General features: G+C 68.0%; 37 protein-coding genes, 1 tRNA gene and 2 pseudogenes. 14 read left to right on the top strand and 26 right to left on the bottom strand.

Translation table 11 applies throughout. The annotated features are described in order from the left end of the window. The 10 genes from O1Q03_RS34325 to hutH form a co-directional block, all read right to left on the bottom strand. A partial coding sequence (locus tag O1Q03_RS34325) for an aminotransferase (RefSeq protein WP_269509314.1) occupies positions 1-887 on the bottom strand: 887 nt, incomplete at its 3' end. A gap of 28 nt (positions 888-915) precedes the next feature. Continuing rightward, positions 916-2,253 (bottom strand): glutamine synthetase family protein, encoded by a 1,338-nt coding sequence (locus O1Q03_RS34320; RefSeq protein WP_269509313.1) that lies wholly within the window; start codon positions 2,251-2,253, stop codon positions 916-918. A gap of 12 nt (positions 2,254-2,265) precedes the next feature. Next, positions 2,266-3,072: a gamma-glutamyl-gamma-aminobutyrate hydrolase family protein gene (locus tag O1Q03_RS34315; RefSeq protein WP_269509311.1), complete on the bottom strand. Its 807-nt coding sequence runs from the start codon at positions 3,070-3,072 to the stop codon at positions 2,266-2,268. Positions 3,073-3,801: 729 nt separating this feature from the next. Then, the gene (gene hutG, locus O1Q03_RS34310) at positions 3,802-4,599 is read right to left on the bottom strand and encodes an N-formylglutamate deformylase (protein WP_269509308.1); all 798 of its coding nucleotides are present in this window, start codon (positions 4,597-4,599) and stop codon (positions 3,802-3,804) included. A gap of 60 nt (positions 4,600-4,659) precedes the next feature. Next, positions 4,660-6,036 (bottom strand): formimidoylglutamate deiminase, encoded by a 1,377-nt coding sequence (locus O1Q03_RS34305; RefSeq protein WP_269509306.1) that lies wholly within the window; start codon positions 6,034-6,036, stop codon positions 4,660-4,662. Positions 6,037-6,233: 197 nt separating this feature from the next. Beyond that, positions 6,234-7,457 (bottom strand): imidazolonepropionase, encoded by a 1,224-nt coding sequence (hutI, locus tag O1Q03_RS34300; RefSeq protein WP_269509304.1) that lies wholly within the window; start codon positions 7,455-7,457, stop codon positions 6,234-6,236. 4 nt (positions 7,458-7,461) lie between these two features. Then, on the bottom strand, positions 7,462-8,073 hold the full coding sequence (locus tag O1Q03_RS34295; protein ID WP_269509303.1) for a HutD/Ves family protein: 612 nt from the start codon (positions 8,071-8,073) through the stop codon (positions 7,462-7,464). 2 nt (positions 8,074-8,075) lie between these two features. Next, positions 8,076-9,764 (bottom strand): urocanate hydratase, encoded by a 1,689-nt coding sequence (hutU, locus tag O1Q03_RS34290; protein WP_269509302.1) that lies wholly within the window; start codon positions 9,762-9,764, stop codon positions 8,076-8,078. A gap of 39 nt (positions 9,765-9,803) precedes the next feature. Continuing rightward, a complete protein-coding gene (hutC, locus tag O1Q03_RS34285) occupies positions 9,804-10,499 on the bottom strand; it encodes a histidine utilization repressor (RefSeq protein WP_269509300.1) in 696 nt (231 codons plus the stop codon). A 4-nt stretch (positions 10,500-10,503) separates the two neighbouring features. Next, complete coding sequence (gene hutH, locus O1Q03_RS34280) at positions 10,504-12,027, bottom strand: histidine ammonia-lyase (protein ID WP_269509298.1); 1,524 nt, start codon at positions 12,025-12,027, stop codon at positions 10,504-10,506. 226 nt (positions 12,028-12,253) lie between these two features. On the opposite strand from hutH, the gene O1Q03_RS34275 reads away from it, so the two are divergent. Then, entirely contained in the window at positions 12,254-13,174 is a 921-nt protein-coding gene (locus tag O1Q03_RS34275; protein ID WP_269509296.1) for a glutamate/aspartate ABC transporter substrate-binding protein, read from the top strand. On the opposite strand, the gene O1Q03_RS34270 is transcribed toward O1Q03_RS34275, so the two are convergent. Together O1Q03_RS34270 and O1Q03_RS34265 are read right to left on the bottom strand one after the other, a co-directional pair. Beyond that, positions 13,141-13,947, bottom strand: a complete 807-nt coding sequence (locus O1Q03_RS34270; RefSeq protein ID WP_269509316.1) for a 4'-phosphopantetheinyl transferase family protein — start codon at positions 13,945-13,947, stop codon at positions 13,141-13,143. The two genes, O1Q03_RS34275 and O1Q03_RS34270, sit on opposite strands and share 34 nt — an antisense overlap. Positions 13,948-14,120: 173 nt before the next feature. After that, positions 14,121-15,176: an alpha/beta hydrolase family protein gene (locus O1Q03_RS34265; protein ID WP_269509294.1), complete on the bottom strand. Its 1,056-nt coding sequence runs from the start codon at positions 15,174-15,176 to the stop codon at positions 14,121-14,123. 127 nt (positions 15,177-15,303) lie between these two features. Here O1Q03_RS34265 and O1Q03_RS34260 point away from each other — a divergent pair, with 127 nt between their 5' ends. From O1Q03_RS34260 to O1Q03_RS34250, 3 genes are all read left to right on the top strand, one after another. Then, a complete protein-coding gene (locus O1Q03_RS34260; protein ID WP_269509292.1) occupies positions 15,304-16,245 on the top strand; it encodes a LysR substrate-binding domain-containing protein in 942 nt (313 codons plus the stop codon). Positions 16,246-16,549: 304 nt separating this feature from the next. Further along, a complete protein-coding gene (locus O1Q03_RS34255) occupies positions 16,550-17,782 on the top strand; it encodes an MFS transporter (protein ID WP_269509290.1) in 1,233 nt (410 codons plus the stop codon). Next, on the top strand, positions 17,773-17,895 hold the full coding sequence (locus O1Q03_RS34250) for a hypothetical protein (protein ID WP_269509288.1): 123 nt from the start codon (positions 17,773-17,775) through the stop codon (positions 17,893-17,895). Before O1Q03_RS34255 ends, O1Q03_RS34250 begins: the two co-directional genes overlap by 10 nt. A gap of 89 nt (positions 17,896-17,984) precedes the next feature. Here the strand turns inward: O1Q03_RS34250 and O1Q03_RS34245 are convergent, their stop codons facing one another. Next, complete coding sequence (locus tag O1Q03_RS34245; RefSeq protein WP_269509286.1) at positions 17,985-19,463, bottom strand: cryptochrome/photolyase family protein; 1,479 nt, start codon at positions 19,461-19,463, stop codon at positions 17,985-17,987. Between the two features lie 82 nt (positions 19,464-19,545). Between O1Q03_RS34245 and O1Q03_RS34240 the strand changes: the two genes are divergently transcribed. The 3 genes from O1Q03_RS34240 to O1Q03_RS34230 all read left to right on the top strand — a co-directional run bounded on the left by O1Q03_RS34240 (position 19,546) and on the right by O1Q03_RS34230 (position 21,092). Beyond that, the gene (locus tag O1Q03_RS34240; RefSeq protein ID WP_269509284.1) at positions 19,546-19,941 is read left to right on the top strand and encodes a hypothetical protein; all 396 of its coding nucleotides are present in this window, start codon (positions 19,546-19,548) and stop codon (positions 19,939-19,941) included. Between the two features lie 205 nt (positions 19,942-20,146). Continuing rightward, positions 20,147-20,626, top strand: a complete 480-nt coding sequence (locus O1Q03_RS34235; protein WP_269509282.1) for an SRPBCC domain-containing protein — start codon at positions 20,147-20,149, stop codon at positions 20,624-20,626. 13 nt (positions 20,627-20,639) lie between these two features. Continuing rightward, entirely contained in the window at positions 20,640-21,092 is a 453-nt protein-coding gene (locus O1Q03_RS34230) for a nuclear transport factor 2 family protein (protein WP_269509280.1), read from the top strand. A 70-nt stretch (positions 21,093-21,162) separates the two neighbouring features. Here O1Q03_RS34230 and O1Q03_RS34225 read toward each other — a convergent pair whose 3' ends face one another. Genes O1Q03_RS34225 through O1Q03_RS34210 form a run of 4 tightly spaced genes read right to left on the bottom strand, consistent with a single transcriptional unit; the run spans position 21,163 to position 25,290 of the window. After that, entirely contained in the window at positions 21,163-22,143 is a 981-nt protein-coding gene (locus O1Q03_RS34225; protein WP_269509278.1) for an acetyltransferase, read from the bottom strand. 16 nt (positions 22,144-22,159) lie between these two features. After that, positions 22,160-22,951, bottom strand: coding sequence for an SDR family oxidoreductase (locus O1Q03_RS34220; RefSeq protein ID WP_269509276.1), 792 nt, complete (start codon positions 22,949-22,951; stop codon positions 22,160-22,162). A 39-nt stretch (positions 22,952-22,990) separates the two neighbouring features. Continuing rightward, positions 22,991-24,184, bottom strand: coding sequence for a sulfotransferase family protein (locus O1Q03_RS34215; protein WP_269509274.1), 1,194 nt, complete (start codon positions 24,182-24,184; stop codon positions 22,991-22,993). Then, a complete protein-coding gene (locus tag O1Q03_RS34210; protein WP_269509272.1) occupies positions 24,181-25,290 on the bottom strand; it encodes a DUF1214 domain-containing protein in 1,110 nt (369 codons plus the stop codon). The genes O1Q03_RS34215 and O1Q03_RS34210 overlap by 4 nt, the downstream gene beginning before the upstream one ends. 194 nt (positions 25,291-25,484) lie before the next feature. Here O1Q03_RS34210 and cysD point away from each other — a divergent pair. The 6 genes and pseudogenes from cysD to O1Q03_RS34180 form a co-directional block, all read left to right on the top strand. Beyond that, positions 25,485-26,399 (top strand): annotated as a pseudogene (gene cysD / locus O1Q03_RS34205) (sulfate adenylyltransferase subunit CysD); the annotation flags it as partial. Beyond that, on the top strand, positions 26,399-28,327 hold the full coding sequence (gene cysN, locus O1Q03_RS34200; protein ID WP_269509270.1) for a sulfate adenylyltransferase subunit CysN: 1,929 nt from the start codon (positions 26,399-26,401) through the stop codon (positions 28,325-28,327). The pseudogene cysD and the gene cysN, both read left to right, overlap by 1 nt. A gap of 128 nt (positions 28,328-28,455) precedes the next feature. Beyond that, entirely contained in the window at positions 28,456-29,643 is a 1,188-nt protein-coding gene (locus O1Q03_RS34195; protein ID WP_269509269.1) for a helix-turn-helix transcriptional regulator, read from the top strand. 257 nt (positions 29,644-29,900) lie between these two features. Next, positions 29,901-31,262: an MFS transporter gene (locus tag O1Q03_RS34190; RefSeq protein WP_269509268.1), complete on the top strand. Its 1,362-nt coding sequence runs from the start codon at positions 29,901-29,903 to the stop codon at positions 31,260-31,262. Further along, positions 31,249-32,298: a lactonase family protein gene (locus O1Q03_RS34185; protein WP_269509266.1), complete on the top strand. Its 1,050-nt coding sequence runs from the start codon at positions 31,249-31,251 to the stop codon at positions 32,296-32,298. Before O1Q03_RS34190 ends, O1Q03_RS34185 begins: the two co-directional genes overlap by 14 nt. A gap of 304 nt (positions 32,299-32,602) precedes the next feature. Continuing rightward, positions 32,603-33,661, top strand: a pseudogene (locus tag O1Q03_RS34180) (fatty acid desaturase); the annotation flags it as partial. 215 nt (positions 33,662-33,876) lie between these two features. Here the strand turns inward: O1Q03_RS34180 and O1Q03_RS34175 are convergent. From O1Q03_RS34175 to O1Q03_RS34150, 6 genes are all read right to left on the bottom strand, one after another. Beyond that, positions 33,877-34,497, bottom strand: a complete 621-nt coding sequence (locus O1Q03_RS34175; RefSeq protein WP_269509264.1) for an HAD family hydrolase — start codon at positions 34,495-34,497, stop codon at positions 33,877-33,879. Between the two features lie 205 nt (positions 34,498-34,702). Continuing rightward, positions 34,703-35,575 (bottom strand): hypothetical protein, encoded by an 873-nt coding sequence (locus tag O1Q03_RS34170; RefSeq protein WP_269509262.1) that lies wholly within the window; start codon positions 35,573-35,575, stop codon positions 34,703-34,705. A 51-nt stretch (positions 35,576-35,626) separates the two neighbouring features. Continuing rightward, positions 35,627-36,283 (bottom strand): TerD family protein, encoded by a 657-nt coding sequence (locus O1Q03_RS34165; protein WP_269509260.1) that lies wholly within the window; start codon positions 36,281-36,283, stop codon positions 35,627-35,629. A gap of 112 nt (positions 36,284-36,395) precedes the next feature. After that, complete coding sequence (locus tag O1Q03_RS34160; protein WP_269509258.1) at positions 36,396-37,412, bottom strand: DUF475 domain-containing protein; 1,017 nt, start codon at positions 37,410-37,412, stop codon at positions 36,396-36,398. A 43-nt stretch (positions 37,413-37,455) separates the two neighbouring features. After that, on the bottom strand, positions 37,456-38,196 hold the full coding sequence (locus O1Q03_RS34155) for a VWA domain-containing protein (protein WP_269509256.1): 741 nt from the start codon (positions 38,194-38,196) through the stop codon (positions 37,456-37,458). Positions 38,197-38,223: 27 nt separating this feature from the next. Next, entirely contained in the window at positions 38,224-39,312 is a 1,089-nt protein-coding gene (locus tag O1Q03_RS34150) for a toxic anion resistance protein (RefSeq protein WP_269509254.1), read from the bottom strand. Between the two features lie 804 nt (positions 39,313-40,116). Between O1Q03_RS34150 and O1Q03_RS34145 the strand changes: the two genes are divergently transcribed. After that, positions 40,117-40,207: transfer RNA gene (locus O1Q03_RS34145), tRNA-Ser, on the top strand. A 294-nt stretch (positions 40,208-40,501) separates the two neighbouring features. On the opposite strand, the gene O1Q03_RS34140 is transcribed toward O1Q03_RS34145, so the two are convergent. The 3 genes from O1Q03_RS34140 to acs all read right to left on the bottom strand — a co-directional run. Next, the gene (locus O1Q03_RS34140; protein WP_269509252.1) at positions 40,502-42,517 is read right to left on the bottom strand and encodes a sodium:solute symporter family protein; all 2,016 of its coding nucleotides are present in this window, start codon (positions 42,515-42,517) and stop codon (positions 40,502-40,504) included. A 3-nt stretch (positions 42,518-42,520) separates the two neighbouring features. After that, positions 42,521-42,856, bottom strand: a complete 336-nt coding sequence (locus tag O1Q03_RS34135) for a DUF4212 domain-containing protein (protein ID WP_269509250.1) — start codon at positions 42,854-42,856, stop codon at positions 42,521-42,523. 85 nt (positions 42,857-42,941) lie between these two features. Further along, the coding region (acs, locus tag O1Q03_RS34130; protein WP_269509248.1) for an acetate--CoA ligase at positions 42,942-44,774 on the bottom strand (1,833 nt) is incomplete at its 5' end.

The following is a 44,774-nucleotide window of genomic DNA, read 5'->3' as shown; positions in this document are numbered from 1 at the left end:
CCCTTGGCCATCGTGATCAGGTCCGGCTCGAAGCCGAAATGCTGGTGTGCGAACCATTCGCCGGTGCGGCCGAACCCGCCGATCACTTCGTCGGCGACGAGCAGGATGTCGTACTTGCGGCAGATCCGCTCGATTTCCGGCCAGTACGTCGACGGCGGGAAGATCACGCCGCCCGCGCCCTGGAACGGCTCGCCGATGAACGCCGCGACGTTCTCCGCGCCGAGTTCGAGGATCTTCGCTTCGAGCTGCTGCGCGCGTGCGAGGCCGAATGCGTCGGGCGTCTCGCCCGGCTGCGCTTCGCCGAAGAAATACGGCTGGTCGATGTGCACGATGTGCTCGACCTTCGACGGCATCTGCTCGTGCATGTAGCCCATCCCGCCGAGCGTGCCGCCGGCGATCGTCGAGCCGTGATAGCCGTTCTTGCGCGAGATCACGTATTTCTTCTGCGGCTTGCCCTGCACGCGCCAGTACTGATGCACGAGCCGCAGCACGGTGTCGTTGCCTTCCGAGCCGCTGTTGCAATAGAAGAAGTGGTTGAAACCCGCGGGTGTCACCTCGGCGAGCATCGCCGACAGCTCGATCACCGGCGGGTGCGTGGTCTTGAAGAACGTGTTGTAGAACGGCAGTTCCTGCAACTGGCGATACGCGGCGTCCGCGAGCTCCTTGCGGCCGTAGCCGACGTTCACGCACCAGAGCCCGGCCATCCCGTCGATCACCTTGTTGCCGTCCGAGTCCCACAGGTAGACGCCGTCGGCCTTCACGATCACGCGGCTGCCCGCGCGATTCAGCGCGCCCATGTCGGAAAACGGGTGGATGTGGTGCGCGGCGTCGAGCGCGCGGTATTCGGCGGTCGGCCTGGCCGCGACGGATTCGTTTCGTTCGATCATGTTTTCTCCGCAAGACGATGCCGCACGCTCATACGTGCAGCAGAAGATGCCTGCGCTCCCACGAACTGATCACGCGGAAGAACGCTTCATATTCCGTATCCTTCAACGCCAGATACGCCTTCACGAACTTGTCGCCGAGAATCCCGGCGAGCGGCGTGCATGCGGCCATCAGCGAGATGCCCTCTTCCAGATTGCGCGGCAGCTGGTACGGCAGGTCGTAGCCGTCCGACGCGATCGGCTCGGTCGGCGCGAGATTCTGCGTGAGACCGAGATAGCCGGCGGCGAGCGTCGCCGCGAACGCCAGATAAGGATTGCAGTCGACGCCCGGAATCCGGTTCTCGATGCGCCGCGCGACCGGCGCCGACTGCGGGATCCGAAAACCGACCGTCCGGTTGTCATAGCCCCACTGCACGTTGATCGGCGCGGCCATGAAACGCGACAGCCGGCGATACGAGTTGATGTACGGCGCGAAGATCGGCATCAGCGCGGGCGTGTACTTCTGCAGCCCGGCGAGATAGCTGTGGAACATCGGCGACACGACGCCGCCTTCGTCGGCGAACAGGTTGTCGCCCGTGCGTGCATCGGCGAGGCTCTGGTGGATATGCATCGCGGAACCCGGCTCGTTTTCCATCGGCTTGGCCATGAACGTCGCGTACATATTGTGACGCAGCGCGGCCTCGCGCACCGTGCGCTTGAACAGGAACACCTGATCGGCGAGCGACAGCGCGTCGCCGTGCACGAAATTGATCTCCATCTGCGCGGCGCCGACTTCGTGAATCAGCGTCTCGATATCGAGGCCCTGCATCTCGCAGTATTCGTAGATGTCCTCGAACAGCGGATCGAATTCGTTGACGGCCTCGATCGAATACGACTGGCGGCCGGTTTCCGCACGGCCGGTACGCCCGACCGGCGGACGCAACGGCAGATCGGGATCGGCGTTCATGTCGACCAGGTAGAACTCGAGCTCCGGCGCGACCACCGGCTTCCAGCCCTTCGCCGCGTACAGATCCAGCACGCGGCGCAGCACGTAGCGCGGCGAGATCTCGACGGGCGAGCCGTCGAAATGCACGCAGTCGTGAATCACCTGCGCGGTCGGATCGACGGCCCACGGAATCAGGCAGATCGTCGACGGATCGGGCACGCACACCATGTCGGGATCGGTCACGCCCGTCAGCGAACCGTCCTCCGGATAGTCGCCGGTGACGGTCTGCACCATCACGGCCTGCGGCAGGCGCATCGATTCGCCGGACTCGAATTTGTTGCGCGGAATGATCTTGCCGCGTGCGATGCCGGCCATGTCGGGAATGATCGCCTCGACTTCCGTGATGCGGTGCTGACGCAGGAATTCGCTCAGTTCGGGTTGCATGATCGGCCTCGTTCAGTCGATGTCGGATGCGGCCGGCGACGGCATGGTGCCGCCTGCCGCATGAATGCGATGTGTCATGCGCGCGCGGCACGCCGCGCCGAATGCCGCGAAGATGTCGCGCGACAGCGGTTGCTCCGCGAAACGCCATTCGGGATGCCACTGCACGCCGAGCGCGAACGCGCGCGCGCCGCGCACGCTGACGGCCTCGATCAGGCCGTCGGGCGCGCTCGCCTCGATCGCGAGCCCCGCCCCGAGCCGCGCGATGCCCTGGTCGTGCAGCGAATTGACCATGGCGTCGCGCGCGCCGCGCGCCACGCGTTGCAGCAGCCCGCCCGACGCGAGCTGCACACGGTGCGCGGGGCCGTATTGCCGCTCGAGCGGGTCGTCCGTGCGCTCGCGGTGATCGTCGAAACCGGCGCTCGCATGCAGCCGCTGATGCAGCGTGCCGCCATATGCGACGTTCAGCTCCTGCATGCCGCGGCAGATCGCGAGCACGGGCACGCCCGCGTCGATCGCCGCGCGGATCAGCGGCAACGCGGTCGCATCGCGCGCGGGATCGTGCAGCGTGTCGGGCGTGCTGGCCGGACCGCCGTAGTGATGCGGCTCGACGTTCGAATAGCTGCCGGTCAGCAGCAGCCCGTCGATCGACGCGACGATGCCGTCGACCGGCTGCCGCGCGCCGAGCGCAGGCAGCACGAACGCCAGCGCACCGGCGCCGTCGACGAGCGCGACGAGGTACTTCTCGCCGGCCGTGTGGTTCGGATGGGCGCCGCGCATGATGCGATCGGCGGTGACGGCTACGATCGGGCGCGCGCGCATGGTCGCCTCCGCGGTAGGCGCGCAGCGCATGCGGGCGCGCGAGACGAAACAACCCCGCGCCGGCGCGGCACGCGCCCACGCGCGATGCTGCCGCTCGATCGGTGCGGCAACCCGCGGTGCGACCCGAAACGGAAGCGTGAAAGGACGCTAGGGTAACAACGACGCGCTACCGTCGCACTGCACGGCGCTGAACACGTACGCGGTCACGAGGTTGAAGCGGCGCAGGCCGCGCTGGGACACGGCGAAGAAACGAGACTCGCACAAAGGGGCGGTGCGCGTGCCGCGAGCTGCAGGCCGGATCGGACCGGCTTCAGGCGGCGCGCCCGCCGACGGACTTCGGGTCCGGTGTATCGAAGGGCTGGCGGCTTTCACGATCGTACTCGACTGACTGATGAAGGCAGGACACGTGTCGCGATGAAACGGCGGCGGCGATGCCGCGCGGCGACACGTCGGCAAGGTGTCGCGCAGCGGATTCCGGCACGGTACGGCGATGATCGACGCCGTCTGGCCCGGTGCGCGCGCGACGACTTCCTGACATTCAGCTTATATCAACTAAAAATTGCGTCAAATTTTCAGGTGTCGGAATCCGATATCGATCACACAAAAAACGGCATCGATCGGGCGGATCGATGCCGTTTTGTGCACTGCGTCGGTGCGTGCTGCCTGCGCCGGTGCGGCGTGGCGCAGCGCGATGTGACCCTCGCGCCGCCGCCCTCGGCGGCCGATCGCTCATCGATGCGCGAGCGCGGTTTCGACGAGGTTCTGCAGCAGCGGCACGATTTGCGCGGCGCGCGCTTCGTCGTAGGCATACGGACGCGCCTCTTCCATGTACGTGATCTGCGACAGCTCGAGCTGCACGGCTTCGACGCCGGTCTCGGGCACGCCATAGTGACGCGTGATGTAGCCGCCCTTGAAGCGCCCGTTCGCGACGGCCGTATAGCCGCCGTGTGCGCTCACGCACGCGGCCAGCGCGTCGGCCAGGCCGGGTGCCGCGCTCGCGCCGCTCGACGTGCCGAAGTTGAAGTCCGGCAGGCGCCCGTCGAAGAAGCGCGGCACGTGCGAGCGGATCGAATGCGCTTCCCACACGAGCACGCGGCCGTGCTCGCGCTTCAGGCGCGCGATCTCGCGTTGCAGCGCGTCGTGATACGGCAGCCAGTAGCGGTCGCGGCGACGCATGATCTCGTCGTTGCCCGGCAGCGCGTTCGCCGGATACAGCGGCACCTTGTCGAACGTGTCGACTGGCACGAGCCCCGTCGTGTCCTGCCCCGGATACAGGTTCTCGTTGTCGGGCGGACGGTTCAGGTCGACGACGTAACGCGCGTGCGACGGCACGAGGATCGATGCGCCGAGCTCCGCCGCGAAGCCGTACAGCCGTTCGAGATGCCAGTCGCAATCGTCGACGAAGCGCGCGTCGGGCGTCATCGTCGCGGCGATGTCGTCGGGAATATGCGTGCCTGCGTGCGGAATCGAGATCAGCAGCGGCAGCGTGCCCTGCTTCAGCGTGAATACAGCCGGTTGTTCAGTCATGTCGCTTCACCGTAAAAGTCGGCCGGCGCACGCGTGCGGCGTGCGCCGGATGCTGCACGCTCAGCGCAGCAGTTGCGCCAGCGCGGCGCGGTAGTCGGCATACGCGACGGCTTCGTCGCGATGGCGGCGGCCGCTCACGACGCACTCGCCGCCCGTGTAGACGTCGCGCACCGGCGTGTCGCCGTGCTCGGCGAACACCGCGCCCGACAGCCAGGACGCGCTGTCGTGTTCGGCGATCGCCGGATGGTCGGGATCGAGCACGAGCCAGTCGGCGCGAGCGCCTGCGCGCAGCGCACCGATGCGCCGCCCGCTCGCCTGCGCACCGCCCGCGAGCGACGCGTCGAACAGACGATCGGCGACATGCGCGTGCGATTGGCTCGCCAGCACGTTGCGCGCGCGATGCACGAGCCGCTGCCCGTATTCGAGCAGGCGCAGCTCCGAGCGCCAGTCGACCGACGCATGGCTGTCGGAACCGACGCCGATCACGCCACCCTGCGCGAGATAGTCGACGGCCGGGAACACGCCGTCGCCGAGGTTCGCTTCGGTCGTCAGGCACAGGCCTGCCACAGCACGGCGCTTCGCGAGCGCCGCCGTTTCGGCCGCATCGACGTGCGTCGCATGCACGAGGCACCAGCGCGCATCGACGTCGAAGCGATCGAGCAGCCACTGCACGGGGCGGGCGCCGTACGCGCGCACGCAGTCGTCGACTTCGGCCGTCTGCTCGGCGATATGGATGTGCACCGGCGCGTCGTCGGGCAAGCCTTCGAGCAGCACGCGCAGCCCGTTCTCGGACACCGCGCGCAGCGAGTGCGGCGCGACGCCGTAGCGCAGCCCGCCATGCTCGGGCGCGACGCGACGCATCGCGTCGAGCAGCTCGAGCAGCCCGTCCGGCGTGTTGATGAAGCGGCGCTGGTCGTCACGAGGCGGCTTGTTGCCGAAGCCGGCGAACTGGTACGACACAGGCAGCATCGTGATGCCGATGCCGGCCGCGCGCGCGGCGTCGATCACGCGCGTGCCGAGTTCCGCGATCTGCGGATAGCGCGAGCCGTCCTGCGTGTGGTGCACGTAATGGAATTCGCACACCGACGTGTAGCCGCACTTGAGCATCTCGACGTACAGCCAGCGCGCGATCGCCGCGAGTGCATCGGGCGTGATCTTCAGCGCGAAGCGGTACATCAGGTCGCGCCAGCTCCAGAAGCTGTCGGCGGGATTCGCGCGGTATTCGGTGAGCCCCGCCATCGCGCGCTGGAACGCGTGCGAATGCAGGTTCGGCATGCCGGGCAGCACGGGCCCGGCCGCGCGCGCGACGCCGGCCGGCGCGTCGGTATCGGGCGTCACGTCGGTCAGCGTGCCGGCCGCGTCCCAGCGCAGCAGCACGTTGCGGCGCCAGCCATCGGGCAGGTAGGCATGGTCCGCGAACAACAGGGTGTCGGTCATTGCGTGTCCTCATCGACCGGATCGAGCGCTTGAGCATCTCGTCCGGCCCGGTGCCGCGGCAAGCAGGCGCGAGTGCATCGCACTTGCCCCTGCCTCGCGGCGATCGACCGGAAGACGCGCTTGCGCGCCGATCCGGTCCCATGCGAAACGTCGGCCGGGCCGGGTCCGTCACGTACGCGGCCCGGTCCGTCGCAAAACTATCCGTTCATCCGGCGAAACACGGTCGTGCCGCTGCGTACGACCTGCTCGCACAGCGGCCGGCCGATCCAGTACGCGAGTTCGGCCAGCGAGCCAACCGACCACACGGCGAAATCGGCCTGGCGGCCGACCTCGAGCGCGCCGTGGCGATCCGCGCGGCCGAGCGCCGCGGCCGCATGGCGCGTCACGCCCTGCAGCACCTCGGGCACCGTCATGCGGAACAGCGTGCAGCCCAGGTTCAGCGTCAGCAGCAGCGATTCGAGCGGCGACGTGCCGGGGTTGTGATCGGTCGCGAGCGCGATCGGCACGCCGTGCTTGCGCAGCAGCTCGATCGGCGGCAATTGCGTTTCGCGGATGAAGTAGTACGCGCCGGGCAGCAGCACGGCGACGGTGCCGGCCGCCTTCATCGCTTCGATGCCGGCTTCGTCGAGAAACTCGAGGTGGTCGGCGGACAGCGCGCGGTAACGCGCAGCGAGCGCCGTGCCGCCCGCGTTCGACAGCTGCTCCGCATGCAGCTTCACCGGCAAGCCGCGCCGCGCCGCGGCCTCGAATACGCGCTCGGTCTGCGCGAGCGAGAAGCCGATGCGTTCGCAGAACACGTCGACCGCGTCGACGAGGCCTTCGTCGGCCAGCGCCGGCAGCATGCGGTCGCACACTTCGTCGATGTATTCGTCCGCGCGGCCCGCGTATTCCGGCGGCAGCGCGTGCGCGCCGAGGAAGGTCGTATAGACGGTGACAGGGAAGCGCTCGCCGAGCTGGCGCGCGACGCGCAGCATCTTGCGTTCGCTCGCGAGGTCGAGCCCGTAGCCCGACTTGATCTCGATCGCGGTCACGCCGTCGGCGAGCAGCGGCTGCAGGCGCGCGGCGGCCTGCACGAACAGCGCCGTCTCGTCGGCCGCGCGCGTCGCACGCACCGTCGACACGATCCCGCCGCCCTGCCGCGCGATCTCCTCGTAGCTGACGCCGGCGAGGCGCTGCGCGAATTCGTCGGCGCGCGTGCCGCCGTACACGAGGTGCGTATGGCAGTCGACGAGCCCCGGCGTCACCCACGCGCCGTGCAGGTCCTCGCGCCGCCAGTGCGCATAACCATGCGGCAGCGCGGACAACGCGCCGAGCCACGCGATCGTGCCGGTTTCGTCGACCGCGATCGCCGCATCGTCGATCGTCTCGTCGGGATGGCCGTGCGGACACAGCCTCAGGTGATGCCAGACAGTCGGTTTCATGCGTTCAGTCTCGTTCGCCGACGGCAAGCGACACGGCGAGCAGCGCGCCGCCTCCGCTCACGACGACGTCAAACGCACGCCGCGGCCCGTCGAGCCGCAGCGTGTCCATTTCCTGCAGCGCGTAGTGCGCGCCGTCGATGTCGACGCCCACCGCGCCCGTTGCGCAGAACAGCAGCACGGTATCGGCGCGCTCGACGCGGTGCGTGCCCTCGGGCCACACGTCGACCGACCCGCGCGCGGCCGAACGGCGCGTCATCAGGTTGAAGTCGCGCGTCGCGCCGTCGTGCAGCGTCGCGTCGATCGCCGTCTCGCCCGCGAAATCGGCGCGGGCCAGCGGCGCGTCGAGCACGTGCTTCGCCCCGCCGGCTTCAGCGAGCGTCATGCCCGCGCCGGACAGCAGCACGAGCGTACGGTCGATGCCGTCGAAACGCGAGAACGGCCCGGGCTCTCCGACGTCCGCGACGCTCACGCGCCACGCGAATGCATCGAGCGCTGCGCCGGGCGGGAACGCGCCGATTTCGCGCGTCACGCCGCCGCCGATCTTCCACGGCGACGCAACGAGATCCGCCGAGCGGATCAGCGTTGCGTTCACCGGCGCCTGATCGAGCGCCGTCATGCTCAGCGGCCGAGCATCGGCAGCTTCAGGCCGGCTTCGCGAGCCGTCTGCTGCGCGAGTTCGTAGCCGGCATCCGCATGGCGCATCACGCCCGTGGCCGGATCGTTCAGCAGCACGCGACCGAGACGCTCGTGCGCGTCAGCCGTCCCGTCGGCGACGATCACGACGCCCGAGTGCTGCGAGAAGCCCATGCCGACGCCGCCGCCATGGTGCAGCGACACCCACGATGCGCCGCCCGCGGTGTTCAGCAGCGCGTTCAGCAGCGGCCAGTCGCTGACGGCGTCCGAACCGTCCTTCATCGATTCCGTCTCGCGGTTCGGGCTTGCGACCGAACCCGTGTCGAGGTGGTCGCGGCCGATCACGATCGGCGCCTTCAGTTCGCCGTTCTTCACCATCTCGTTGAACGCCTGGCCGAGGCGGTAGCGATCCTTCACGCCGACCCAGCAGATCCGTGCCGGCAGGCCCTGGAACGCGATGCGCTCACGCGCCATGTCGAGCCAGTTGTGCAGGTGCGGATCGTCGGGGATCAGCTCCTTCACCTTCTGGTCGGTCTTGTAGATGTCTTCCGGATCGCCGGACAGCGCGACCCAGCGGAACGGGCCCTTGCCTTCGCAGAACAGCGGACGGATATACGCCGGCACGAAACCCGGGAAGTCGAATGCGTTCTCGACGCCCATTTCCAGCGCCATCTGGCGGATGTTGTTGCCGTAGTCGAGCGTCGCCGCGCCGCGCTCCTGCAGCGCGAGCATCGCGCGCACCTGGACGGCCATCGACTGCTTCGCGACCTTCACGATGCTCTGCGGATCGACCTTCTGCGCTTCGCGCCATTGCGCGACGGTCCAGCCTTGCGGCAGGTAGCCGTTGATCGGGTCGTGCGCGCTCGTCTGGTCGGTCACGCAATCCGGCGTGATGCCGCGCGTGACGAGTTCCGCGAACACGTCGGCCGCGTTGCCGAGCAGGCCGATCGACACCGGCTTGCCGGTGCGCTTCGCTTCGTCGATCATGCCGAGCGCTTCGTCGAGCGTCGTCGCCTTCTTGTCGACGTAGCGCGTCTTCAGGCGGAAGTCGATGCGCGTCTCGTCGCATTCGACCGCGATCATCGAGAAGCCGGCCATCGTCGCGGCCAGCGGCTGCGCGCCGCCCATCCCGCCCAAGCCGCCCGTCAGGATCCAGCGGCCCGACGGATCGCCGTTGAAGTGCTGGTTCGCGACCGAGAAGAAGGTTTCATAGGTGCCCTGCACGATGCCCTGGCTGCCGATGTAGATCCAGCTGCCGGCCGTCATCTGGCCGTACATCATCAGGCCCTTGCGATCGAGCTCGTGGAAGTGATCCCAGGTCGCCCAGTGCGGCACGAGGTTCGAGTTCGCGAGCAGCACGCGCGGCGCATCCTTGTGCGTGCGGAACACACCGACCGGCTTGCCCGATTGAATCAGCAGCGTTTCGTTCTCTTCGAGATCCTTCAGCGACGCGAGGATCTGGTCGTAGCATTCCCAGTTGCGCGCCGCGCGGCCGATGCCGCCGTACACGACGAGCGCGTGCGGATGCTCGGCGACTTCCGCGTCGAGGTTGTTCTGGATCATCCGGTAGGCCGCTTCGGCCAGCCAGGTCTTGCAGACCTTCTCGCTGCCGCGCGGTGCGCGGATCGTGCGCGTCGGATCGAGACGGGGATCGATGTGTTTCGGATGGTTCATGACGACTGCTCCCGAGGGAAAATGAATATCAATAAGGAATCAGAAATGCCCGGTGAAGCGATAACGGCTGCCGGGATGCCACAAATTCGCCACCGAGGCGACGACGCCCTGCGACCAGGTGCGCCGATGTAAAACCAGACACGGCTCGACGTCGTCCATCCGCAACTGCTCGCGCCGCTCGGGCGCCGGAGCCGCCGCTTCGATCCGGTACTCGACGCGCTGCAGCGGTGCCGCGCGCATCAGGTACAGGTTCGGCGTCGTATTCGTGAAATCCTGCTCGGCGTAATCCGGCGCGACCGCCGGATTCACCCACCGTTCTTCGAGCTGGACGGGTTCGTCGTTCTCGAAGTGCAACACCTGCGAATGAAACAGCTTCGTGCGCACGGCCACCTGCATCTCGTCCGCGAGCGCGTCGTCGGCGCGGATCGTCGCGAGGCCGAGCACGCTGGCGTGATACGCATGCCCGCGCGCGCCGACCTCCTCCGAGATGCTGCGGATCGCAACCAGCGTCGACTCGTACTTCGGCCGCGCGACGTAGGTGCCGGCGCCCTTCATGCGCGTCAGCACCTGCTCGGCCGTCAACTCGCGCAGCGCGCGGTTGACGGTCATGCGCGCGACCTTGAACTCGCGCGCCAGCTCGTTCTCGGAGGGCACCTGGTCGCCCTCCTCCCACTCGCCGGCGTGGATGCGGGCCAGGATGAAATCCTTGATCTCCTGGTAGACCGGCGCGCTCATCGCCTTACTGTTCCGATGCGAACGAGAACGGCGCGACCTTCGCGAACGCGCGCTCGCCGACCAGCTTCGCGATCACCGCGATGTCCGGTGCGAAGTAGTGGTCGAGTTCGTAGTGCGCGACCTTGCTGCGGATCGTTTCCATCACCGGCGCGAGCTTCGGGCTCGTGTGGTACGGCGCGCGCAGGTCGACGCCTTGAGCTGCGGCCAGCAGTTCGATCGCGAGGATGTGCTTCGTGTTGTCCGCGATGTCGGCGAGCTTGCGCGCGGCGAACGTCGCCATCGACACGTGGTCTTCCTGGTTCGCCGAGGTCGGCAGCGAGTCGACCGATGCCGGGTGCGCGAGCGTCTTGTTTTCCGACGCGAGGGCGGCTGCCGTCACGTGGGCGATCATGAAGCCCGAGTTCACGCCGCCGTCCTTCACGAGGAACGGGGGCAGGCCCGACAGCGTCGCGTCGATCAAGAGCGCGATGCGGCGTTCGGCCAGCGCGCCGATTTCCGCCGCGGCGAGCGCGAGGTTGTCGGCCGCGAACGCGACGGGCTCGGCGTGGAAGTTGCCGCCGGACAGCACTTCGCCGGTATCCGGGAAGATCAGCGGGTTGTCCGACACCGCGTTCGCTTCGATCAGCAGCACGTCGGCCGCATGGCGCATCTGGTCCAGGCACGCGCCCATCACCTGCGGCTGGCAGCGCAGGCTGTACGGATCCTGCACCTTGTCGCAGTCGCGGTGCGACTGGTTGATCGGCGAACCTTCGAGCAGCTCGCGGTACGACGCGGCCGCGTCGATCTGGCCTTGATGGCCGCGCAGTTCGTGGATGCGCGCGTCGAACGGCTTCACCGAGCCGGCTGCAGCGTCGACCGACAGCGCACCCGCGACGAGCGCGGTGCGGTACAGGTCTTCGATCGCGAACATGTTGTCGAGCGCGAGCGCGGTCGATGCCTGCGTGCCGTTCAGGAGTGCCAGGCCTTCCTTCGCCTGCAGCGTCAGCGGCGCGAGGCCCGCGACGCGCAGGCCGTCGAGCGCGCTCGCGCGTTCGCCGCGGATGAACACTTCGCCGACGCCGAGCAGCACGGCCGACATGTGCGCGAGCGGCGCGAGGTCGCCCGATGCGCCGACCGAGCCCTTCACCGGGATCAGCGGCAGCACGTCGGCGTTGAACAGCGTGATCAACGCGTCCATCACTTCGCGACGGATGCCCGAGTGGCCGCGGCCGAGGCTCGACAGCTTCAGCGCCATCAGGAGGCGCACCGACGAGCGCGCCATCGGCTCGCCCACGCCGACGGCGTGCGACAGCACCAGGTTCTTCTGCAGCAGTTCGAGCTGGTCGTGCGGGATGTGTGTGCTGGCCAGACGGCCGAAGCCCGTGTTGATGCCGTATGCCGGCTCGCCCTTCGCGGCGATGTCGGCGACGGCCTTCGCGCCGGCGTCGATCTTCGCGAAGCTCGCCGGGTCGAGCGTGAGCTGCACGGATTCGCGAGCGATCTTGCGCAGTTGCGGGAGGGTCAGGTGGCCGGGGGTCAACGTAATCATGTGAGCAATCCTGTCTAGACAAGTTCGGGATGGCTTGCAGTGTAGCCATCGGAACTTGTCTAGACAACCCCGTTTTCAATGATTTCGACTTGGGAGTTTCCCTGATGTCCGGCGCGGCCCGCCGGGCCGGCGTGACGAACCTCGCGTTTAACAGATGTTGCAATTATTTTTTCTTTGGCAACATACGAATCCTCACTTGCCTACGATCCGCCTACGGAGACTCGCCATGAACATCCCGTCCCGCTTGACCGCCGTTGTCGGCCGCAGACTGCTCGTCGCCGCGTGTGCACTCGCGTGCGGCGCGGCGCTCGCAGGCGAGCCGCTGTCGGGCACGCTCGAGAAGATCCGGCAGAGCAACCTGATCTCGATCGGCCATCGCGAGACCTCGGTGCCGTTCTCCTATGTCGACACGAGCGGCAAGGTCATCGGGTTCTCGCAAGACCTGTGCGATCGCGTGATCGCCGCCGTGAAGGCGCGCACCGGCAAGCCCGACCTGCAGGTGCGCTTCATCCCGGTCACGTCGCAGAACCGCATTCCGCTCGTGCAGAACGGCACCGTCGATCTCGAATGCGGGGTGACCACCAACCTCGCCGCGCGGCACGCTCAGGTCGCGTTCTCGACCACCTTCTTCGTCGCGACCACGCGCCTGCTCACGCGCACGAATTCGGGCATCCGCGACTTCCCCGATCTCGCCGGCAAGACGGTCGTGACGAACCAGGGCACGACGTCCGAGCGCCTGCTGCGCAAGATGAACGAGGAAAAGAAGATGAACATGCAGATCATCAGCGCGAAGGACTACGGCGAAGGACGCCTCACGCTCGAATCGGGCCGCGCGGCCGCGTACATGATGGACGACGTGCTGCTCGCCGGCGTGCGCCAGCTCGCGGCGAAGCCGGCCGACTGGCAGCTCGTCGGCACGCCGCAATCGTCGGAAGCCTACGGGTTCATGCTGCGCAAGGACGATCCGCAGTTCAAGGCGCTCGTCGACGGCGTGCTCGCGCAGTTGATGAAAAGCGGCGAGATCAACGCGCTGTACGACAAGTGGTTCATGAAGCCGGTGCCGCCGAAGGGGCTCGCGTTCGACTTCCCGATGAGCGACGTGATCAAGGCGCGCTATGCGGCGCCGAACGACGCACCGCTCGAGTAACGCGCGCGGGCGGATGCCCGTTCAGCGCGCCACGCGACGCACGCCGCGTAGCCGGGCGCGGCGTCGAGCCAGCCCGCGTCGAACGCGGCCACGCCGGCGGCCGGCGCGGCCGGCTCGACGATCGTCGTCGCCGGTGTCGCCGCATCGCGCGGCGGCACCACCGCGAACGCGCGCAGCCCGCCGACGATGCCCGTGCCGAGCGCCTTCAGCAGCGCCTCCTTGGCGGACCATACGCGCATGAATGCGTCGGCCCGTGCGGCGGGCGGCAGGCTGTCGAGATACGCGGCCTCGGCTGGCGCGCACACTTCGCTCGTCAGTGCGCGCCAGTCGGTCGGCCGGTCGCAGCATTCGATGTCGACGCCGACGCGCGCGGCAGCCGCCCATGCGATCAGCGCGTGGTCGCCCGCGTGCGACACGTTGAAATCGAGCGACGTGCGATGCGCCGGGTCCAGCGACGGACGTCCCGATGCGTCGACGACGATCGCGATGCGGTTCGGCGCGACGCCGAGCGCCGTGCCCAGCACGTCGCGCAGCGCGGCACGCGTGCCGGCGCTGCGCACCGCATCCTCGTGCCTGAAGTACCGTCCGGCGCGCGCGCGTTCGGCGTCGCTCAGTGCCGCATATGCGGGCGACGCGAGCGGCACGTGCCAGTCGAAATCGATGCGCGCGACCTGCACGCCGGCACGCGACGCGGCCGGCAGCACGTCGAGCATGCGCAAGCGCCACGCGCGGGGCGTGTCGGCAGGAAAACCGGAATCGGGCGAAATGGACATCGGCACGCAGCAGCCAGAGGAACGAAACGTCCGATGGTAATCGATCGCGTTGCGGTCGAGGTCATGCGCGGCGGCAGCGTGCATGTGCGCTCACCATCTTCACCCTCTTCACCCTCTTCATCTTCTCCACGCACTTCATCGACGGGCCGCGCACGGCTGCGCGCCGCACACGCTCACCCGTTCGCGACGACGCCCGGCACGCCGTTCGCCGCCCGTCGCGCGCGTTGCGCCGGATGGCGCGCGTGGATGCTGCCCGGCGCGTCGGCCGGCAGCGCGCCGTGCTGCAGCCAGTACAACGCGACAGGCCACAGCGTGTCGGTGAAGCGGCTGTGGAAGAACGCGAAGTGGCCGATCGCGTCGACGCCGATATCGCGCGGCGCGATCCGCAGGTGCGTGACGTCGCTGCCCGTGTAGTAGCCGACCAGCCGCTCGATCGCGTCGACCGTGCCGAACCCGTCGTCGTCGAGCCCGATCGCGAGCATCGGCGCCGACAGCCGCGCGAAACGGTCCGGCAACGCCGCGCGGCTCGCGGCGCTCTCGGCGAGCAGGCCGTGCGTGTAGGCGTCCTCGAAGCGCGCTTGCGCGCGCACCCACGACAGCGCGACGCCGCGCGGCGTATCTTCCATCCAGCCGAGCCGCTTCGCGGGCACGTAGCCGAACACGGCCGCGAGCGCGGGCATCGCGACGTGCCACTTCCACCACATGCGCCGCCGCTCCTGCGCGCGATAGTCGCGCCAGTACGCATATTGCGCGCCGACGGTCACGACGTGACGCACGTGCGCGTTCGACGCCGCGAGCCCGAGCACACACCCGCCGATGCTGTGCGCGACGACGTCGAGCGGCTGGCCGGGAAACGCATCGAGCGCATAGCGCAGCGCGGCCTCGCAATCGAGCCGCCCCCAGTCGAGCCAGTTCGCGCGCAGCTTCGCGAGCTGCGCGGGGCGCGATCCGCCGATCCCGCGATAGTCGTAGACGAGCACGTCGCGCCCCTGCGCGAACAGCCACGCCGCGAAGCGGAAGTAATAGTCGCAACGCACCGAGGTCGCGCAATTGACGACCGTCACGGGCCGCGCGGTGCCGCCGCCCCCGCGATGCCGCCACACGTAGCCGCGCAGCGTGTAGCCGTCGGCCGCGGCGAGCGTCACGGGCTCGGGCGGCAACGCTCCGGCCGCGCGCTCCGTCGGGCGTGCGTCCTGCACGGCACCGCCTGCTTCGTTCGAATTCGTCATCCTGTCTCCTGTGCCGCTTGCCGCGCCGCATGGACCGGCGCCCGCGATCGTCGGCCAGCCTCCATTGAACTTGACGCGCCCCGCGTTCTCAACCAATCTTGCTGCTCCGTTCGCATGAGCCAAACGCATGTCAACGCCGCTCGTCCGTCTCCCGTCGCTGGATCTCGTGCGCGGCTTCGTCGCCGTCGGCCGCCGCATGAGCATCACGCTCGCCGCGCAGGATCTGTGCGTCACCCAATCGGCGGTCAGCCGCCAGGTGCATGCGCTCGAAGCGCATCTCGGCGTCGCGCTGCTGCAGCGCGGCTATCGCAAGATCGCGTTCACGCCGGAAGGCGAACGGCTGTTCCGCGCCGCGGATGCGGCACTCGTCAGCCTGCAGGACACCGTCGCGGCGCTCGCCGCCGTGCGCGAGCGTCAGCCCGTCACGATCACCGCGAGCATCGGCGTCACCGCGCTGTGGCTGTTGCCGCGACTCGGGCGCCTGCAGGCGCGCCTGCCCGACATCGACTTGCGCGTCGCCGCGAACGACAAGGTACTCGATTTGCGCGCGGAAGGCATCGACCTGGGGATCCGCTATTGCCCACGCGAACGCGCGCCGGCCGGCGCAGTGCGGCTGTTCGACGAGATCGTGGTGCCGGTCGCGCACCCGGCGCTCGCCGCGCGGCCCGTCACCGATACGGCCGCGATCGCCGATCACGTGCTGCTCGAATTCGACGGGCCGCCGCAGACGCAACTGCAGTGGCGCGCGCATCTGCACGCGGCCGGGCTCGGCGATGCGCGCCCGAAAGGCGTGCTGCGCTTCAACCAGTACGACCAGGTGATCCAGGCCGCGATCGCCGGCCAGGGCGTCGCGCTCGGGCGGCTCGCGCTCGTCGCGCCGATGCTCGCGGACGGACGGCTCGCGGTGCTCGGCCCGCAGTCGCAGGCAAGACCGGATGCGTACGGCTACTGGCTGTTCCAGCATGATCCGGCCCCGCGGCGCGAGGTCGCCGACGTGCGCGACTGGATCGTCGAGGAAGCCGCTGCGTGCGATGCGGCGATACAGGTGTACGGCGTGACGCAGCCGTAAGTCGGGCGCGCTTTTCCGCGCCGGGCCGGAAGCCGACGCCGGCACTGCATTGGGTGTTGGATCGCAGCTCGGCAAGCGATCCGAACCTGGGTCGGTTCCGCCGCGACCGCGACCACCGTCCCGATACGCGCGCGCCTGCGCGCGCCGCAGCGGCCCGCGCGCTGCCCGACTTCGCTGCCACCCCATCGCATTCCCACCGCGCATGCGAACCCGACCGAATGATCGCTTGAGCGACACCGCGGCAGGATCGTCTAATCGGATCGAGTGCGGCCGTCGCGCCGCATGCATTCATCCGGAGACACGCATGACCCCCATCGAACAAGACGCGCGGCGCCGCTGGCTGCCGGTGCTCGCCGGTGGCCTGATCATGGGCGCCGCGCTCGGCATCCGCCACGTGCAGGGCCTGTTTCTCGCACCCGTCACGCTCGACCACGGCTGGTCGCGCGGAGCGTTCGGCCTCGCGCTCGCGCTGCAGAACCTGATCTGGGGAATCGCGCAGCCGTTCACGGGGATGATCGCGGACCGCTTCGGGTCGGTGCGCGTGATCGTCGCCGGCATGCTGCTGTACGCGGCCGGCCTCGTCATGATGGCGCTGGCGGGCTCGGCCGGCCTGTTCACGGTCGGCGCGGGGCTCGTGATCGGCATCGCGTTGTCGGGTTCGGCGTTCGCGTCGATCTACGGCGCGCTGAGCCGCCTGTTTCCGCCCGACCGGCGCGGCTGGGCGCTCGGCGTGGCCGGCGCGATCGGCGGGCTCGGTCAGTTCTGCATGGTGCCGGTCGCGCAGGTGCTGATCGGCGGCATCGGCTGGCAGCATGCGTTCGTCGCGCTGGCGCTGGTCGCGGCACTGCTCGCGCCGCTCGCCGTGCTGGTGCGCGACCGGCCCGCGCGGGCCGCCGGCCATGCGGACGGCCCCGAGCAGTCGATCGGCGCGGCCGTGCGCGAAGCGTTCGCGCATCGCGGCTTCTGGCTGCTGAACGCCGGTTTCTTTGCATGCGGATTCCAGCTCGCGTTCATCGCGACCCACCTGCCCGCGTACCTGCTCGATCACGGGCTGCCGGCGCGCCATGCGAGCGTCGCGCTCGCGCTGATCGCGCTGACCAACGTGGCCGGCACCTATGCGTGCGGCCATCTCGGCGGCCTGCTGCGGCGCAAGTACGTGCTGTCGGTGCTGTATGTCGTGCGCGCGCTGACGATGGCCGCGTTCGTCGCGGCGCCGCTGTCGCCCGCGAGCGTCTACGTGTTCGCGGCCGTGATGGGCTTCACGTGGCTCGGCACGGTGCCGCTGACCAACGGCGTGATCTCGCAGGTGTTCGGCGTGCGCTACATCGCGACGCTGTTCGGCTTCGTGTTCTTCGGCCATCAGCTCGGCAGCTTCTTCGGCGTGTGGCTCGGCGCGCTCGTGTACGACGCGACGCATTCGTACTTGCCGCTGTGGATCGGCTCGATCGCGCTCGGCGTGCTGGCGGCGCTGCTGCACCTGCCGATCGACGACGCGCGCGTCGCGCGCCCGGCGCCGGGCGACGCCGCATGGGCGTGATCCGCACTGCGCTCGCCGCCGGCGTGCTCGCGTTCGTCGCGTGGTGCGGCGCGACCTACTTCGATTCGGGCGTCGCGCTCGCACTGCTCGAGCGCGCGGCGTTCTGCGAGTGAAGCGGCGTGCCGTGCCGTGCCGTGCCGTGCCGTGCCGTGCCGTGCCGTGCCGTGCCGCACGCAATGATGCGCGGCGGCGCAATGCGCGGCTAGCGACGCTTCGGCAACGTGGCCAGTGCATCGAGCGCGCGATGGCGCGCGCCGTCGTGGTCGACGATCGGCGCCGGATAGTCGACGTCGAGCCGCACGCCGGCCGCCGAAAGCTGCTCCGGCGACGCCTGCCAGGGCGCGTGGATCGTCGCCGCGTCGAGGCGCGCGAGTTCCGGCACCCAGCGGCGCACGTACGCGCCCTGCGGGTCGAACTTGCGGCCCTGCGTGACCGGATTGAAGATGCGGAAATACGGCGCGGCGTCGGCGCCGCAGCCGGCCACCCATTGCCAGTTCGCCGGATTGTTCGCGGCGTCCGCGTCGACGAGCGTGTCGTGAAACCAGCGCTCGCCGGCCCGCCAGTCGATCAGCAGATGCTTGACGAGGAACGACGCGACGACCATCCGCACACGGTTGTGCATCCAGCCGGTCGCCCATAGCTCGCGCATTCCCGCATCGACGAGCGGATAGCCGGTCAGCCCGCGCTGCCATGCGTGAAGCGCGGCGGGATCGTCGCGCCACGGCATCGCGTCGAACTGCGCGCGGAAGGTGTCGGTCGCGAGCGCCGTGAAGTGGTACAGCAGCACGTGGCTGAATTCGCGCCAGCCGAGCTCGCTCAGGAACTTCTCGGCGCCGGCCGCGCACGCCGCGCCGCCCGCCTGCGCGGCACCCTGCACCGCGTGCCACACCTGGCGCGGCGACACGTTGCCGAAGCGCAGGTACGGTGACAGCCGGCTCGTCGCCGGCTGGTCGGGCCGATCGCGCGTGTCGGCATAGCCGGCCAGCCACGCGTCCAGGAAAGCATCGAGCCGCGCGTGCGCGCCGCCTTCGTCGGGGGCCGGCCATGCGTCGCGCAGGCCGCCCGCCCAGTCCGGCGCGTGCGGGCGCAACGCGAGCGCTTCGAGCGCCAGCGCGCGTGCGCGTATGCCGGGCGGCCACGGATGAAGCGCGATCCGCTGCGGCTCCGGCAGCGGCGCCGCCACCGTACGATCGCGCCGCACCGCGCGCCAGTACGCGGTGAACACCTGGAACGGCGTACCGGCGCCCGTCAGCACTTCCCACGGTTCGTTCAACAGGCTGCCGTTACTGCTTTCGACGTCGACGCCGCGCGCCTTCAGCGACGCCTTCAACGCCGCATCGGCATCGCGCTGCGGCTGCGCGTAGCGGCGGTTCCAGTAGACGGCCGCCGCGCCCGTGTCGTGCACGACGCGTTCGATCTCGCGCTGCGCATCGCCGCGCAACAGCAGCAGGCGGCCGCCATGACGTGCGAGCGCCGCGTCGAGTGCGGCGAGCGACCCGTGCAGCCACCAGCGCGCCGCACCGCCGAGCGCACGCCCCGCGCGTTCGCCCGTATCGTCGACGAACACGCACACGAGCGGTCGGCCCGACGCGGCCGCGCGCGTCAGCGCGGGCTGATCGGTCACGCGCAGATCGTCGCGGAACCATACGATCGCTGGAGCAACGGACGACTTGGCTGGCACAGAGACCTCGCGGCAGGAAATGGAAAAGTGACGCGTATTGTCGCGGCAGGGTCGCGCGATGTCGATGTCAGGAGCGCATGCGATGGGCGTGCAGGTGTCGCTTACCGACGTCGCGCAATCGGTCAATCGCCGAATCGCTCTATCGGTCTATCGGTCTATCGGTCTATCGGTCTATCGGTCTATCGGTCTATCGGTCTATCGGTCTATCGGTCTATCGGTCTATCGGTCTATCGGTCTATCGGTCTATCAGTCTATCGGTCTATCGCCTGATCGTCGGATCGTCGGATCGTCGGATCGTCGGATCGTCGGATCGTCGGATCGCCGGATCGCCGGATCGCCGGATCGCCGGATCGCCGGATCGCCGGATCGCCGGATCGCCGGATCGCCGGATCGCAGGATCGCCGGATCGCCGGATCGATCGGATCGTCAGATTGCCCAATCGCCCAATCTCCCAATCTCCCAATCGCCGGCCCGGTGAAACGCCTTAGTCCATTCCGACGATTCTCCCCCGCCCGCACGGGCCTACGCTCGATGTCGGGTTCGCCGCGATGCGCGGCACACGCCGGCCGCTGACGGACGCCACGCATCGCACCGCATATCCGCGCTGCCCGCACGTGCCGCGCCGGCGACCACGGCGCGCACTCGCGTCCCCGCCCTCTCGTCAATCTCACCCGATACCCGCCATGACCAAACCAGCCAATCTCGTCACCTCGATCACCGTCGACATCGACGCGCCCGCTTCCGTCGTCTGGGAAGTGCTGACCGATTTCCCGCGCTACGGCGAATGGAACACGTTCTGCGTCGGCCTCGAAACGACCGGCCGGATCGGCGACTTCGTGTACATGCAGGTGCGCATTCCGGGCACCGACACCGTGATTCCGGTCAACGAAATCCTCGTCGCGTGCGAGTCCGAACGCCTGCTGTCATGGGAACAGCGCCCGACCGACGACAACAAGGACGCCGCGCGCCGCGACCAGTACATCGAAGCCGACGGCGCCGAGCGCTGCCGCTACTTCACGACCGACCAGTTCCTCGGGCTCAACGCGGAAACGATCATGCGCGAACACGGTGGCTGGGTGAAACAGGGGTTCGACCAGTGCGCGCGGGACGTGAAGCAGCGCGCGGAAGCGCTGCATGCGGCGCGCCGGCGCAAGCGCGCGTGACGGAGCACGGCCGATGCCCGATTTACAGACCCTCTCCGATCATCACGACATCCGCGAACTGATCGTCGCGTATTCGAGCGCGGTCGACTCGCGCGACTTCGATGCGCTCGATGCGGTGTTCACGCACGATGCCGCGATCGACTATCGCGCGATGGGCGGCATCGCCGGCGCGTATCCGGACGTGAAGGCGTGGCTGCGTACCGCGCTGCCGCAGTTTCCGCAGTACCAGCACATGGTCGGCAACCTATCGATCACGCTCGACGGCGACACCGCGCGCGGCCGCACGGTCTGCTTCAATCCGATGGAAGTCGTGCTGCCCGACGGCGGCACGCAGGTGATGTTTCTCGGGCTCTGGTACGTCGATCGGTTCGTGCGCACCGCGCGGGGCTGGCGCATTGCCGAGCGTGTCGAGGAGCGTTGCTACGGCCACAACGTGCCCGCCGTGCTGGCGGATGCAACCGGTTGAATCCGCACCGCTGCACGAAGCGCGCGCCGAGGCATCGCTGCACACGGCGCGCGCGTCTCGGGCCTTCGGGTCAGTCGAGACGGAATGCCGCTTCGAAGCGCGCGGCGAAAGCGTCGAACTCGGTTTCCGGCAGGTGGTTGATGCCGCCCGCGCGCTTGCGCCCACCGCCGGTCGGAAACCCGCGGCAGAACTCGTCCGCGCCGAGCGGTCGGCCGTCGGGCACGCGCACGCTGACGACCAACCCGCCCTGCGCACACGGCGACAGCACCGCGAGCGCCGCATGCGGCGCGTTGCGCATCCGCTCGTTCGCGAGCATGCCCGTCGCGCGCCGCGCCCAAGGATGATCGGGCATCCTGATCAGCGTCGCGCCCGGCACGTCGCGCAGCGGTGCCAGCGCGCACGCAAGCGCCATGTCGTCGCGGTAACCGTCGCGCAGCGCGGCGAACACCGGCGTGCCGTGCACGAAATCGAGCGGATCGGCGCACGGCAGCATCGCGTCGGCAAGCACGGCCGGATCGAAATGCAGATCGTCGACGCACTCGCCGTATGCGTTGTAGTTCAGATAGAGCCCGAGCTCGGCGAGCGTACCGCGTTCGGCTTCGTCGACGCCGTGCTCGCGCGCGAGCGCGTCGCCGAGCGCCGGCAGTTCGTCGCCGAACGCCGCGACGATCGCCCAGCGCACGTGCCGGCCGTCGAGATAGCGGTTCACGAGCGCGCTCGTGCAGACGTCGGCCGCCGTGTCGATGTACGCGTCGAAATGCGCATCGCCCGGCAATCCACCGGCGAAGTGATGATCGAAATAGCGGACCGCCGTGCCGCCGCGCAGCAGCCGTGCGCACGCGTCGCGATTCTGGTCGTGCGACACGTCGAGCACGGTCACGCGATCGCCCGCTCGCGCATCGATCCGCTCGAGCAGCTTGATGTCGCGCTTCACGCCCGTCACCAGCGTGCCCGACGCCCCTTCCGCGAGCCGCAGTTGCTGCAGCGCGCACAGGCCGTCGGCGTCGCCGTTGAACGCGAAGAAATGCCGACCCTGATGGTTTTCCCGCATGATCCGTTAATTCTCCTCAGGGCATGAAATCGCCGCCGTTCGCATCGAGCGTCGCACCGGTCACGGCGTTCGCGTAATCCGACGCAAGGAACAGTGCCGCGCGCGCGCAGTCGTCGTCGGTCGGCAGCTTCGCGAGCGCGATGTTCGACGCGATCGGCGCGATGATCTCGTCTTCCGTCATCCCGTACTCGGCCGCGGCCTGCCGGAAATACGTCTGCGTCGGCACGCCCCACATCCAGCCCATGTGGATGCTGTTCGCGCGGATGCCGTGCACGCCGAGCTCACGCGCCAGGTATTTTGCCGCAACGGCGAGCGCGCCCTTCGATACAGCGTAGCCTGACTCCCCTGCAAATGGCTTGCGGGTCGCCTGCGTGTTGATCATCACGATCGCGCCGCGCTTCTGCCGCTTCATGTGCGGCACGACTTCCTGCGTGAGCGTCATCGTCCCGAACACGTTGGTGTCGAACACCGCGCGCCAGCCGTCCAGATCGGCCTCCTCGATCGGCTCCGGAAACGTGCCGTGCACGAACGCGCTGTTCACGAGCGCGTCGATCCGGCCGAACCGCTCGATCGTCTGCGTCGCGAGCTGCCGGCATTGGGCGCGCTCGGCGATGTCGGTTCGCACCTTCAGCACGTCGCACGCGACGCCCAGTTCGCGGATCCGCGCTTCGGCAGCGTCGAGCTTTTCCATCGTGCGTGCCGCGACGACCACGCCGCGCGCGCCTTCGCGCGCCGCCTCGACCGCAAGCTTCACACCGAGCCCCGGCCCGATCCCGGAAATCACGACGATCTTGTCTTTCAGCAACATGGGTTGTCTCCTGGTTGTCGTTCGTCTCGCGGCGTGCCATCAGCCGGCCGCCTGCAGGTGCCGCGCGCGATACGCGGCGAAGTCGTGCGCGAGTTGCGCATCGGTAAAGCCGAAGCGCGCGATCGAATAGTCGTGCGCCGCACGCTTGTCGCGGCCGTTGCGCGCCAGCCAGTCCGTCATCGCCGCGCGCTGCGCCGCATCGAGCGGCATCCCCGCGAAGCGGTACACGGCTTCGGCGACACCGAGCGGATTCGATACGGTGTCCTCGAAACGCACGTCGAGAAACCGGTCGGCGGGCAGCGCGTCGCGCGCGGCCATCGCGGCACCGATCGCGCGCGCCATCCCCGCGTTCCACTGCGCGCCGACCGCGAGCGGGTCCGGGTCGTCCGCATACATCTGCCACAGCGTGTGCGCCATGCTCGCCATCGACGGAATCGTCTGCGCCGGATCGCGGTGCGTGAGCACGACCTGCGCACGCGGAAACACGCGGCACAGCACGTCGAGCGCGTGCAGGTGCTGCGGCGTCTTCAACAGCCAGCGCGCGGCCGGCGCGACGCCGCGCCGCGCCTTCTGCCACTGCAGGAACTGCAGCATCCGCTTCAGGTACGTATAGACCGGCGTCAGGTCCTGCGTCGCGAGCCACGCCGTGTAGCGCGGCACGTTCGCGTACGAATCCATCGCGCACACGAACGAGTGCTCCATCAGCATGAATTCCTCGTCAGCGAGCATCGCGTCGAGCGGATGGATCGTCAGGATCTGCGGAATGCAGTCGATCATCATCGCAACCTCGGCCTGCGCGCGCGCGATGCGCACGGTCGGCGCGTCGAGCGTCTCGCCGGCGAGCGGCGCCGGATAGCGCGTTTCCCACCACGCGGCCGAATGAAACCGCGCATCGACGGCGAGCAGCCGCTGCAGCAGCGTCGTGCCGGTGCGCGGCAGCCCGACGATCACGAGCGGATCGTCGATCTCGATGTCGGCGATCTCCGGATGGCGGCGGAAGTAATCCTCGACGACGAGCCGGTTCACGAGCTGGCCGACGAGCTTCTCGCGCATCATCTGCGCGCCGCGCGCGGACAGCTTCGCCTCGTCGATCAGCGATGCGCACATCACGTCGAGCGCCTCGCGATACGGGCCGGCGCCGAACGCGGTGAGCCCGCCCGCGCGCGACACGGCCTCGGCGATCAGCCCGTCGGCGTCGAGCTGCGCGCGGATCGGATCGAGCGATGCGTTCATGCGGCCTCCTTCAGCGCAGCGAGCTTCACGACGCGCGTGCGCGGATGCACCGGCTGCGCGGCGCCGACCCAGCGCCAGCAGATCGTGCCCGTGCGATGCCCGGCCGTATCGAGCCAGTTCGCGTCGCCCGGCCGTGCTGCGGCGACCACCACCGTCACGCCGCCGTCGGCGTTCCGCCGCGCACTGTGCTTGTTCACGCAGATGTCGAAGTGCCGGTAGTCCAGCGACTCCATCCAGTAGTTGTTCAGTTGTACGTTCCAGAAATCGCAGTCCGGCACCGTGTCGACGTCGATCACGAGCGCTTCGTCGTCGGCCAGCGACCAGCACGAGTGGTAGTAGTAGATGTTCGGGTCGCCGCCGACCGACTGGCACAGCGCCTGGTCGGCGGGCGGCAGCGCGTTCACGTGCGACCCGTAGCTCGCGGCCCAGTCCGCGAACAGCTTCGACGTCTGCTCGACGAACTGCGCGGCGCGCGTGAGGCCGCGTTGCAGCGCGAGCGGATCGAGCGGCGCCGGCCGGTCGTGTGCGCCGATGCGCTCGATCTTCAGTTGCGCGGGCGTCTCCGCGCGCCGGTCGAGAAAGGTCTGGCGCACCAACAACGCGTTCGTGCCGGGCTCCATGCGCACCCAGTTGCCCGCGCGCGGCGTCTCGCTCAGCACGATCTCGAAGCTGCCGTCCGGCGCGACCTCGAGCTGCTTCGCATCGAGAAAGCCCGTCTGCAGCATCTTGCCGTCCGTCTCGTAGCCGCCTTTCTGCGTGCCGAAGCTCAGGTACGCGACCGTGCCGCGCCGCCCCGTCACGCGATAGTCGCAACGGCCGTCGACGCGTGCGTACTGGTACAGGTTGTCGGGATTGTCAGCGCCGATCTTCGCGGTCTCGTGCGACGGCGAGAAGAAGCCGGGCCACGCGCCGTCCGCGAACTCGACGTGCATTTCGAGCGCGATGCGCATCAGCCGGCTCAGGTAGCGGAAGCCTTCCGCCCGCGTGAGCGGATCGTCCGGCGCGTCGGCGCGCAGGATCTGCTGCCCGCTGCGCTTCAGGGTGTCGCAGAAATCGGCCCAGGTCTGGCCCGAAAGCAATTGCGTGGCACGTGTGTCGTCCGTCATGTTCGTCTCCGCCGATGGTCGAGCGCTCACCTTAAGCGCCACCGCCGCGCGCCACTTCGTCCGGGTGGACTAAGGAAAGATCCGCTCCACCGCCGCGTGCCGGTTTAGTCCACCCGGACGAAGAGCGGGACGCCCTGCACTCGATACCTTGGCTTCATGCATGAAACGCCGCACATGTCGCGCGGCGCCGGCATGAAACAAGGAGACGAACGATGTTGACCCACTTGGAGCGACTGGAGGCCGAAAGCATCCACATCATGCGCGAGGTGGTCGCCGAAAGCGAAAACCCGGTGATGCTCTATTCGATCGGCAAGGACAGCTCGGTCATGCTGCATCTCGCGATGAAGGCGTTCTACCCGGCGAAGCCGCCCTTTCCGCTGCTGCACGTCGATACGACGTGGAAGTTCCGCGAGATGATCGCGTTTCGCGACGCGACCGCCGAGCGCCTCGGTCTCGACCTGCGCGTGCACGTGAATCCCGACGGCCTGTCGAACGACATCAATCCGTTCACGCACGGCTCGGCCGTGCACACCGACGTGTGGAAGACGCAGGGGCTCAAGCAGGCGCTCGACCACTACGGCTTCGACGCCGCGTTCGGCGGCGCGCGCCGCGACGAGGAGAAATCGCGTGCGAAGGAACGCATCGTGTCGCTGCGCTCGGAGCAGCACCGCTGGGATCCGAAGCGTCAGCGGCCCGAGCTCTGGTCGCTGTACAACGCACGCAAGCGCAACGGCGAAAGCCTGCGCGTATTCCCGATTTCCAACTGGACCGAGCTGGACATCTGGCAGTACATCCGGCTTCACGACATTCCGATCGTGCCGCTCTACTTCGCGAAGGAACGGCCCGTCGTCGAACGCGACGGTGCGCTGATCATGGTCGACGACGAACGCCTGCCGCTGCGTGACGGCGAAGTGCCGCAGATGCGCCGGGTGCGGTTTCGCACGCTCGGCTGCTATCCGCTGACGGGCGCGATCGACAGCGACGCGACATCGCTCGACGACATCCTGCGGGAGATGCGCGACACGCGCACGTCCGAGCGCCAGGGACGGCTGATCGACAGCGATTCGGCCGGTTCGATGGAAAAGAAGAAACAGGAGGGATATTTCTGATGGCACACGTTCTCACTTCACCCGACACGCTCGCGCCGGCGTCCGATCCGCGCGATGCGCGCGACCTGCACGCCGACGACGCGCAGACGCAGGACCTGCTGCGCTTCATCACGTGCGGCAGCGTCGACGACGGCAAGAGCACGCTGATCGGCCGCCTGCTCTACGAATCGAACATGCTGTTCGACGACCAGCTGACCCAGCTCGAAGCCGATTCGAAGAAAGTCGGCACGCAAGGCGGCGAACTCGATTTCGCGCTCCTCGTCGACGGGCTGTCGGCCGAGCGCGAGCAAGGGATCACGATCGACGTCGCGTACCGCTTCTTCGCGACCGCGCGGCGCAAGTTCATCGTCGCCGATACGCCCGGTCACGAGCAGTACACGCGCAACATGATCACCGGCGCATCGACCGCCGATCTCGCAGTGATCCTGATCGACGCGCGCAAGGGCGTGCTCACGCAGACGCGCCGCCACAGCCATCTCGTCGCGCTGATCGGCATCAGGCGCGTCGTGCTCGCGATCAACAAGATGGACCTGGTCGACTACGATCGCGCGGTGTTCGAGCGTATCGACGCCGACTATCGCGCATTCGCCGCCGAGCTCGGTCTCGACGAAATCGTCAGCATTCCTATGTCCGCACTGCGCGGCGACAACGTGATCGCACCGAGCGCACGGATGCCGTGGTACGCGGGCCCGACGCTGATGCAGCATCTCGACACGCTGCCGCTCGTCGAGCGCGTGACGCGCGACGAACCGTTCCGGCTGCCCGTGCAATGGGTCAATCGCCCGCACCTGAACTTCCGCGGTTACGCCGGCAGCATCGCGTCCGGCGAAGTCCGCGTCGGCGAACGCGTGCGCGTGCTGCCGTCCGGCAAGGAGAGCCGGGTCGCGTCGGTGATCACGCCGGCCGGCGAAGCCGACGTCGCGCGCGCCGGCGAAGCGGTGACGCTCACGCTCGCCGACGAGATCGACATCAGCCGCGGCGACATGATCGCGCGCGCCGATGCACCGCCGGAAGTGGCCGACCAGTTCGAGGCGACGCTCGTGTGGATGCACGACGAACCGCTGCTGCCGGGCCGCCCTTACCTCGTGAAACTCGGCACGCAGACCGTCGGCGCAACCTGCGCGACGCCCAAATACAAGATCGACGTGAACACGCGCGAGCATCTCGCCGCGCGCACGCTCGCGCTGAACGAGATCGGCGTGTGCAACCTGAGCTTCGATCGGCCCGTCGCATTCGATCCGTACGACCGCAACCGCCATACCGGCGGCTTCATCGTGATCGACCGCTTCACCAACGACACGGTCGGCGCGGGGATGCTGCACTTCGCGCTGCGCCGCGCGCACAACGTGCACTGGCAGGCCGTCGACGTCGACCGCAGCGCGCGGGCGCTGCAGAAGGCGCAGACGCCGCGCATCGTGTGGCTGACCGGCCTGTCGGGCGCCGGCAAGTCGACGATCGCGAACCTCGTCGAACGGCGGCTGCATGCGCTCGGCAAGCACACGTACCTGCTCGACGGCGACAACGTGCGGCACGGGCTCAATCGCGATCTCGGCTTCACCGAGGCCGATCGCGTCGAGAACATCCGGCGCGTGGCCGAAGTCGCGCGGCTGATGCTCGATGCGGGGCTCATCGCGCTCGTGTCGTTCATCTCGCCGTTCCGCGCGGAGCGCGACATGGCGCGTGCGATGGTCGGCCCGGACGAGTTCGTCGAAGTGTTCGTCGACACGCCGCTCGCGGTCGCCGAGGAGCGCGATCCGAAGGGCCTGTACAAGAAGGCGCGCAACGGCGAGCTGAAGCACTTCACCGGCATCGACTCGCCGTACGAGCCGCCCGCGCAGCCGGAATTGCGCATCGATACGGTGACCGAATCGCCGGAAGCCGCGGCCGAGCGCATCGTCGCGTACCTGCTGCGCGAACGCACCGCCTAACCGGGACGCAGGCAACACGAGCCGTGTCGTACGGGCGCGGCCCGCGTCTACTCCGTTCGGATGACGCGGGCCGCCGGCCGGTCGGTATGCTGGTCGGGCGCATTCACCCGACCGAGGAGAACACGAGCATGCGGATCGCGCTGGCGCCCGGCGACACGGCCGCGCACGACGGTTTCGACGACGCGGCCTGGAGCGCCCGCGAGCTGAGCGCGTGGCTCACGCTCGTCTATCAGGGCCCGTCCGAAGCGACGCCGTGGGCAGGCTTTCTCGAAGCGATGCGCGTGCGGCTCGACGCAAGCTTCACGACGCTCGTGCTGCGCAATCCCGGCGGCACGCGGCGCGGGCTCATCATCAACGCGTCGCGCCACGGCCCGCTGCTGCCCGGCGAGCCGTCGTACAGCGAGCAGTTCTACGCGCTGTGCCCGTTTCTCGATCAGCCGGCCGGCCAGCTCTTCACGGCCGATGCGCTGTTCGGCGAAGCGCGGTGGCGCGAACACGACTTCTACCGGCAATACCTGCAGCCGCTCGACCTGCGCTACATCCTCGGCGCGAACCTGCGCGGCGAGCGCGGCGTCGAATGCGCGTTCTTCGTGAGCCGCGCGCACGGCGGCCGCGAGTTCGGCCCGGCCGAGCGCGCGCAAGTCGCGACGCTGCTGCCGCACCTGCAGCGCGCGGTCGAACTGCACGCCGCGCTCGACGTGCTCGATGCCGAACGCGCGCTGTACGCGGGCACCGTCGACAGGCTCGATGTCGGCACCGCGATCGTCGACGAGGACGGTCGCGTGATCAAGCGCAACCGCATCGCCGAGCGGCTGATCGAGCAGCAGGACGGCCTGTGCCTGTGCCAGGAACGGCTCCATGCGTCGTGCCCGCTCGACGAGCGCCGGCTGCAGAAGGCGCTGCAGGCCGCGCTCGAGCATTTCCGCGCGGGTGCGCTCGCGCGCATCGAGGCCACCACGCTGTCGCGGCCCGGCGGCGCGATGCCGTTGAACGTGCTGCTGCGCCCGCTCGCGCCCTATCGCGGCGCGCAAGACCGCCAGCACCGGCCGGCCGTCGCGGTCTTCATCCGCGATCCGGCGGCATCGCCGCAGACGTCGCGCGACATGCTGCACCGGCTGTTCCGGCTGACGCCGATGGAAACCGAGATCGCGCTGCTGCTCGTCGACGGGCTGACGCTCGACGAGGCGGCCGCCGCGACCGGCATCACGAAGAACACCGCCCGCGCGCACCTGCGCGGGATCTTCGCGAAAACGGGCGCGACGCGGCAGGCCGTGCTCGTGAAGACGCTGCTCAACAGCGTCGTGTCGATGGCGTAACGGGCGACACGCCGCGGGCTTGCGGCGCATCCGGGCGGCGGCCAGCGGGTGTTGGCGCGCCGATGTCATACGTCATCAGATGTGATCCTTCCCCAAACGGCCTCATGGCATTCCCGATATCCATGTGATTTTGGGGTAAACCCGCGACCTCATGGACCAATCTCCGGCGTACCATGTCGTACGACAACATACTACTCATTCATTACCTCAACGTCGACACGGGCTTGCGCCCGTTCGCCGCCCGACCGGAGACTCCTTTGACCTCGCCCGCCCTGCCCGGCCGCGACCCGCTCGCGTCCGCCGTCTCGAAAGTGAAGTGGCACGTGCTGCCGCTCGTGCTGATCATGTTCATCGCGAACTACATCGACCGCGTGAACGTCGGCTTCGTCGACCGCCATCTCGAAGCGTCGATCGGCATCGGCGCGGCCGCGTACGGGCTCGGCGCCGGCCTGTTCTTCGTCGGCTACGCGCTGTTCGAAGTGCCGTCCAACCTGTTGATGCAACGCTACGGCGCGCGCGTCTGGCTCGCGCGGATCATGGCGACGTGGGGCATCGTCGCGGCCGCGATGGCGTTCGTGTGGAACGACACGTCGTTCTATGCGCTGCGCTTCCTGCTCGGCGCGGCCGAGGCCGGCTTCTTTCCCGGCGTCGTGCTGTACCTGTCGCAATGGCTGCCGCCGCAGGAGCGCGGCAAGGCGATGGCGATCTTCCTCGGCGGCTCCGCGTTCGCGTCGGTGCTGTCCGGGCCGGTGACCGGCGCGCTGCTGTCGATCCACGGCTTCGGCCTGCAGGGCTGGCAGTGGATGTTCCTGATCGAAGGGCTGTTCTCGGTCGCGCTGTGCGGCGCGAGCTGGCTGCTGCTGAAATCGCACATCAGCGACGCGATGTGGCTCACCGCCGACGAACGCACGGCACTGCAGAACGCGCTCGACGAAGAGCGTGCGATCCGCGACGGGCGCTCGAAACTGCACGTGTCGGCCGCCACGCTGCTGCGCGACCCGCAGATCGTGCTGTTCTGCTTCCTGTATTTCTCGATTCAGCTGACGATCTACGCGGCCACCTTCTGGCTGCCGACGATCATCCGCAAGATGGGCGGCCTCACCGATTTCCAGGTCGGCCTGTACAACACGATTCCGTGGATGATCGCGATCGGCGCGATGTACGGCTTCGCGGTGCTGTCGTCGAAATGGAAGCATCCGCAGCGCTGGCTGTCGTTCGCGCTCGTGCTCGCCGCATGCGGGCTGTTCGCGTCGACGTCGCACGATCCGGTCTGGTCGTTCGCGTCGATCTGCTTCGCCGCGCTCGGCTTCAAGGCTGCGTCGTCGCTGTTCTGGCCGATTCCGCAGGGCTACCTCGATACCCGCGTGGCCGCGGCCGTGATCGCGCTGATCAACTCGATCGGCAACCTCGGCGGCTTCGTCGCGCCGACGGCGTTCGGCTATCTGAAGCAACATACGGGTTCGATCACGGGCGGGCTGTATGCGCTCGCGATCGCGTCCGTCGTCGCCGCGGTCGCCGCGCTGTTCGCGCGCACGCACCGGCGCGGCGATCCGCCGCGCGGCCTGCCGGCCGACGCGTCCTTCACGAATGCTTCGATGCTCCGCCATGCCGAACACTGACCGCCTGACCGTCGTCGTTTCGAATGCCACCGACGGCGACCTCGCCACGTTCTCGCTCACGCCCGACGGCGCGCTCGCGCCGCTCGCCCGCTACCCGGCCGGCGACGTCGCGATGCCGATCGCCGTGCAACCCGACCGCGCGCGCCTCTACGTCGCGACGCGCGGCGAGCAGCCTACGATCGTCGCGTTCCGCGTCGCGGCCGCGACCGGTGCGCTCGCGCGCATCGGTACGACCGCGATCGATGCAAGCCACGCGTACCTGTCGCTCGACCGCAGCGGCCGGTGGCTGCTCGGCGCGTCGTACGGCGGCAGCTCGCTGAGCCTCTACGATGCCGCGCGCATGCGCGACGGCGACGGCGCGCAGCTGCAGGTCGCGGACGGCATCGCGAATGCGCATGCGGTCGTCGTGTCGCCGGACAATCGCTTCGCCTACGTGAGCTCGCTCGGCTCGGACCGCATCTTCACGTTCGCGCTGGTCGAGGATGCCGGCGGCCTGCGTGCGCTCGAACATGGCGAAACGCGCGTGCCGGGCGGCTTCGGCCCGCGTCACCTGCGCTTCGCACACGACGGCCGCACGCTCGTCGTGGTCAGCGAATTCGTCGCGACGCTCGCCACTTTCCCGCGCGATGCCGACAGCGGCCGCCTCGGCGATGCCCACGTAAGCGTGCGCCACCCTGCCGTCGCGAGCCTCGCGCAAGGTCATGCGCGCCCGCCTGCGCCGGACGAGCCTTCCGTATGGGCCGCCGACGTACACCTCACCCCGGACGAGCGCCTCGCGTACGTCAGCGAACGCACGTCGAGCCAGTTGCTCTGCTATCGCCGCAACGCGGACGGCACGTTCGAACCCGCGCACGCGACGGCCACCGAAACGCAGCCGCGCGGCTTCGCGATCGATCCGTCGGGACGCTGGCTCGTCGCGTGCGGCGAGCAGTCGGAATATGTGTCGGTGTATGCAATCGCGCCGGACGACGGCACGCTGACGCCGCATGCGCGCGTGCCGGGCGGCCGCGGGGCGAACTGGGTGGCGATCGTCTGAGCGTCTGATCGTCCGAATCGATTCATCGTCTGATCGATTGTTCAGCTGGCGCGCGGCATCCGGGATGGACAGGGTCATGCGGCGGACTCCGGAGCGATTTCGGCGGATTGTAGGGTCGCCGGCCCGCAATGACGCCCGCAGCACACTCTGGCCACGCGGCGCGGGTTCGCCCGCCGGTGCGCCGTCCAAGGTGGCCCAAAATAACACCATCATTGGCACCGGCGGCCCTCGCGCGCGCTCCGGTGCGCGCCTATGCTTGTCACATCGGCATTGCACCCTACGCTTTCCGCCCGGATTCCGCTCGATGAGCCAACCTGCACGAACCGTCTTTCGCAACGACGCCGACAAGGTCGCGTACGTGCGCCGCGAGGTCAATGCCGCGAGCGATGCGATTCGCGCGCGTTTTCCGCTGCTCGACCGCCAGAACGCTGTCGGGGCGAGCGTGATGGCCGTGTCGGTGAGCGCGATGCTCGCGATCGCGTGGCTGTATGCGCGCGGTGCGATCGCGTGGTACCTCGCGCTGCCGCTTGCCGCATTCGTCACGTCGCTGATCCACGAGCTCGAGCACGACCTGATCCACCTGATGTACTTCAAGAAGACGCCGTGGGCCTATCACCTGATGATGGCGCTGTGCTGGCTCACGCGGCCGGGCACGATCAACCCGTGGACGCGGCGGCGCATGCACCTGCATCACCACAAGGTGTCGGGTGGCGAATCGGATCTCGAGGAATACGGCATCACCAACGGCGAACGCTGGGGCGTGAAGCGGCTGCTGATGATCGCGGACGGGATGCTCGCCGTCGTGCTGCGGCCCGACGCGATGCGCCGCAAGGTCAGGCAGTACGTCGCCGCGCAGCAGGTGCAGGACGCGGCCGAGCGCGCGCAGTTGCGTGTCGAACAGGTTTCGTCGTACATGCCGATCGGCCACGGGTACTACGCGCTGTGGCACGCGTTCATCGTGTATCACGCCGCCCTGTTCGCGCTGCATGCGTTCGGCTATACGCCGAGCGTGCCGGCGATCGTCGAGCGCGTGATGCGCGTCGTCGATTTTCTTGCGGTCGTGTGGCTCGGGCCGAACTTCGTGCGCAGCTTCTGCATCAACTTCGTCAGCTCGAACATGCATTACTTCGGCGACATCGATTCGCGCAACGTGATCCAGCAGACGCAGGTGCTCGATCCGTGGTGGCTGCTGCCGTTCCAGCTGTTCTGCTGCAACTTCGGCAGCACGCACGCGATTCATCACTTCGTGGTGCGCGATCCGTTCTACATCCGCCAGCTGACCGCGCGAACCGCGCATGCGGCGCTGCGGAAAGTTGGCGTGCGGTTCAACGATGTCGGTACGTTCAAGCGCGCGAATCGCTGGGGCGCGTATGGTCCTGTTGGTCCTGTTGGTCCTGTTGGTCCTGTTGGTCCTGTTGGTCCTGTTGGTCCTGTTGGTCCTGTTGCTCCTGTTGCTCCTGTTGGTCCCGTTCGTCCGGTTCGCGCAGCGCGCGGCGGCCAGCGGATCGACGCGTAACGGCGGCCGCGTGCGGCGCGTGCCGGCGCGCCGCTGCTGTCAAGCGTTCCGACTGTCTCGCATCAGTCGCCGATCGGCAGCATCGGCCCGTGCCCGCGGATCCACGCCCAGTTCGCGAGTTCGGCCATTTCCTTGTCGCCGCGGCTGTCGCCGTACGCGAACAGTTTCGCGGGCGGCTGATTCCGCCACCAGCCGCGCAAGCGCACGACCTTCTGCGGCCCCCAGCAGTTCTCGCCGTTCAGCCGTCCGGTGAACACGCCGCGCTCGAACGCGAGGTGCGTCGCGAGCACCGTGTCGATGCCGGCCGTCTTCGCCCACTTCTCCAGATACAGCGACGGCGACGCGCTGACCAGCACGACTTCATGCCCGCGCGCCTGATGCTCGCGAATCCGCTCGAGCATTTCCGGTCGCACGAGGTTCGGTAGATAGCCGTCGACGAACCGGCTCGCCAACGCATCGAGCGCGTCCTCGCGAATCGGCCCGAACGCGAACCACGCGAACTTCGCCTTCGCGTCGCCGCGCGACAGCAGCCCGGCCTTCATCGCGACGATCCACGGCAGCGCGCGCAGGCCGGCCCACGCGAAACGCGGCGTGCCGACCGCGTAGCGGACGAAGTGACGGAAGCTGTCGGTAGTCGTGATGGTGCCGTCGAAATCGAAGGCGGCGACGATGCGGTCGGTCATGGAGAGACGGGGAAGCAGTGAGATGCCCGGGAAGATAGCAGAATCGCGCCGGTCCGCGCGAAACGGCGCGGTGCCGCACGGCTCGCGCAGCGAATGCGCGTGCCGGAGCGCGCGCGTTCGTGCGGTTCGTGCGGTTCGTGCGGTTCGTGCGGTTCGTGCGGTTCGTGCCGCCGTTCGTGCCGTTCGTGCCGTTCGTGCCGTTCGCTCAGCGCTGCGGCCGCGCTGCCAGCGCCGCCGGCAGCACGACGTTCATCAGGTGATCGGCGCGCGACAGCAGATCGGTCACGCGCTCGTCGAGCCCGCGCAGTTGCGCGGGCTGCATCCGGATCTGCTGGACGGCCTGCCCGACGATATTGCGACGGTCGAACAGCGTGCGCTCGATACCGGTGTCGTCCGGTGCGCGCACGACGTCCGACACCGCACTCAGCGCCGCGAGCACGACCACGAGGCTTTCTTCCGCATGACGGACCTTCGCGGCGAGTGCCTCGGTGCGGCGCGGGAAAAAGCCGAGCGATTGCTTGAGCGCGCCGAGCGCCGCGCGGTAGTCGACATGGCTGGACGCCGTACCGAACCAGCGTTCGAACATGCCGGTCTTGCGCGTTGCCTGCGCGAGCATCCCGGCCATCATGTCGGCCGCGCCGAGTTCGTTGAATTCGCGCGTCGTCGCCGCGACTGCTTCGACGAGATTGCCCGCCGCCTCCAGCGCCCCGTCGCCGATCGTCGCGACGGTCGCGAGCTTGAGCGGCACCAGTTGCCGGATGTGCCGCTCGATGCGCGGCGCGTAGTCGGGATAGAGCGTCGGAAAGCTGGCCTGCGCGGCGCGGAAGCACGCTTCGAGCTGCGAATGGTTCGACTCGCCGAACAGCGCGCGGCCGACCGCATCGGCGGGCGCTGTACGCACGGCTTGATCGGACGCGGGCGCCGGCCCGAAATCGAGCGCCTGCGGCGTGGGCCGCTCGGACGCACGCGCGACCGGCGCACCGGGCGCGGCCGGCGTGTCGAACGCAAGACGCCCGGGCGTGCGCTCGGGCGTCGTATCGAACTCGAGCCGCTTCGGCTCGTCGGACGGATTCGTCATCGCTGCTTCCTGCGCGGCGCGGCGGTGTTCCGCACGCCGGGCTGCCGCCAGTCAGACCACGCCGCCGTACGCGCGCACGAAATCGCCGAGGCCGCGGTTGTAGCCGGCGCCGACCGCCTTGAACATGAAGTGCCCGTCGCGACGATAGAAACTGCCCACCTGCACCGACGTCTCCATCGAGAAATCTTCCTCGAGCGCATACTTCGCGATCACCGCGCCCGACACCTCGTCGGCGATCTGGATGTAGCTGTTGCGAACCTGGCCGAAGTTCTGGCGACGCGCTTCGGCCTGATCGATCGTCACCACCACCGAGATTTCCTCGACGTCGGCCGCGAGCTTCGTCATGTCGATGAAGATGATTTCGTCGTCGCCGTCGCCGCTGCCCGTGCGGTTGTCGCCGCTATGCACGACGCCCAGGCACTTCGATGCGGGCATCCCGCGCTTCGGGAAATCGTCACCCGGCTGGATGAAGGTTTCCTTGCGGTCCATCGTGCGCACTTCGCTGTTGTAGAACACGAAGTGCTGATCCGAGATCAGCTTCGGGTAGCTCTGCGCGTCGTACTTGCACAGGAACACCGACACGTCGAGATCGAAATCCGTGCCCGTGTCCGTCGCGTTCGCATCCCAACCGAGACCGATGCGGAATTTCTGCGTGCCGGGCGCTTCCTTCGACAGGTTGACGCGACCGCCTTTCGACAAATTGATCATCTGAACCTCTTCTGCTGGAACCGCCGTTGCGCCGGCGGCAATGCCGGGCCGCGCCGTGCGGCCCCTTGATGACGTTGTGCGTGTGCTGCGGGTGTGCTGCGGGTGTGCTGCGCTACTCGCCTGCGACCGCAGTCCGGTCTTCCCTGCGCTGCGCGACGATCGACGACCACACCGCCGCCGCGATCATCGCCGCGCCGATCAGGCCCGTGACGACCTCGGGCACGTCGAACTTCACGCCGAGGAACATGATCGTCGCGAGCGCGCCGATCGCCCAGAACGCGCCGTGTTCGAGATAGCGATACTGCGCGAGCGTGCCCTTCTTCAGCAGCACGAGCGTCATTTCCCGGATGTAGGCCGCGCCGACGCCGAGGCCGAGTGCGATCAGGAAGATGTTGTTCGACAGCGCGAAGGCACCGATCACGCCGTCGAAGCTGAACGACGAATCGAGCACTTCCAGATACATGAAACCCGCAACGCCTTCGCGCACCACGCGCGTGCCCGTGTTCTCGCCGCCGACCAGATCGCCCACGCCGTGCGCGATCACGAAGCCGATCACGCCGAACGCGCCCGCGAGCAGGAAGCTGACCTGCTCGGCCGCCGGCACGTAGAACGACGCGATGATCACGATCGCGAGCGTCAGCGCGACTTCCAGCGCGGTGATGCGGCCGAGGTGGCGCATCGGGCCTTCGAGGAAGCCGATCCAGTGCTCGTCCTTCTCGGCGTCGAGCATGAACTTGAAGAACACCATCAGCAGGAACGCGCCGCCGAACGCCGACACCTCGTGATGTGCGGACGTCAGCACCGCCGCGTACTTGTCCGGCGATTCGACCGCGAGCGTCAGCGCATCCCACAGGCCGATGTGGCCGATCACCGCGACGATCAGCAGCGGGAACACGAGCCGCATGCCGAACACCGCGACCGGCAGGCCGAACACCATGAAGCGGTTGCGCCACTTCTCCGACCAGTTCTTGAGCACCGATGCGTTGACGACCGCGTTATCGAGCGACAGTGAAATTTCGAGCACGCACAGGACTGCGACGATCAGCATGTCCTTCACGCCGCCGAGGAGATAGGCCGCGATCAGCGCGAGCACCGTGAGCGACAACGGGATCTTGAAGTCTTTCAACATGATGGGGTAACCGGGTTCAGAAAAAGGGATTGGCGGGGCGCGCTCATTTCGCGCGCACCCAGTCGCAGAATTCCTGCGTGATCAGCTGTTCGTAGATCTGTTCGTCGCTCACGTCGAGCGATTCCAGGTGCAGGAAGCCGACGTTCGGCATCTCGTCGGCGACTTCCGCGAGAAAGCCAAATTCGCTTGGGTCGCCGACGCCGACGAGCGACCAGTACAGCGGGAAGTGCTGCGACTCGGCCAGCAGCTGACGCACGCGCTTGCGGTCGTTCTTCGGGTTCTGGCCGTCGGTGACGAACAGCACCCACGCGGGCAGATGGCCGTTCACCGGCGCGGACGCGGCCGGCGCGGGCGTGTCGTCCGCGCCGCCGAACAGCCGGCTCAGAAAGCCGCGCTTTTCTTCGCGCTTGGGTTCCGGCGCGCGGAAGAAGAAGTCGACGATGTCGTTCATCACCGGCGCGTACTGCGTGCCGCCCCACTTGTCGATCCGTGCGTTGAGCACGTGGTCGGAAATGTACGAACCGTAGTTTTCCGGCGTCGCGGTCGGCAGGCGGTTGTAGCCTTCGGTGAAGGTCCACGTATCGACTTCGCCGTTGTCGTCGAATTTCAGCGCGATGCCGAGGATCCGGTCGTGCGTCTCCTGGATCACCCCCGACTGGTAAAGCGGCTTCGCGGAACCCGAGATGTCGAGCGCCGCGCCGACGCGCACGACCGCCGGCTTCAGGATCTGGCGTTTTTCGAGGACGATCGCGACCTTCGCCGCGCGTTTCTCAAGCGTAATCATGCGGTGTTCTCTCGGTTCTCTTGGTTGTTAGTTTTGCCTCGGAGCGAATCGGGTGATCAGGTCCTGTTCGAGCCGGCGCAGGCGCGGCGCGTCCTGCTCGCGCTGGCGGCGGCCGTCGGCGATGATCTGCGTGATGTCGTCGAACGCGCCGAACAGCTGCTGCTGCGCGTATTCGAACGTGTCGGTCGAAATCACCGGACGCTGGCCGAGCTTCGCGACTTCCTGCGCGTTCTGTCGATTCAGGTCGGCCTGCGCGCGGATCGCCTCGTCGGCCGCGTCGTACGTCGCGTTCGCGAGCGCCGCCGCGCGCTTCGTGCTGAGTTGCTCGAGGTAGAGCGCGAACGCGTTGGTCCACGCGGGAATCAGCACGGTCTTGATCGTCATGAACTTCGACGTCAGCGTGCGTTTCTGGTCCTGCTCCATCCGGATCTGCGGCGCGAGCTGCTTCGACATCAGCATCGCGCGGTCGAGATCGTCGAGCTTGCTTTCGAGCGCGTCGACCTTGCGCTTCACGTCGAGCAGGCGCTGCGCGGCGAACGCGTCGTCCGCCGGCTGCTGGCCGGCGGCGAGATGCGCACGCAGCGCCGCGAGCGCCGTTTCGCCGTGTGCCTTCGCGTGCGCGAGCTCCTGGTGCAGCGCGTAGTTGTCGGTGTACATGCGCTCGAGCTCGTCGATGCCGGCCTTCTGCCGCTGCGCATGCGTCTCGAGTTCGACGACGAGCGTATCCATCCGCTTGCTCACCGACTCGTACTGCGACAGCAGCTTCTCCTTGGTCGAGCGGAACAGCCGCGTGACCTGCGTGAGCAGCCCGCCCTTGTCGGCGCCGCGCGGGTCGAGCCCCTTCGCGGTCGCGATCAGCGCGTTGAGCTTGTCGCCGAACTGGTCGGCATCCGACGCGCGCACGCTCGTGAGAATCCGCTGCGAGAAAGCAGCGATTCGCGTGCCCTGCGTCGCGCCGAGCTGGTCGATCTCGTCGATGGTGATCAGGCGCACGTTGTCCGGCACGGGGGCGGCCGGCGCGACGGGGGCGACGGGAACGGCGACGGGAGACGAAGACGGGGTGGCAGGACGATCGCTGACCGCATCGGATTTCTTGTCATCGAATAGCGGCTTCATGTGGCTACCACATTCCTTTTTTGCTTCTGTTGCGTGTTGTCGTGCGCGCGGCGCGCATCCGATTGCCGTCGTGCTCTCTCACGGGCGGCAGACGGACAATAAATGCCGTGGCCCCATTGCGTCAAGGGAACGAATTCTTTCATATTCCATTCATTTTGTAATCAGGCATCGCGATACGTCGGCCGGGCAACGCCGCCCCTGCGGCCATCTACCGCCACCGCGCGGGATTGCGGCCCGCCCAAGCTTACATGTCAGATCAATATGAAATGAAAATGAAATAACCGAATTTTGGGTGATTTCGGGCGACCTGGACGCCGTCGACCACCGCCGCGCCGACCGACCAAGGGTCATCGAGCCTGCCCGCGGAACGGACCGACGGGGGTGAGACGAACGACATCAACTGGTCACGAATTGTGAAATTGCGCCGTCCGTCCATGTGCACGAATGCCGCGCTGACATGGGAATCGCCGGGACTTCACGAGCGTAGGCAGCATGACGCGGACATCGCACCGGTCGGACATCGCGCGCGCAGCGCCAGCAGACCCTCCGACAGGAGTCCCGGTCGACGACGTTGCGCGCAACCATGCGCAACGTCGCGAACAAGCCGTACTGGTCGTCGGCGATCGGCGGGCATCTGACGCGGGGCGCTCGGCGCTCGGTGTGGCTGTCGATGACGACGGATTTCTGACGCGCGGGCGCAGACCCTCTGCGCGCGCCGCGGCGGGTGGGTGCCGGTCGGCGTCGACGGGTCGTTGAAAGGGGGTGGCGAGGGGCCGCCAGAGTTTGCTATACTCTCGGTCTTCCGGAGAGATGGATGAGTGGTTTAAGTCGCACGCCTGGAAAGCGTGTATAGGTTAATCGCCTATCGGGGGTTCGAATCCCCCTCTCTCCGCCAGACATACTGAAAAGCCCCGCAGAATCAATGTTCTGCGGGGCTTTTTCTTTATCGCTCGCCGAGCACCGGCTTTGCGCCGGCCGACGACAAATGCCACGCCGCCAGAATCGGTCGCGCCCCGCCGCCGCGACAGGCGCTGTTCCAGCGCGAACGAACGCCGTCAGCCCAGGTCCCTTCTTATCCGCCAACGCTCCACTTGCGAACGCGGCAGCATGGTCGTTGACCATATCGACCACGCAACAATGATGATCCTTCTTCAGGTGCGGTCTGTTCGAACGTCGCCGCTCCTCCCCCTCACGGATGCCGAATGTAATCCACCAACGCCCGCGTATATTCATCCGGCGGCCGATCGAGCAAGCTCACCGCAATCGCCACCGCAAACCCGGCCGGCACCCCGAACACGCCCGAACTGATCGGCTCGATCCCGAACCACGTCCGCCCGGCAAACCCCGTAAGCTGCGTGAAATACGGATACGTCGACACGATGTAATACACACAAACGGCGAGCCCCGTCACCATTCCGGCGAGCGCGCCGCGCGTCGTCGTCCGTTTCCAGAACACCCCGAGCACCAGCACCGGAAAGAAGCTCGACGCCGCAAGTGAAAACGCGGCCCCCACCAGAAACAGAATCTTCCCCGTATTGAGCGACGCGACATACGACGCGAACAGCGCGACGCCGAGCAGCAGCACCTTCGAGATCGTCACGCGCCGCTGGCTCGACGCATCCGGCGCGACCATGCAGTAATAGACGTCGTGCGACAACGCATTCGCGATCGTCAGCAACAAGCCGTCCGCGGTCGACAGCGCCGCGGCCAGCGCGCCCGCAGCGATCAACCCCGACACGACATACGGCAACCCCGCGATCTCCGGCGCGGCGAGCACGACCATGTCCGGCTGCATCTGGATTTCCGACCAGTGCACGATGCCGTCGCGAATCACCTCGACGACACTGATCAGGTCGGGTTCGAAGTGATGCCACTGCGTGACCCACGCGGGCAATTCGGCGATCGGCCGCCCGACGAGGTTCGCAAGAATCTCGTACTTGATCATCACCGCGAGCACCGGCACGCTCAGGTAGAACAGCGCGATGAAGAACAGCGTCCACCCGACCGAACGGCGCGCGGACGCGACCGACGTCGTCGTGTTGTAGCGCGTCAGGATATGCGGCAGGCTCGCGGTGCCGAGCGACAGGCACAACAACAGCGCGAGGAAATTCCGCTCGCGCGGCTTGCGTTCGTCGTCGCTCGCGGCGGGAAACGGCTCGTGCATCGGCACCGGCGGCTCGGCGCGCGCAAGCAGATCGTCGCGCGCCTGCGTCCATGCGACGCGCGCCGCCGTCGGGTCACGCGGGAAATCGGCCAGTTCGTGCTCGCGCTGGTTGATCTCACGCAGCGGACCGTTATGGCGCCGGAGGTCGGCAAGCTGGTCGACGAGTTGCCGGCGCGCATCCGCATACGACGCCGGCAAGCGGTCCAGCTGCGTCTGGATGACCGCGGCCTGTCGCCGATACGCATCGCGCACCTGCTGCTCGTCGGCCGCGTCGCGCACTTGCGCCTCACGCGCCGCCACCCGCTCCATCAGCTTCCCGTAATTGAACTGCGGCACCGGCCCGAGCCCGTTCTTCATCGCGATCAACGACACCGGTATCAGGATCGCGCTGATCAGGATGATGTACTGCGCGACCTGCGTCCACGTGACCGCGCGCATCCCGCCGAGAAACGAGCACACGAGAATGCCGGCGAGCCCGCAGAAGATGCCGATCGCGAAATCGACGCCGATGAAGCGCGTCGCGATCAGCCCGATCCCCTGGATCTGCGCGACCAGATAGACGAACGAGCACAGGATCGCCGCGCCGGCCGCGAGCGCGCGCACGGCGGTGCTCGAAAAGCGCGTGCCGAGAAAGTCGGGAATCGTGTAGCGCGCGAGCTTGCGCACATATGGCGCCAGCAGAAACGCGACGAGGCAGAAGCCGCCCGTCCACCCCATCACGTAGGCCAGCGCATCGTAGCCGGTTGCGTAAAGCGAGCCGGCGAGTCCGATGAACGACGCGGCCGACAGCCAGTCGGCCGCGGTCGCCATCCCGTTGAACGCGGACGGCACGCGCCGCCCGGCCACGTAGTATTCGACGAGATCGGACGTGCGCGACAACAGCCCGATCACCGCATACACGGCGATCGGCACGAACAGGAACACGTAGCCGATCCACACGCCGGCGCCGGTCGCGCGCTCGATCCGCCACAGCAACGCGATGAAGCCGAGAAAGCCGAGCGTGTAGAGCGCGTACGCGCGAATCAGTCGATGCGTCAGCATGGCTCAGCGAGCATCGTCCGCAGCCGCGGCATGGTCGTCATACGCGCGGCGCAGCGTGCGATCCGCGCGCTGCATCAGGCCGATGTAGACGACGATCAGCACCAGATACATGAGAATCGCGCCTTGCGCGCCGACGTAGAACGGCAGGCTGAAACCGGCGAAGCGGATGCCCGCGAGCGCGGGCGCGAAGAACGGCACGACGAACGACACCGTAAAGCCGATCGCCATCAGCACCGCGATCAGCGCGACGTTGAAGCGCCAATAGCGCGCATGGGCACGCGCAAGCGGTTCGGGAACGGGCGGCGGCACGGCGCGCGCCGGACGGGACGAAACGGTCATGCCGTTATTTAGCAAAAAGCCCCTGCGCGGGCAATCGGGATTGCCGCGCAGGGGCTCGTACGCGCAATGCGCGCAACGGGCGCGATCAGCGCACTTCCGCGAGCTGATCGAGGATCGCCGGGTTCTCGAGCGTGGACGTGTCCTGCGTGATCGCCTCGCCCTTCGCGAGCGAGCGCAACAGGCGCCGCATGATCTTGCCCGAGCGCGTCTTCGGCAGGTTGTCGCCGAAGCGGATGTCCTTCGGCTTCGCGATCGGCCCGATCTGCTTGCCGACCCAGTCGCGCAACGACTTCGCGAGCGCAGCCGCTTCTTCGCCTTCCGGACGCGAACGCTTGAGCACCACGAACGCGACCACCGCCTCGCCCGTCGTGTCGTCCGGGCGGCCCACCACCGCCGCTTCGGCAACCAGCTCGTGCGAGACCAGCGCCGACTCGATCTCCATCGTGCCGAGCCGGTGACCGGACACGTTCAGCACGTCGTCGATCCGGCCCATGATCGTGAAGTAGCCGGTGTCCTTGTCGCGCACGGTGCCGTCGCCGGCCAGGTACAGCCGCCCGCCGAGTTCCTCGGGGTAATAGCTCTTCTTGAAGCGCTCCGGGTCGCCCCAGATCGTGCGGATCATCGCCGGCCACGGACGCTTGACGACGAGAATCCCGCCTTGCCCGTTCGGCACGTCCTGGCCCGTCTCGTCGACCACTGCGGCCATGATGCCCGGCAGCGGCAGCGTGCACGAACCCGGCACCGTCGGCGTCGCGCCCGGCAGCGGCGTGATCATGTGGCCGCCGGTTTCGGTCTGCCACCACGTGTCGACGATCGGGCAGCGCTCCTGGCCGACGTGCTTGTGGTACCACATCCATGCTTCCGGATTGATCGGCTCGCCGACCGTGCCGATGATGCGCAGGCTCGACAGGTCGTAGCTCTTCGGGTGGACCTTGTCGTCGGCTTCGGCCGCCTTGATCAGTGAACGGATCGCGGTCGGCGCGGTGTAGAACACGGTGACCTTGTGGTCGCCGATCATCTTCCAGAAGCGGCCGGCGTCCGGATAGGTCGGCACGCCCTCGAACACGACCTGCGTGCCGCCGCATGCGAGCGGCCCGTACGTGATGTACGTGTGGCCCGTGACCCAGCCGATGTCGGCCGTGCACCAGAACACGTCGTCGGGTTTCCAGTCGAAGGTCCACTTCATCGTCTGCGCGGCCCACAGCAGGTAGCCGCCCGTGCTGTGCTGCACGCCCTTCGGCTTGCCGGTCGAGCCTGACGTATACAGGATGAACAGCGGATGCTCGGCGCCGACCCATTCCGGTGCGCACGTGTCGGACTCGGCATCGGTCAGCTCGTGCATCCACAGGTCGCGCTCGCCGTGCCAGTCGATCTTGCCGCCGGTGCGGCGATAGACGATCACGCTCTTGACGGCCTCGCAGCCGCCCATCGCGATCGCTTCATCGGCGATGCTCTTGAGCGGCAGCGTCTTGCCGCCGCGCGCCTGTTCGTCGGCGGTGATCAGCGCAACGGCGCCGACGTCGACGAGCCGCTCGTTCAGCGATTTCGCGGAGAAGCCGCCGAACACGACCGAGTGCGTCGCGCCGATGCGTGCGCAGGCCTGCATCGCGACGATGCCTTCGACCGACATCGGCATGTAGATGACGACGCGATCGCCCTTCGCGATCCCGCGTTTCTTCAGCGCATTCGCGAAGCGCGACACGCGGGCGAGGAGGTCGGCATAGGTGACGCGCGTGACGGTGCCGTCGTCGGCCTCGAAGATCACCGCGACGCGCTGGCCGTTGCCGGCTTCGACGTGGCGGTCGAGGCAGTTGTACGACGCGTTGAGCTCGCCGTCGTCGAACCATTTGTAGAACGGCGCGTCGCTCTCGTCGAGCACCTTGGTGAACGGCTTGTGCCAGCTGAGGCCTTCGCGTGC

The sequence above is a fragment of the Burkholderia sp. IMCC1007 genome (assembly GCF_027257875.1).
GTDB lineage: Bacteria > Pseudomonadota > Gammaproteobacteria > Burkholderiales > Burkholderiaceae > Burkholderia.
Note: the sequence above shows the minus strand (reverse complement) of the source record. Positions and strands in the feature narration are given on the sequence as shown.

What these genes read in the sequence shown, in the direction of transcription:
- O1Q03_RS34320 (WP_269509313.1), bottom strand. Translation starts at nt 2,253, where the DNA reads ATGCAACCCGAACTGAGCGAATTCCTGCGTCAGCACCGCATCACGGAA.
- O1Q03_RS34315 (WP_269509311.1), bottom strand. Translation starts at nt 3,072, where the DNA reads ATGCGCGCGCGCCCGATCGTAGCCGTCACCGCCGATCGCATCATGCGC.
- hutG (WP_269509308.1), bottom strand. Translation starts at nt 4,599, where the DNA reads ATGACTGAACAACCGGCTGTATTCACGCTGAAGCAGGGCACGCTGCCG.
- O1Q03_RS34305 (WP_269509306.1), bottom strand. Translation starts at nt 6,036, where the DNA reads ATGACCGACACCCTGTTGTTCGCGGACCATGCCTACCTGCCCGATGGC.
- hutI (WP_269509304.1), bottom strand. Translation starts at nt 7,457, where the DNA reads ATGAAACCGACTGTCTGGCATCACCTGAGGCTGTGTCCGCACGGCCAT.
- O1Q03_RS34295 (WP_269509303.1), bottom strand. Translation starts at nt 8,073, where the DNA reads ATGACGGCGCTCGATCAGGCGCCGGTGAACGCAACGCTGATCCGCTCG.
- hutU (WP_269509302.1), bottom strand. Translation starts at nt 9,764, where the DNA reads ATGAACCATCCGAAACACATCGATCCCCGTCTCGATCCGACGCGCACG.
- hutC (WP_269509300.1), bottom strand. Translation starts at nt 10,499, where the DNA reads ATGAGCGCGCCGGTCTACCAGGAGATCAAGGATTTCATCCTGGCCCGC.
- hutH (WP_269509298.1), bottom strand. Translation starts at nt 12,027, where the DNA reads ATGATTACGTTGACCCCCGGCCACCTGACCCTCCCGCAACTGCGCAAG.
- O1Q03_RS34275 (WP_269509296.1), top strand. Translation starts at nt 12,254, where the DNA reads ATGAACATCCCGTCCCGCTTGACCGCCGTTGTCGGCCGCAGACTGCTC.
- O1Q03_RS34270 (WP_269509316.1), bottom strand. Translation starts at nt 13,947, where the DNA reads ATGTCCATTTCGCCCGATTCCGGTTTTCCTGCCGACACGCCCCGCGCG.
- O1Q03_RS34265 (WP_269509294.1), bottom strand. Translation starts at nt 15,176, where the DNA reads ATGACGAATTCGAACGAAGCAGGCGGTGCCGTGCAGGACGCACGCCCG.
- O1Q03_RS34260 (WP_269509292.1), top strand. Translation starts at nt 15,304, where the DNA reads ATGTCAACGCCGCTCGTCCGTCTCCCGTCGCTGGATCTCGTGCGCGGC.
- O1Q03_RS34255 (WP_269509290.1), top strand. Translation starts at nt 16,550, where the DNA reads ATGACCCCCATCGAACAAGACGCGCGGCGCCGCTGGCTGCCGGTGCTC.
- O1Q03_RS34250 (WP_269509288.1), top strand. Translation starts at nt 17,773, where the DNA reads ATGGGCGTGATCCGCACTGCGCTCGCCGCCGGCGTGCTCGCGTTCGTC.
- O1Q03_RS34240 (WP_269509284.1), top strand. Translation starts at nt 19,546, where the DNA reads ATGGGCGTGCAGGTGTCGCTTACCGACGTCGCGCAATCGGTCAATCGC.
- O1Q03_RS34235 (WP_269509282.1), top strand. Translation starts at nt 20,147, where the DNA reads ATGACCAAACCAGCCAATCTCGTCACCTCGATCACCGTCGACATCGAC.
- O1Q03_RS34230 (WP_269509280.1), top strand. Translation starts at nt 20,640, where the DNA reads ATGCCCGATTTACAGACCCTCTCCGATCATCACGACATCCGCGAACTG.
- O1Q03_RS34225 (WP_269509278.1), bottom strand. Translation starts at nt 22,143, where the DNA reads ATGCGGGAAAACCATCAGGGTCGGCATTTCTTCGCGTTCAACGGCGAC.
- O1Q03_RS34220 (WP_269509276.1), bottom strand. Translation starts at nt 22,951, where the DNA reads ATGTTGCTGAAAGACAAGATCGTCGTGATTTCCGGGATCGGGCCGGGG.
- O1Q03_RS34215 (WP_269509274.1), bottom strand. Translation starts at nt 24,184, where the DNA reads ATGAACGCATCGCTCGATCCGATCCGCGCGCAGCTCGACGCCGACGGG.
- O1Q03_RS34210 (WP_269509272.1), bottom strand. Translation starts at nt 25,290, where the DNA reads ATGACGGACGACACACGTGCCACGCAATTGCTTTCGGGCCAGACCTGG.
- cysN (WP_269509270.1), top strand. Translation starts at nt 26,399, where the DNA reads ATGGCACACGTTCTCACTTCACCCGACACGCTCGCGCCGGCGTCCGAT.
- O1Q03_RS34195 (WP_269509269.1), top strand. Translation starts at nt 28,456, where the DNA reads ATGCGGATCGCGCTGGCGCCCGGCGACACGGCCGCGCACGACGGTTTC.
- O1Q03_RS34185 (WP_269509266.1), top strand. Translation starts at nt 31,249, where the DNA reads ATGCCGAACACTGACCGCCTGACCGTCGTCGTTTCGAATGCCACCGAC.
- O1Q03_RS34175 (WP_269509264.1), bottom strand. Translation starts at nt 34,497, where the DNA reads ATGACCGACCGCATCGTCGCCGCCTTCGATTTCGACGGCACCATCACG.
- O1Q03_RS34170 (WP_269509262.1), bottom strand. Translation starts at nt 35,575, where the DNA reads ATGACGAATCCGTCCGACGAGCCGAAGCGGCTCGAGTTCGATACGACG.
- O1Q03_RS34165 (WP_269509260.1), bottom strand. Translation starts at nt 36,283, where the DNA reads ATGATCAATTTGTCGAAAGGCGGTCGCGTCAACCTGTCGAAGGAAGCG.
- O1Q03_RS34160 (WP_269509258.1), bottom strand. Translation starts at nt 37,412, where the DNA reads ATGTTGAAAGACTTCAAGATCCCGTTGTCGCTCACGGTGCTCGCGCTG.
- O1Q03_RS34155 (WP_269509256.1), bottom strand. Translation starts at nt 38,196, where the DNA reads ATGATTACGCTTGAGAAACGCGCGGCGAAGGTCGCGATCGTCCTCGAA.
- O1Q03_RS34150 (WP_269509254.1), bottom strand. Translation starts at nt 39,312, where the DNA reads ATGAAGCCGCTATTCGATGACAAGAAATCCGATGCGGTCAGCGATCGT.
- O1Q03_RS34140 (WP_269509252.1), bottom strand. Translation starts at nt 42,517, where the DNA reads ATGCTGACGCATCGACTGATTCGCGCGTACGCGCTCTACACGCTCGGC.
- O1Q03_RS34135 (WP_269509250.1), bottom strand. Translation starts at nt 42,856, where the DNA reads ATGACCGTTTCGTCCCGTCCGGCGCGCGCCGTGCCGCCGCCCGTTCCC.